General features: G+C 70.1%; 32 protein-coding genes and 1 pseudogene (1 of these 33 only partly in view). 17 read left to right on the forward strand and 16 right to left on the reverse strand.

Annotated features, from left to right (window positions below):
- The 4 genes from AC5P09_RS27960 to AC5P09_RS27975 form a co-directional block, all read left to right on the forward strand.
- Positions 1 to 333 carry the 3' portion of a sterol carrier protein domain-containing protein gene (locus AC5P09_RS27960; RefSeq protein ID WP_493876522.1) on the forward strand. Its footprint begins 54 nt before the window's first position, so the window shows 333 of its 387 coding nt (coding positions 55–387); the start codon falls outside the window, past its left edge; its stop codon occupies positions 331 to 333.
- A 51-nt stretch (positions 334 to 384) separates the two neighbouring features.
- Complete coding sequence (locus AC5P09_RS27965; RefSeq protein WP_493876523.1) at positions 385 to 981, forward strand: TetR/AcrR family transcriptional regulator; 597 nt, start codon at positions 385 to 387, stop codon at positions 979 to 981.
- A 142-nt stretch (positions 982 to 1,123) separates the two neighbouring features.
- On the forward strand, positions 1,124 to 2,341 hold the full coding sequence (locus AC5P09_RS27970; RefSeq protein WP_493876524.1) for an MFS transporter: 1,218 nt from the start codon (positions 1,124 to 1,126) through the stop codon (positions 2,339 to 2,341).
- A gap of 181 nt (positions 2,342 to 2,522) precedes the next feature.
- Positions 2,523 to 3,920 (forward strand): hypothetical protein, encoded by a 1,398-nt coding sequence (locus AC5P09_RS27975; protein ID WP_493876525.1) that lies wholly within the window; start codon positions 2,523 to 2,525, stop codon positions 3,918 to 3,920.
- 25 nt (positions 3,921 to 3,945) lie between these two features.
- Here AC5P09_RS27975 and AC5P09_RS27980 read toward each other — a convergent pair whose 3' ends face one another.
- On the reverse strand, positions 3,946 to 5,649 hold the full coding sequence (locus tag AC5P09_RS27980; protein ID WP_493876526.1) for a DUF2264 domain-containing protein: 1,704 nt from the start codon (positions 5,647 to 5,649) through the stop codon (positions 3,946 to 3,948).
- A gap of 91 nt (positions 5,650 to 5,740) precedes the next feature.
- Positions 5,741 to 6,784, reverse strand: a complete 1,044-nt coding sequence (locus AC5P09_RS27985) for a rhamnogalacturonan acetylesterase (protein WP_493876527.1) — start codon at positions 6,782 to 6,784, stop codon at positions 5,741 to 5,743.
- Positions 6,785 to 6,987: 203 nt separating this feature from the next.
- Here AC5P09_RS27985 and AC5P09_RS27990 point away from each other — a divergent pair, with 203 nt between their 5' ends.
- Positions 6,988 to 8,667, forward strand: coding sequence for a rhamnogalacturonan lyase B N-terminal domain-containing protein (locus AC5P09_RS27990; RefSeq protein WP_493876528.1), 1,680 nt, complete (start codon positions 6,988 to 6,990; stop codon positions 8,665 to 8,667).
- 31 nt (positions 8,668 to 8,698) lie between these two features.
- Here the strand turns inward: AC5P09_RS27990 and AC5P09_RS27995 are convergent, their stop codons facing one another.
- Together AC5P09_RS27995 and AC5P09_RS28000 are read right to left on the reverse strand one after the other, a co-directional pair.
- Complete coding sequence (locus tag AC5P09_RS27995) at positions 8,699 to 8,995, reverse strand: hypothetical protein (RefSeq protein WP_493876529.1); 297 nt, start codon at positions 8,993 to 8,995, stop codon at positions 8,699 to 8,701.
- A gap of 136 nt (positions 8,996 to 9,131) precedes the next feature.
- A complete protein-coding gene (locus tag AC5P09_RS28000; RefSeq protein ID WP_493876530.1) occupies positions 9,132 to 10,544 on the reverse strand; it encodes an RICIN domain-containing protein in 1,413 nt (470 codons plus the stop codon).
- 158 nt (positions 10,545 to 10,702) lie between these two features.
- On the opposite strand from AC5P09_RS28000, the gene AC5P09_RS28005 reads away from it, so the two are divergent.
- Positions 10,703 to 11,896 carry an RNA-guided endonuclease InsQ/TnpB family protein gene (locus tag AC5P09_RS28005; RefSeq protein WP_493876531.1) on the forward strand — a complete coding sequence of 398 codons (1,194 nt, stop codon included), beginning with the start codon at positions 10,703 to 10,705 and terminating at the stop codon, positions 11,894 to 11,896.
- A gap of 34 nt (positions 11,897 to 11,930) precedes the next feature.
- Here the strand turns inward: AC5P09_RS28005 and AC5P09_RS28010 are convergent, their stop codons facing one another.
- The gene (locus AC5P09_RS28010) at positions 11,931 to 13,028 is read right to left on the reverse strand and encodes a glycoside hydrolase family 43 protein (protein WP_493876532.1); all 1,098 of its coding nucleotides are present in this window, start codon (positions 13,026 to 13,028) and stop codon (positions 11,931 to 11,933) included.
- Positions 13,029 to 13,247: 219 nt separating this feature from the next.
- On the opposite strand from AC5P09_RS28010, the gene AC5P09_RS28015 reads away from it, so the two are divergent.
- Positions 13,248 to 15,341: an autotransporter gene (locus tag AC5P09_RS28015; protein ID WP_493876533.1), complete on the forward strand. Its 2,094-nt coding sequence runs from the start codon at positions 13,248 to 13,250 to the stop codon at positions 15,339 to 15,341.
- 56 nt (positions 15,342 to 15,397) lie between these two features.
- Here AC5P09_RS28015 and AC5P09_RS28020 read toward each other — a convergent pair whose 3' ends face one another.
- Together AC5P09_RS28020 and AC5P09_RS28025 are read right to left on the reverse strand one after the other, a co-directional pair.
- Positions 15,398 to 16,552, reverse strand: a complete 1,155-nt coding sequence (locus tag AC5P09_RS28020) for an aminoglycoside phosphotransferase family protein (protein ID WP_493876534.1) — start codon at positions 16,550 to 16,552, stop codon at positions 15,398 to 15,400.
- Positions 16,553 to 16,561: 9 nt separating this feature from the next.
- Positions 16,562 to 17,932, reverse strand: coding sequence for an amino acid permease (locus tag AC5P09_RS28025; protein WP_493876535.1), 1,371 nt, complete (start codon positions 17,930 to 17,932; stop codon positions 16,562 to 16,564).
- Positions 17,933 to 18,054: 122 nt separating this feature from the next.
- On the opposite strand from AC5P09_RS28025, the gene mmuM reads away from it, so the two are divergent.
- Both mmuM and AC5P09_RS28035 read left to right on the forward strand, forming a co-directional pair.
- Positions 18,055 to 18,978, forward strand: coding sequence for a homocysteine S-methyltransferase (mmuM, locus tag AC5P09_RS28030; protein ID WP_493876536.1), 924 nt, complete (start codon positions 18,055 to 18,057; stop codon positions 18,976 to 18,978).
- 139 nt (positions 18,979 to 19,117) lie between these two features.
- Complete coding sequence (locus tag AC5P09_RS28035) at positions 19,118 to 20,173, forward strand: LacI family DNA-binding transcriptional regulator (protein ID WP_493876537.1); 1,056 nt, start codon at positions 19,118 to 19,120, stop codon at positions 20,171 to 20,173.
- A 174-nt stretch (positions 20,174 to 20,347) separates the two neighbouring features.
- Here the strand turns inward: AC5P09_RS28035 and AC5P09_RS28040 are convergent, their stop codons facing one another.
- The 7 genes from AC5P09_RS28040 to AC5P09_RS28070 all read right to left on the reverse strand — a co-directional run bounded on the left by AC5P09_RS28040 (position 20,348) and on the right by AC5P09_RS28070 (position 31,515).
- Positions 20,348 to 22,015 (reverse strand): carboxylesterase/lipase family protein, encoded by a 1,668-nt coding sequence (locus tag AC5P09_RS28040; protein WP_493876538.1) that lies wholly within the window; start codon positions 22,013 to 22,015, stop codon positions 20,348 to 20,350.
- A 108-nt stretch (positions 22,016 to 22,123) separates the two neighbouring features.
- Positions 22,124 to 23,380 (reverse strand): alginate lyase family protein, encoded by a 1,257-nt coding sequence (locus tag AC5P09_RS28045; RefSeq protein WP_493876539.1) that lies wholly within the window; start codon positions 23,378 to 23,380, stop codon positions 22,124 to 22,126.
- Positions 23,381 to 23,409: 29 nt separating this feature from the next.
- Positions 23,410 to 26,745 (reverse strand): alginate lyase family protein, encoded by a 3,336-nt coding sequence (locus tag AC5P09_RS28050; protein ID WP_493876540.1) that lies wholly within the window; start codon positions 26,743 to 26,745, stop codon positions 23,410 to 23,412.
- Entirely contained in the window at positions 26,742 to 28,265 is a 1,524-nt protein-coding gene (locus AC5P09_RS28055) for a glycosyl hydrolase family 28 protein (RefSeq protein WP_493876541.1), read from the reverse strand. The genes AC5P09_RS28050 and AC5P09_RS28055 overlap by 4 nt, the downstream gene beginning before the upstream one ends.
- Before the next feature lie 33 nt (positions 28,266 to 28,298).
- Complete coding sequence (locus tag AC5P09_RS28060; protein WP_493876542.1) at positions 28,299 to 29,171, reverse strand: carbohydrate ABC transporter permease; 873 nt, start codon at positions 29,169 to 29,171, stop codon at positions 28,299 to 28,301.
- Positions 29,168 to 30,169 carry a carbohydrate ABC transporter permease gene (locus AC5P09_RS28065; protein ID WP_493876543.1) on the reverse strand — a complete coding sequence of 334 codons (1,002 nt, stop codon included), beginning with the start codon at positions 30,167 to 30,169 and terminating at the stop codon, positions 29,168 to 29,170. Before AC5P09_RS28065 ends, AC5P09_RS28060 begins: the two co-directional genes overlap by 4 nt.
- Positions 30,166 to 31,515 carry an extracellular solute-binding protein gene (locus AC5P09_RS28070; protein WP_493876544.1) on the reverse strand — a complete coding sequence of 450 codons (1,350 nt, stop codon included), beginning with the start codon at positions 31,513 to 31,515 and terminating at the stop codon, positions 30,166 to 30,168. Before AC5P09_RS28070 ends, AC5P09_RS28065 begins: the two co-directional genes overlap by 4 nt.
- A 639-nt stretch (positions 31,516 to 32,154) precedes the next feature.
- Here AC5P09_RS28070 and AC5P09_RS28075 point away from each other — a divergent pair.
- The 8 genes from AC5P09_RS28075 (at position 32,155) to AC5P09_RS28110 (ending at position 41,841) form a co-directional block, all read left to right on the forward strand.
- The gene (locus AC5P09_RS28075; protein ID WP_493876545.1) at positions 32,155 to 33,168 is read left to right on the forward strand and encodes a hydroxyacid dehydrogenase; all 1,014 of its coding nucleotides are present in this window, start codon (positions 32,155 to 32,157) and stop codon (positions 33,166 to 33,168) included.
- A gap of 454 nt (positions 33,169 to 33,622) precedes the next feature.
- Positions 33,623 to 34,711 (forward strand): LacI family DNA-binding transcriptional regulator, encoded by a 1,089-nt coding sequence (locus AC5P09_RS28080; protein ID WP_493876546.1) that lies wholly within the window; start codon positions 33,623 to 33,625, stop codon positions 34,709 to 34,711.
- A 393-nt stretch (positions 34,712 to 35,104) separates the two neighbouring features.
- A complete protein-coding gene (locus AC5P09_RS28085) occupies positions 35,105 to 36,439 on the forward strand; it encodes an ABC transporter substrate-binding protein (protein ID WP_493876547.1) in 1,335 nt (444 codons plus the stop codon).
- A 10-nt stretch (positions 36,440 to 36,449) separates the two neighbouring features.
- Positions 36,450 to 37,334: a carbohydrate ABC transporter permease gene (locus AC5P09_RS28090; protein ID WP_493876548.1), complete on the forward strand. Its 885-nt coding sequence runs from the start codon at positions 36,450 to 36,452 to the stop codon at positions 37,332 to 37,334.
- Positions 37,334 to 38,260, forward strand: coding sequence for a carbohydrate ABC transporter permease (locus AC5P09_RS28095; RefSeq protein WP_493876549.1), 927 nt, complete (start codon positions 37,334 to 37,336; stop codon positions 38,258 to 38,260). Before AC5P09_RS28090 ends, AC5P09_RS28095 begins: the two co-directional genes overlap by 1 nt.
- Positions 38,261 to 38,333: 73 nt before the next feature.
- Positions 38,334 to 39,920: a glycoside hydrolase family 43 protein gene (locus tag AC5P09_RS28100; protein ID WP_493876550.1), complete on the forward strand. Its 1,587-nt coding sequence runs from the start codon at positions 38,334 to 38,336 to the stop codon at positions 39,918 to 39,920.
- A 180-nt stretch (positions 39,921 to 40,100) separates the two neighbouring features.
- Complete coding sequence (locus AC5P09_RS28105) at positions 40,101 to 41,144, forward strand: LacI family DNA-binding transcriptional regulator (RefSeq protein ID WP_493876551.1); 1,044 nt, start codon at positions 40,101 to 40,103, stop codon at positions 41,142 to 41,144.
- Between the two features lie 217 nt (positions 41,145 to 41,361).
- Positions 41,362 to 41,841, forward strand: a complete 480-nt coding sequence (locus AC5P09_RS28110; RefSeq protein WP_493876552.1) for a helix-turn-helix domain-containing protein — start codon at positions 41,362 to 41,364, stop codon at positions 41,839 to 41,841.
- Positions 41,842 to 41,895: 54 nt separating this feature from the next.
- Here AC5P09_RS28110 and AC5P09_RS28115 read toward each other — a convergent pair whose 3' ends face one another.
- Together AC5P09_RS28115 and AC5P09_RS28120 are read right to left on the reverse strand one after the other, a co-directional pair.
- Positions 41,896 to 42,435, reverse strand: a complete 540-nt coding sequence (locus tag AC5P09_RS28115; protein WP_345567597.1) for a peptidoglycan-binding domain-containing protein — start codon at positions 42,433 to 42,435, stop codon at positions 41,896 to 41,898.
- Positions 42,436 to 42,690: 255 nt separating this feature from the next.
- Positions 42,691 to 43,164, reverse strand: a pseudogene (locus tag AC5P09_RS28120) (ThuA domain-containing protein); the annotation flags it as partial.
- Positions 43,165 to 43,322: the final 158 nt, after the last annotated feature.

Genomic DNA, 43,322 nt, shown 5'->3' on the forward strand with positions numbered 1-43,322 from the left:
CTGTCCGCCCGCACCTACGGCATCGAGGCGACTTTGGTGCTGGAGGTGGCCGACGCGGCCGGGTACGCGGCAGGCACCTGGCTGTTGGAGGGCGCACGGGACGGCGCCTCCTGCACGCGGACCACGCGTACTCCGGATCTCAGAATCGACGTACGGGACCTGAGCGCCCTGTATCTGGGGGACGACTCGGCCACGCGTCTGTCGGTGCTCGGCGGCACCGAGGAGCTGCGGCCCGGTGCGCTCGCGCGGGCGGACGCGATGTTCCGCACCGGACGCCGCCCGTGGTCGCCGCGCGCCGTACTGGGAGCGCGCTACCAGGCGGGAGCTCCGTGACGACACTCAGGCTATTGGACTGGTCGATTCAAAACATGCTACGTTCAACTCATGGCCCGACCGAGGATGTTCAACGAGGAGCAGGCCCTGGACGCGGCGATGCACACGTTCTGGGAGAAAGGCTACGAGGCCACTTCCACCCAGGACCTGTGCGAAGCCACCGGGCTGGGGCGCAGCAGCATCTACAACACGTTCAAGAGCAAGCACGACCTGTTCGAGCGTGCACTGGCCCACTACATCGACACCATGACCACCACCCAGCTGGCCGTCCTGCAGGACACTCGGCACAGTGCCGCCGACCGCATCCGCGCGCTGTTCGCCCTGGTCGTGGACGGCGAGACCGAGCATCGGGCCGGCGGCCGCAGCCTGGGCTGCCTGACCGTGAACACCACGGTCGAACTGGCCGCTCGCGACAGCCGGGCGGCGGAAATGCTGGAGCGCGACACAGCCCGCAGACTCGGGGTGTTGCGCGCGGTGATCGAGGAGGGTCGCCGGGACGGCACCATCACCTCCCGGCGGGACGCCGGAGCGCTGGCCCGCTTCATCAACGCGGCGATCGGCGGCATGCGCATCTCGAGCCAGGGCGGCGCCGACCGGACCGCACTGGAGTCGATCGCCGAAGTCACCCTCGACGCACTGACCCACTGACCCCACCGACCCACTGACCCACGCTCCGGCACCGGGCGAAGCCTGCCCATGTCGTCGTTTTGAACTGACCGATCCATAACTCTCACCGCCGCGTCACCGGCCCCCACGCCGGTCGGCGTCGACCCCCTAAGGAGACTCAACCGTGCCTCGTGCCGTATACGTCCTGGCACTCGGCATCTTTGCCATGGTGACCAGCGAGTTCGTGGTCGCCGGACTGATGCCGCAGATGGCCGACGGCCTGAATGCCACCATCCCGCAGATCGGATACCTCATCACCGCGTTCGCGGTGGCCATGGCGGCGGGTGGGCCGTTCCTCACCGTGGCGCTCATGAAGCTCCCGCCGCGGACGGCACTCATGGTGCTGTTCGTCATCTTCCTGGCGGGCAATGCCCTGGCCGCCACCGCGACCGGCTACTCCACGATGATGGCCGCGCGGATCATCACCGGCATCGCCTCCCAGGCCTTCTTCGGTGTGGGCATCTCGATGTGCGCCCAGATCACCCGCCCCGAGATCCGCGGCCGGGCGATCGCGGTCGCGATGAACGGCCTGATGCTCGGCACCCTGCTCGGACTGCCCATCTCCACCCTGGTCGGCGAGCACTTCGGCTGGCGCGCCGCGTTCTGGGCCATCGCCGTCATCACCGTGATCGCCGCCGTGGCCACCTGGTTCGGCGTGCCCCGCATCGAACGCGCCGAAGGCGGCGGCGGCTTCCGCCAGGAGATCGGCGTCTTCAAGAAGCCCAAGCTGTGGCTCGTGCTGTCCACCAGCACGCTCATCATCGGCGCCACCTTCTCCGCCTTCAGCTACTTCAACCCCATCCTCACCGACCTCGTCGGCTTCTCCACCGGCACCGTCCCCCTCCTGCTGATCGCCTACGGCGCCGCCACCGTCATCGGCAACAACATCGTCGGCCGCTTCGCCGACCGCCACACCGTCCCTGTCCTTGCCATCGGCCTCGTCCTCAACACCGTGTTCCTGACCGGCTTCGCCCTGCTCGCCGACCTGCCCGTACCGGCCGTCATCTGCATGATGGGCATCGGCCTGGTCGGCGTCACCATGAACCCGGCCATGGCAACACGCGTCCAGCGAACCGGGAACGCCGGCCCGCTGGTCAACACCGTCCACTCCTCCTTCATCACCCTCGGCATCATCCTCGGCTCCTCCATCGGCGCCGTCGCGATCGACACCTGGGGTCTGCGCGCCCCGCTGTGGCTGGGCGCGGTCATGGCCCTGGCCGGTCTGGCCACCGTCCTGCCCGACCTCGTCCGCCGCTCCACGCCGGCGGCCGTCCCGGAACCGGCGGAAGCCGCCGCCCTGGCCGGCGACAGCACGCCCGCCAAGCAGACCGAGCAGGTCTGAGCACACACGAAACGGGCGGCCGGGGAGCAGCAACGGCTCCTCGGTGCGGTGGTGGAGCTCGGCGAAGGCGGTCACGTCCGCCACGGTAGGGGCGGTTCGGTTCGGTGCCGGCCGAAGTGTCTCGTCCCTCAGACACGCAGACCCACGGCAACCTTTGATCGCCCGGCGGCAACCCCCGCACATGACATCTGCAAGACGCCCCGTCGGCCACCGCCGAGTCCGCGCCGCCCGCAAGCCCGTCCTCGCCGGACTCGTCGCCGCCGGTGCCTTCGTCGGCGCCTGGTACGCCGTGGCCGGTGCCGCCACGACCGGCACGACCGCCGCGCCGACGCTCGCTGTGACCACCACGAGCGTGAGCCTGTCGGCCAAGTTCCCCTATCTGTCCCCCGGTTACAACAACACCCGCGAGTGGACGCGGACGGCGACCGCGGCCGCTCCGAACGGCACCCTGCGCGTCGCCTGGCCCGCCTCGGACGGCATCCACGTCACCCCGCTGACGGCCGCCGGGAAGCGCTCGGGCGCCGACACCGTGGTGAAGGGGGCCAAGGAGGTCGGCGGCCTGGTCGCGCACAACGACGGCTTCGCGCTTCTCACCAGGGTCGCCGACACCAACAAGTGGAAGGAGACGGCGGCGGCGATCGTCCGCTACACGGGCGCCAAGAAGACCTGGAGCACCAAGCTCACCTCCACCGCCACCCACGACACCGCTCCGCTCCTCGACGGCCAGCTCACCTGGAACGGCGCCAAGTACGGCGCGTACTTCGTCGTGCATGGCGCGGGCGGCTTCGCCGACGGGCACTTCGGCGACAAGCTGTCCTATGTCAGCGCCAAGGGCGCGAAGCTCAGCGGTGGTTGGAGCTGGGGTTGCAGCCACAACGAGGGCATCGCCCTGCACCCGGAGAAGACCGGCGCCTTCACCTCCCTCTGCTTCGACGACTGGCGTTCGGGGCTGTTCGTCTCGACCGGGATCGGCGCCCCGGACAACGCCCCGGTCGTGCAGCGCGAGCAGTGCTGGGCCGGCTACTGCGGCGGCACGTTCGCGGGCCGCACCGGCGACCTCGTGAAATCGTCCACCGGCCGTTACGCCACCGCCTTCGCCTCGCGCGGCGCCGCCTCCGCCGCGAAGAACCCGGACGACGCGAGCGGCCGCGGCTGGACGGTCAAGCCGAAGACCGCCACCCACCAGGTGACCGTCGCCTTCCTGAAGAACCGCACCACCCCGGCAGGCAAGGCGATCCGCCTGACCAACACGCCGGGCACCGAACACGTCAACGTGCGCCTCGCCCCGTACGGCAAGGACCGGCTTCTCCTGTCCTGGGAGTCGCTGAAGAACGCCAAGTGCAAGGACGGCACCTGCACCGGCACCTTCACAGGCACGCACCTTCGGCTCATCGACTGGAACGGGAAGTTCCAGAGTGCGGACAAGGTGGTCGGTGCGCGGTTGACCGGTGACCTGGCGGTGCAGAAGGACGGCACGCTGACCTGGGCGTACGCACCTGTCACGCCGAGCTACGCGAGCGCGCTCACCGGAGCCTCCCCGACCTCGACGACCCTGCGCATCGCGCGTCTCAAGCCGTGAACCGCGGCTGACGCATCCGCTCGGGTCATCCTGCCCGAGGGGGCTCCCCTGCACTCACGTGCACACCCGAGTCCCACCGCAGCCGCACCTCGGGCCCTTCGCTCCAGCGCACCGTCAACTCCCGCCCCCCGTCCGCCCGCACGCTCACCGTCTCCGCCAGGGGCACCGGCTCCGCCTCGGCGGTGAGACGTGCGAGCGCGACAAAGAGCGTGTCGCCGTCACCGGTGACCCCCGCGAGTTCGTCGTCAAGGCCGACCACAGGCGCCAGCTCCGCCCGTACACCGTCCGCCGCCGCCCACCCGGTGACCCGTACCGCCGTACCCGGCTCAGCACCCGCCACCACATGAGCCCGCACTTCAACCGCCCCCCGCGCCAGCACCACGCTCGTCACCCGCGCACCCCCGCCCGCCGTGTGCCGCGACGCCACCCATCCGTCCCCGCCACCCAGCGGCTCGATCCCGGTGCGGCTCGGATCGTCGCCGACGATCACGCTGTTGTCGTACGACGGTGAAGGCGTCGTCGCCGTCGAGTAGGCGAGGCGTGTGTAGTACGGGTCGTAGCGGATGTCCTCGCTGCCGTGGTTGTGGAGGCGGACGAGCCCATCCGAACTGGTCGACTGGAGCAGCCAGTTGGGGGCGGCGATCGGCGTCACCGCGTCCGCCCGCTCGGCCGGGCCCGGTTCCTCCGGGGCCGTCCACACCTCGTGGTCCGGCGGAAGCAGCAGGCCGAGGAAGCCCTTGCTCGCCCAGTACGGGGAGGCCGGGCCCGAATAGCCTTGCAGGACAGCGGAGTCGGGTCCGTGCCAGCCGAGGGTCAGGAGGCCGCGTGAGTCGACCGCGCCCCGGTCCAGGAAGTACTTCAGCGCTCCGGAGGCCAGCCGTCGCGTCTCCCCAGGCGCCAGCGGCGTACGTCCTGTCATCGCGCCCAGCCACAGGGGCGCGGTCGTCGCGAAGCGGTACGTCAGGGAGCGGCCCTGGTGCATCGGGGCGCCGTCGCTGCCGAACAGGCGGGCGTAGTCGGCCAGATGGCGTTCCAGGCGGCCGCCGTAGAGATCCAGGAGCCGCTCGTCGTCCGCGAGCCAGGCGTGCAGCACCGGGTAGAGGTGCATGGCCCAGCCGTTGTAGTAGTCGAACTTGCGGCCGTCGCCGTCGGTGTACCAGCCGTCGCGGACGTACCACTGCTCGATGCGTTCCAGGCCGTTGTCGATCGCCTTGCGGGACGCGTCGGCCTCATAGCCGATCTCCTGGAGGAACCCGCCGACCGTGACCGGGAACAACTCCCAGTTGCAGGGCCAGGCCTCGGCGGTGAGCGCGTCGCCGAGCCAGGCCGCCGCCCGTTGCCGTACGTCCTCGTCCAGCCGGTCCCACAGCAGCGGCCGGGTGAGCCTGAGCGCGAGGGCGATCGAGGCGGCCTCGACGAGTGGCTGGCTGCGGTCCTCGATGCGGGGCCAGACGCCCGCGACGCCGGCGGCGAGTCCGTCCGCGTAGCGTTCGAGGGCGGTCTCGTCGCGGCGGAAGGCCGCCAACAGCAGCGTACGGGCGTAGCCCTCCAGGCCGTCGGAGAGGCGGCCGGACCAGCTCTCGCGGTCCCCGGGGAAGTGGTAGAGGGCGCGGTCCTCGGTGGCGTACGGCTCGACGGCCGCGAGCAGGGCGTCGGCGGCGGCCTCCCAGTGGGCGCGGGTGCAGCCGGTGAGCGGGCTGAGGGTGCGGTCGTCGGGAGGCAGCTGCATGGGTCTCTTTCGGTACGGGGCGTGCTTGCTCGACACTCCGGGTCGGCCGAAGCCTGGGGCGCCCCGGTTCCGGTCGGAGCGCCCCAGACATCTATCCCACCCGCACCAGGCCTTCCGGCACCAGGTGCTGGGCGACGAGTTCGTCGCGAACCAAGCCTGCGTACACGGTCGCGCCGTGTGCGGAGGTGTGGGTGTTGTCCCGTTTCTCGTTGTAGAGATACAGCGCCTTGGAGCCCTCGACTCCCAGCGCCTCCACGACCGCCTTCGTCTTCGCCGTCAGGTCGATCAGCGGCACGTCCTCGGCGGCGGCGACCGAGCGCACGACCTCAGGATGGTTCACGCCGAGGCCGTTGACCAGTAGCGCGGTCCCGTTGTTCAGGGTGCCGTCGGAGTTGAACCAGCGGCGCACGATCGGGGTGACGAGGACGGGGCTGCCGCCCTTCTCCCGCACGCCCGCCACCAGCGCCTCCAGGTTCGCCCGGTAGGTCGCCTCGTCCGTGGTCTTGTCGTTGTGGGCGAGCTGGACGAGGACCAGGTCACCGCGGCGGATCTGCGGTTGCACGGTGGCCCACAACTGGGGGTTCCCCAGATACGTCACCGTACTCTCGCCGGAGTCCGCGTAGTTGGCGACGGAGACGCCCTTGCGGAGGTACTGGGGCAGCTGCTGGCCCCAGCCGGAGTACGGGTCGCCGGGCTGGTCGCAGACCGTGGAGTCGCCGACGAGGAAGATCTGGCGTGAGTGCCGGGCGGGGGTGACCTTGATGTCGGCCAGCGCGGGAGCCGCGCCGCCGAGGACGAGGTCGAGGCCTGGGGTGCCCTCGGGGCCGGTCGGTTCGCCCTCGGGGGTGCGGACGTTCACGGTGAAGCTGCGGGCGACGCGCTCGCCGGCCGCGGCGGCGGTCTCGGGGAGCAGGGAGCGCCGGGTCTCGCCGGCGATGCTCGTGCTCGACCCGGTGTCCGCGCCGAGGAGGACCCGTACGTCGTACGTGCCGGGCGCGAGGTCGAAGTGGCAGGCGGTGGTGGTGCAGTTCTCGAGGCCGAGGGGGCGCTGACCGTCGTACGCCTGGGCGGGTACGGCGGTCAGGCCGGCGCTCACGGTGAGCGCCGCCAGCACGGCGAGGTTGAAACGTCTCATACGGCTCCTCCGGGGGTCCCGCGACAGGGCGACAAGGCCTGGCCGCTGGACCGTACCGCTCCCGGCAAGCGCTTTCTAGTCCTCGGATCGATTTCACACAATCGCCAACTCGGGAGCCGTGAAAGCCCTTTCGCGAAATCGATTCAACTGTCACTCTCCAAAGCACCCGCATCACCCCCACATGTCTCGAAGGAGGCACCCCCATGTCCGAATCCACCGTGAACAGACCGGTCGGACGCCGCACCTTCGTCCTCGGCACCGCTGCTGCCGCAGGCACGGCCGCCCTCGCCGGGCCGCTCGCTCAGTCCGCGTCCGCCGCGACCTTCGGCTACACCGACGACGGCTCGAACTACGTCGTCGACACCGGCGCCAACCTGGTCTTCAAGGTCAGCAAGACCAACGGCGACCTGACCTCGCTGGTCTACCGGGGCACGCAGTACCAGGGCTACGGCGGCAAGAACTCGCACATCGAGTCCGGCCTCGGCACCTCCACCGTGAGCATCAAGCAGTCCGGCACGACGATCCTGATCTCGGTCACGTACGGCACGCTGAAGCACTACTACGCGGCCCGCAGCGGCGAGAACAACGTCTACCTGTGGACCAACAAGGCCGACACCTCGGTCAGCGCGACCCGCTACATCCTGCGCGTCAACGCGGGCAAGTTCCTCAACGACGAGTCCGACTCCTACACCTACGCGCCCACCGTCGTCGAGGCCCAGGACGTCTTCGCGAAGTCCGACGGCCAGACCCGCTCGAAGCACTACACGCAGTCCCGGGTCATCGACTACAACTACGTCGGCTGGACCACCGGCAGCGTCGGCCTGTACATCGTGCGCTCCAACCACGAGAAGGCCTCCGGCGGCCCCTTCTACCGCTCCCTCCTGCGCCACCAGGGCGACGGCGGCGGCCTCTACGAGATCCTGTACTACGGCATGAACCAGACGGAGGCCCAGCGCTTCGGCCTCCAGGGCCCCTACGTCATCGCCTTCACGGACGGCGGCGCCCCCTCCTCCTCTCTGTACCCGGGCACCCTCACCACCTCGTGGGCGGACTCGCTCGGCATCTCCGGGTACGTCGCCTCGGGCGGCCGGGGCAAGGTCACCGGGGTCGGCATCACCGGGCGGAACACGTCGTACGCCTACACCGTCGGGCTCGCCAACTCCGCTGCCCAGTACTGGGGTTCGGCCCGGACGTCGGACGGCTACTTCTCCATCGACGGCGTCCTTCCGGGGACGTACACGCTGACCGTCTTCAAGGGTGAACTCGCCGTCTACACCGGCTCGGTGAGCGTCAGCGCGGGCGGGACGACCACCCTCAACTCCATCGCGATCCCGTCCTCGAACGACCCGAGCAACGCGAGCGCGATCTGGCGCATCAACGACTGGAACGGCACGCCCAGCGGCTTCAAGAACGCCGACCTGATGACGTACGCCCATCCGTCCGACACCCGGGCCGCGTCCTGGACCGGCAACGTGGTCATCGGCAGCGGCACCGAAACCTCGGCCTTCCCCTGCTACCTGTGGAAGGACGTCAACAGCGGCATCATCGTCTACTTCAAGCTGACGGCTGCCCAGGCCGCCGCCGCGCACACCCTGCGCATCGGCGTGACGACGGCCTACGCCAACGGCCGCCCGCAGGTCGTCATCAACGACACCTGGACCTCCGCCGTCCCCTCGCCGCCCACCCAGCCGAGCACCCGGTCACTGACCGTGGGTTCGTACCGAGGCAACAACAACACGTTCACCTACAGCGTGCCGGCGTCCGCCTGGCTGACGGACACCAGCGCCTACAACACGCTGAAGATCCACGTGGCGAGCGGTTCGGGGTCGGCCTCCTACCTCAGCGCGGGCACGGCGATCGACGCGATCGACCTGCTGGCGTGACCGCCGACCGGCACGCCCGCGAGGGCGCGGCTCAGCGCGACATCGGGATGGTCACCGAGGCTCGGCAGCGGTCGCACTTCGGCAGGTAGGGGTTGTCGCTGGCGGCCAGTGCGCAGTCCGCGCAGAGCAAGCGGCCACATCCGGTGCAGATCAGGGCCATGCCGTCCATCGCGCCGTCATGGCTGACCGTCACGGCCGACTGGGACTGGAGTCTGACCTTGAGTCCCCTGGTGCAACCGCCGCATGCGACCTTGGCGCCGTTGGTCAGACCGTGATCCAGCCAGGGCTGGTGACCGCCCCGCCCCGCGGACCCACCGGCCTGACCCACGGATCCACCGGCCTGACCCACAGACGGCGGGGAATGCCTCTTCCTGCGAAACAGAGCCATGCAACCTCCCTTGGTCGAGGCTCCAGTTTCGCCAGAGCCCGACGGGACCGGTCCCGTCGGGCTCCATGGGCGCGGCTCAGGTACCCCGGGTCCACTGCTGGTTGGTGCCGCCGTTGCACGTGTACGTGATGACGGCCGCGCCGTTGGCGGTGGACCCGCCGTTCACGTCCAGGCACTCGCCGGTCGCGCGGGCCTTGACGGTGACGTAGGAGCCGGTGGTGGTGAGCGACCACTGCTGGCTGGTCGCGGAGGAGTTGCAGTTCTCCTGCGTGACCGTGCTCGCGTTCCCCTGAACGCACAGCGAGCTGCTCCTGACCATCAGCTGGTAGTAGCCGCCGGAGAGGGGCTTGAACCAGTACTTCTGGTTGGTGCCGCCATTGCAGTCGTACTGCTTGATCTGGGCGCCCTGCCACAGCGACTGGCTCGTCACATCGGCGCACTTGGACGAGTTCCGGGCGATCAGCGTGTTGTACGTGGCGCTCGTGCCGCTGATCGTGCCGGCGGCCGTGTCGATGGTCACCTCAGGGGACCAGGACATGGACATCGAGGTCGAGCTGGGGAAGCTCAGCGGCAGCCACACGTACCGCGAGTCGTTGACGGTCCCGCCGAAGGAGTTGCCCCAGCGGTCGCCCAGGTAGAGGTACGAGGTGCCCGAACTGCCCTGCACGGGAAGGACGAACGCGGTCTGCGAGCCGTAGGTCGTGGAGTCACCGACGTTCGTCATCGCCGACCAGGGGCCGGACAGCGAGGTCGCCGTCGCGTACTGCTGCTGGTTGGGGCTCCAGCCGGTCGCGCCCGAGGTGAGCATGAAGTAGACGTTGCCCCGCTTGAACAGCGCCGGGGCCTCCCGGTGGCCGCCGTGCCAGGGGTCGGCGACCAGGCTCGCTATGCCGGTGTAGTCGGCGGTGAGCCGGTAGATGTGCAGGTCGTAGTTCTCGCGGGCGGCGGAGATCATGTAGCCGGCGCCGTCGGTGTCCACGAAGACCGTGATGTCACGGGACATGTGCTGGCCGAGCGGGCGGAAGCTGCCCCGCCAGGTGTAGTTGCCGTCGACGGTGTCGGAGACGGCAACGGCGGCGCGCGCCTCGCTGTAGTCGGTGCCGTTCTCCTTGTGCATCCACATCACGAACTTGCCGGTGGACGCGTTGTACATGACCTTCGGACGCTCGATGTTGGCGGTCGCCAGCTCGGGGTCGGTGGCCTCGGTCAGGACGTGGTTGCGGAACTCCCAGTTCTTCAGGTCGGTGGAGCGGTAGGCGTCCACGTACCGGAAGGTGTTGTCGGCGTTGCGGTTCTCGCCGAACCAGTAGTAGTAGGAGCCGACCTTGAGGACCCCGCCGCCGTGGGCGTGCACGGGGCTGCCCGAAGTGTCCGTGAACTGGGTGCCGTTGGCGATCGTCTGGGGTGCGGCCTGGGCCGGTCCGGCGGTGGCCAGGGCGCCGAGCAGCGCCAGACAGAGGGCGAGCAGAGCAACGTAGGCACGTCTCATCGGGTTACCTCCGTGGATACTCCGCCCGTCAGGGCGGAGAGGAAAGGGATTCCTGCGGAGCAGGGCAGGGAGACACGATTCGCCGCACGGGCGGATCGGCGTCTACCGCCAACGGCCAGCAGCAGGAGCTCACTGGTTGGCGCGATAGTTTGTGAGATATGGCCACTCACGTGAAGCGGGCGTTCAAGTACCGCTTCCATCCGACCGATGCGCAGGCGGCGGAGCTGTCGCGCACGTTCGGGTGCGTGCGGAAGGTCTACAACCTGGCGCTCACCGCCCGTACCGAGGCGTGGACGCGTCAGGAGCGGGTGAACTACAACCAGACCTCGGCGATGCTGACGGCGTGGAAGAAGACCGAGGAGCTGGCCTACCTCAACGAGGTCTCCTCCGTTCCCCTGCAACAGGCCCTCCGGCACTTGCAGGTGGCGTTCGCCAACTTCTTCGGCAAGCGGTCCAAATACCCCCGCTTCAAGTCCCGGAAGAAGTCCCGCAAGTGCGCGGAGTACACCACCAGCGCGTTCCGGTACCAGGACGGTGAGCTGCGGCTGGCGAAGATGACTGATTCGCTGGCGATCGTGTGGTCCCGTCCCCTGCCCGAGAGGGCACGTCCTTCGACGGTGACCGTTTCGCAGGACGCGGCGGGACGGTGGTTCGTCTCCCTGCTGTGCGAGGACCCGAGCGTGGGGCCCCTTGCCGCCACCGGCACAGCCATCGGCATCGACGCGGGCCTGAACCACCTCGTGACCCTCTCCACCGGAGAGAAGATCGCCAACCTGCGGCATGAGCGCCGCGACCGGGCCCGGCTGGAGAAGGCCCAGCGGGAGTTGTCCCGCAAGGCCAAGGGCGACGGCGCCAACCGAGCCAAGGCCCGGCATAAGGTCGCCCGCATCAACGCCCGCATCACCGACCGTCGCCGTGACGGTCTGCACAAGCTGACCTCGCGTCTCGTGCGTGAAAACCAAACGCTCGTGATCGAGGACCTGACCGTACGCAACATGGTCAAAAACCGCAGCCTCGCCCGCGCCATCAGCGACGCGGCATGGCGGGAGCTGCGGATGATGCTGGAGTACAAATGCTCCTGGTACGGACGGGAGCTGGTGGTCGTGGACCGCTGGTTCCCGTCCTCCAAGCTGTGTTCCGCCTGCGGCGCCCTTCAGGAGAGGATGCCGCTCAACGTCCGTGAGTGGACGTGCGGCTGCGGAGCGACCCACGACCGGGACGTGAACGCAGCGAAGAACCTTCTGGCCGCCGGGCTGGCGGTGACAGTCTGTGGAGCTGGTGTAAGACCTCAACGGAGAACTCCGGGCGGGCAGTCGGCGACGAAGCAGAAACCCTCACGGCGCGAGCCGTGAGAATCCCCCTCGTTCACGAGGGGGAGAAGTCAAGTCACGCACTCTCCTTGGCGGTCGTGGGGGCCGTGTCGGCCACGGGGATACCGAAGTCGGGGGTGCCGTCCGACCTCCAGCCGAGCTTCTGGACGCGGGTGTGGCGGTTGGGGTCGTTCAGCGGGTCGCCGACGATCTCCTTGTACTGGCGGGCGTGGTAGACGAGGACGTCGGTGCGGCCGTCCTCGGCGACGGTGAACGAGTTGTGGCCCGGCCCGTACTGCTTGGTCGTGTCGTTGCTGGTGAACACCGGCGTCGGCGACTTGGCCCAGCTGGCGGGGTCCATGAGGTCACTGGCCGCGTCGGCGGTCAGCAGGCCCATGCAGTAGTTGAAGTCGGTGGCGCTGGCGGAGTACGTCATGAAGAGGCGGCCGTTGCGGCAGATGACCGACGGACCCTCGTTGACCTTGTAGCCGATGCACTCCCAGTCGTACTCGGGGGTGGACAGGCGCACCTGAGGGCCCGTCAGGGTCCACGGGTTCGCCATCCTCGACAGCCACAGGGCGGTGTTGTTGCCCATTCCGGGCTCGTGCTGCGCCCAGGCGAGGTAGCGGGTGCCCCGGTGGGTGAAGGTGGTGGCGTCCAGGGAGAAGGTCTCCCAGGCGGTCTTGAGCTGACCGCGCTCGGTCCAGGTCCCCTTGAAGGGATCGCGGTGGGCGTTCTCCAGCACCCAGATACGGATGTCCCAGACACTCTCGGCGGGCGCCGCGGCGAAGTAGATGTACCACTTGCCGCCGATGCGGTGGATCTCCGGCGCCCAGATGTGCGCACCCATGGCACCGGTCGCGTGCTTGGTCCAGATCACGGACTCGGCGGCGGTCCCGAGACCGTTCAGGGTGCGGGAGCGGCGCAGGATGATCCGGTCGTACTCGGGGGCGGTCGCCGTGAAGTAGTAGTGGCCGTCGGCGTGCCGGTGGATGTGCGGGTCGGCCCGGTTGCGGACGAGCGGGTTCACGTACGGGGCTGCCTTGGGGGTCGGGGCGGCGTGGGCGACGCCGGCGGTGGTCGCCGCCAGGGCGCCCGCGGCCAGGGCACCCTTCAGCAGCAGTCTGCGGCTGGGGGCTTCGGAGGCTTCGGGCAGGTCGTTGTCGCGGCTCATACGGACTGCCTCTCGGGGGGTGGGGTGTCCTGAGAGCGATGTTCGATATTGAGAACATCTGTTGTTATTCCGAACGCCGAAAAGGTAAGCGTGTGGATCGGGGAGGTCAACGGGTTGGACGAGACTGGAGAAGGCGCTTTCTGTCCCCAGGTTCTTGCTCCCCAGGTTCTTGCTCCCACGTTTTTGTTATCGGCCGCCGCCTCGGCCCGTCTCCCTTGTGTGCGCAGCCATACCCACAAGACAGCAGCGGCCGCCGGTGCCCTCGCGGCCGTGGCCGCCCTCCTCGCCACCGCTCCCCCGGCGGCGGCCGCCGGTGCCCGGGACGTCACCGCCGACGTACTCGCCGACCGGGACGTGACGCTCACCGGCGACACGGTCGTCACCGTGCCGTCGGGGACGACGACGTACGACGGAGTCTTCCGCGGCGAGGGCACGCTCACCGTGCGCGGCGGCGGGACCCTGGTCCTGACCAAGGACAGCGACTTCACGCTGCCGAGGTCCCGGCAGCGGCAGAAGGTGGCGACCCCGGGCGGCAACCACCCGTACGTCACCGTGGCCAACCCCGATCCGCCCGCGATCACGGTCGAGCGGGGCGCGACCCTCCAGTACGGCAACGGCGGCACGACCGGGCTGATCGGCCACTTCCCGTACAACACCCCGGCGTTCCGGCTCAACCAGGACAACATCCGCGTCGACGGCACCCTGCGGCTCTCCCTGAAGAGCGCCTACAACCTGGGCACCATCAGCGGCTCCGGCCTGATCACCCAGCCGCGGTTCCTCTGGGGCACCTGGGACCTGTCGGGCACCCACCCCTTCTCCGGGGTGATCGACAACGGCACGCAGGTCAACGCCGGCCGGCCGGAGTTCGCGACCTCACTGCCGAACATGCGCAAGGTCCTCAACCAGGGCACCTGGACCGTGGACACCCCGCTGGGCCAGACCGTCACCGAGGGCATGGACTTCTACCAGCGCGAGTACGGCAGCGACATCAACGTCCAGTCCCGGCCCGGCAGCAAGGTCATCCTCACCGGCCAGTACAGCTGGTCGAACCAGGGCGGCGACACCGATCCCTCGCTCAGCGACCCCGCCCTGAACTGGACGCCCGCGCGGAAGAACGTCAACAAGCGCGGCACCAACATCAAGGGCGCCAACGTCCAGTGGGGCGACGGCACCACGAGCAAGATCTTCATGCCGGGCACCGCCGAGACGGTCTACATCAACCTCCTTGCGGCACGGTCCCGTTCGCTGCTCACGTTCGACTACAACGGCCCGGTGACGCTGGGAGCGCCGATCGGTGGCGGCGTGTTCCACGACACGCTGTCCGCGCCCGGTGCCGGGGACATCGTCATCGCGGGGACGCGCGGGAACGACGTCACCTTCGCGGCGAAGCAGTACTACGACGGTTCTACGACCGTGGAGAAGGGCGCGGTGCTGCGGCTGGGGTCCGGGCAGGGGGACGGTTCCCTGCTCACGGGCACCGAGCGGCGGCGGGTGGTGAACGACGGGACGCTCGTCGTGAACAACGCGAAGAGGGCGATCTCCTTGGCGTACGTCGGCGGCAGCGGGGCGTTCGTGCAGGCGGGGGCGGCCACGACGACGCTGACGGGCAGCGCGGTGACGTACACCGGGGCCACGACGGTCAAGAAGGGCACCTTGGCTCTGCGGTCGGGGGCGACTCTCGTACGCAGCAAGGTGATCAAGCTGTCCTCGGCGGGGTCTCGGCTGGATGCCGGGACGTCCGGACTGCGGGTGGCGACGACGCTGACCGGCAAGGGCGTGGTGAAGGGGGCGGTGACGAACGAGGGGGTCGTCGCGGGCGGTCTCACCGTCTCCGGTGCCTACACCCAGCGAGCGAAGGGTGAACTGGTGCTGAGGGACCGGCCGTTGAAGGTGACGGGTGCGGTGCGGCTGGCCGGGGACCTCGACCTGTCGGCCGCCGGGACGAAGCCCGCGCGCAAGATCACCGTGCTCTCGAACACGGGCCGTGCGAAGACCGTCGGCGCGTTCAGCGGCATGAAGGAGGGCACGAAGGTGAAGCTCGCCGACACGACGTACCGGATCAGCTACAAGGGCGGGGACGGCAACGACGTGACCCTTGGCGCGGTTACCGCGAGCCCCTCCCCCAGCGCCTCCGGCACCCCGACGACGTCCGGCGCCGTCGTGACACGCAGCGCCACTGCTGCGGACGACGAGGAGTTCGGCTGGTGGCCGTACGCGCTGGGCCTCGGGCTGCTGGGCGGGCTGCTGGTCCCGGCGACGCGGCGCAGGCGCGGGGGCAGGCGACGGGGCGGGCGGCACTCGGCGCGTGGGTAGCGGTGCTCCGCATGAGGGCCGGCGTCGGATGGGTGCGCTCGCCCGCGCAGGCCGGATCAGCGCCCGCTCGGCGCCTCCGGAAACCCCAGCCGCGGGGCCAGCTCGCGTGCCTCCCTCGCCCACTCCCCGAGGTACGCGAGGGTCGACCCCCGTTCCCGGTAACGGCGTTCGGCATCCACGGACTGCCCGCCGCCGTAGTCCAGTTGCTCCTCGCCCGCGTTGGCCAGCATGAGGGCGGTGAGCCAGTCGTACTTCACGGCCGAGGCGCAGACCGCGAGGCGTACGAGGTTCTCGTCGCCCTTCCAGCCGCTCTCGCGCAGGCCGTGCAGGTACGCCTCGTAGGCCCTCGCCGCGTACTCGGGGAGGCGGGCGGCCGGGACGAACAGGTCGAAGACGGAGTCGGGGAGGTAGTTGCCGAGGTCCTCCCCGAGGGCTCCGTCGCCGGCGAAGGCCCAGTCGAACACGGCGCTGTGGGGGCCGTCGGCGCAGGTGTTGGCGGGCCAGTGGTCGAGGTGGCTGAAGGCGCGCGGCAGGGACTCCATGATGTCGAGGAACCAGTCGCGGTCGTGGTGCAGCCGGACCATCTCGCGGCGCAGGCCCTCGGGGAAGTGGTCGCGGACCAGGGGCTGTCGCCAGGCCCCGTCGTCGTCGAGGAGTTCCTGGCCGAGGGTGTTGCTGCCGACGTACTGGCGCAGGAAGCGGTGCGAGAGCCACGGCTCGTCGTCCACCGCGCCGACGGCTCCCTGGGCGGCGCCCAGGCGGCGGGCGTGTTCGATGTGCCGGGCGGGCTTCCAGCGAGTGCCGGGTTCGCCCCGTACCCGCTCCAGCCACAGCGCGATGTCGCCGTCGGGCCGTTCGACGCGGGCCAGCAGCCGGGGTGCGCGGACACCGTACGGCTGCCAGACCTGTGCGAGACCTGACGTGTAGACGTCGGCCTCGCGCCGCCAGTAGTTCCAGTGCCGGGGGTCCTCCGAGGCCGCCCAGCGTCCAGTGGCCTCCTTGGAGCGGGTGAGGACCTTCAGGATCGCGGAGCGGTCACCGGCGTTGACGACCCAGACGCCGCCGGTGACACCGTTCTTGGGGTTGTGGGTGAGGGACGCCAGGAAGACCGGCCCGGTGAAGGGGCCGAGGACCTGCCGAGCCTCCTCGTACACACCCTCGGCGTCGGCGACTTCGGCGCCCTCCGCGTCCACGGCATCGGTGTCGGACATCCCCCAAGGTTAGGCGGACTCCTCCGCCGGCTCCTTGCGTCCACGCAGCCACACGTACACCGGGATGCCCGCGAAGAGGAACAACACGCCCTGGTAGACGGCCGCGTAGCCGGCGCCCGCGATCAGCCAGAAGGAGAAGGCGAAGGAGAGGGCCGCCACGATCAGGTCGCGGGCCAGTCCGGCCGGGCGGATCTGCTCGCGGGTGCCCTTGGCCAGCCAGTACAGCTGGGCGGCGGCGGACAGCAGGTAGGGCACGCAGCCGGTGAACGTGGTGATCAGGACGAGGACGCGGAAGGTCGTGTCCGGGCCCGCCGTGTAGTTGAGGGCGATCAGGAGTGTGCCGAGGACGGCGACGGCCCAGACACCGAAGCCCGGCACCCCGCCCTTGCCCACGCGGGCGAACGGCGCCGGGAAGAGGCCGTCGCGGGCGGCGGCGTACGGCATCTGCGCGGCCATCAGGATCCAGCCGTTGAGGCAGCCGGTGATGGAGGCGACGGCGACCAGGGCGATGGCGGTGCCGCCCCAGGTGCCGCCGGTGATCGAGTTCACCGCGTCGGCGAAGGGGGCGCCGGAGGCGGCCAGCCTGTCGTGCGGGACGAGGCCGAAGACCGCGACGATGCCGAGGAGATAGACGAGGGCGGAACCCAGGGTGCCGAGGACGCTCGCGCGGCCGACGTTGCGCTCGGGGTCGCGGACCTCGCCCGCGCTGACGGCCGCCGACTCGACGCCGAGGAAGCTGTAGAGGAGCAGTGCGGCGGAGGCGGCCAGCGCGCCGGAGACGCTCTGCCCGGACGCGTTGAACGGGCCGTAGTTGTCGGTGTCGATGAAGAACAGGCCGATCGTGGCGACCAGCAGCAGCGGCACGAACTTCAGGATCGTGGAGACGACCTGGACCGCGCCGACCCAGCGGGTGCCGGCGAAGTTCGCGGCGGCCGGCAGCCACAGCGCGGCGAGCGCGACCAGCGCTTCGAGGGTGTGGTTGCCGTGGAGAGGTATCAGGACATCTACATAGCCGACGACCGCGACGGCCAGGGCGGCGATGCTGACCCAGCACATCGTCCAGTACGACCATGCCGACAGGAAGCCCGCGAAGGGGCCGAAGGCGTCGCGCGGGTACACGTACAGGCCGCCGGTGACGGGGCTGCGCCGGGCCAGTTTGCCGAAGAGCAGCGCGAGCAGCACCGCGCCGACCGACAGGATCACGAAGGCGACCAGGCTGACGCCGCCGTACGGGGCGACGGTGGCGGGCAGCACGAAGATGCCGCCGCCGATGATGTTGCCCATCACCAGGGCGGTGGCCGCGGCCGGGCCGAAGGTGCGGCGGCGCGGGGCGGACCGCGCCTCGGGCTCGGCGGACTCGGTGGTACTGGGGGCAGTCATGTCACTTTCCGGGGAGGCGGGGAAGCGTGATCGTATCCGCCGTTCCACATCGTGGGCAATCTGTTCACGTTCTGGACACAATCCGGGGCGGTGTACCGGTGCGACTCGACTACCGTCGTCGTATGACCAGCCACCTCACGCTCGCCGCCGCCCTCACCACCGGGAGGACCGTCGTCCTCGACGGCGGTATGTCCAACCAGCTCGAATCCGCCGGGCACGACCTGAGCGACGAGCTGTGGTCGGCTCGGCTGCTCGCGGAGCAGCCCGAGGCGATCACCGAGGCGCACCTCGCCTACTTCCTGGCGGGCGCGGACGTGGCGATCACCTCCAGCTACCAGGCGACCTTCGAAGGCTTCGCCAAGCGCGGGATCGACCGGGAGCGGGCGGCCGAACTGCTCGGCCTGAGCATCGGGTTGGCCCTCGACGCGGCGACGCAGGCACGCGCGAAGGGCGTCACCCGGCCGCTGTGGGTGGCGGCTTCCGTCGGCCCGTACGGCGCGATGCTCGCCGACGGCTCCGAGTACCGGGGCCGGTACGGCCTGACCGTGGCCGAGCTGGAGGCCTTCCACCGGCCCCGCATCGAGGTGCTGGCCGCCGCCGGTCCGGACGTCCTCGCCCTGGAGACGGTCCCGGACGCCGACGAGGCCGAGGCCCTGCTGCGCGCGGTGCGCGGGCTCGGCGTACCGGCCTGGTTGTCGTACAGCGTCGCCGGCGACCGCACCCGCGCCGGCCAGCCCCTCGAGGAGGCCTTCGCCCTGGCCGCCGACGCGGACGAGGTCGTCGCCGTCGGAGTCAACTGCTGCGCCCCCGAGGACGTCGACGCAGCGGTAGAGACCGCCGCCCGGGTCACGGGCAAGCCGGTCGTCGTCTACCCCAACAGCGGCGAGGCCTGGGACGCCGAGGCCCGCGCCTGGAACGGCCGCTCCTCGTTCGCGCCCGAGGAGGTGCGGGGCTGGCGGGAGTCCGGGGCCCGGCTGATCGGCGGGTGCTGCCGGGTGGGCCCGGAGGCGATCACGTCCCTTGCGGCGACGCTGGCGAAGTCCTGAGCCTCCACAAGGCCCGGCTCCACCTCTCGTCCCTGCCCCCCGCCACTGCTAGCCTCCGTTTCGGGAACCGGTTTCCATCCATGTTGCCGCAGTTCCCGAGGGGTGGGCGGGACAGCCCGGGGAGAGGGACGAGGCAGGTATGACGAGGAAGAGCGAGGACGCGGGGCGGAGCACGATCCGGGACGTGGCCTCCCGGGCGGGGGTGTCCGCGTCGACCGTGTCGCGGGTGCTCGGCGGGGTGTATCCGGTGAGCTCGGCGACGCGGACGCGGGTGATGCGGGCGGTCCGTGACCTGGACTATGTCGCCGACGCGCGCGCCAAGGCGGTGGCGGGTGTCGGCACGCCGACGCTGGCGTTCGTCCTCGACGACATCACCGGACCGTCGTTCGCGCTGATGGCGCACGGCGTGGAGCGCGAGGCGACCCGGCTCGGGCACCTGTGCCTGGTGTGCAGCACGGAGGGCGACGTCCGGCACGAGCTGGAGTTCGTCGAGATGATGCGCGCCCAGCGGGCCGCCGCCGTGATCCTGGTGGGCGGCGCCGCCGACACCGCCGAGTACCGCGAGCGCACCCGCCGGATGGCCGACTCGCTGGCGTCGGCGGGCTCCAGGCTGGTGCTGTGCGGCCGTCCGACGCTCGGTCCCGGGGCGCCGGTGACCGTCATCGAGTACGACAACGAGGGCGGCGCCTACGCCCTGGTCGCCCATGTCCTGGCCCAGGGCCACCGGCGGGTGCTCTTCCTCGGCGGCAAGGCGGACCACACCACCGCGCAGGGCCGTGAGCGCGGCTATCTGGCCGCCCATCGCGCCCGCGGCCTGGAACCGGAGCCGGAGCTGCTGCTGCACGGCGACTTCACCCGCGACTCCGGCCACCGTCTGATGCGCGGGGCGCTGAAGGACGGGCTGGACTTCACGGCCGTGGTCGCCGCCACCGACATGGTCGCCGCCGGCGCGCTGACCGCGCTGCACGAGGCGGGCCTGGAGGTACCGCGCGACGTCTCGCTGGCCGGCTACGACGACATCCCCTTCGCCCGCGACCTGCACCCCGCGCTGACGACGGTGCACGTCCCCTACGAGGAACTGGGCCGTCTCGCCGTGCGCACGGCACTGGGCCGCACCGGCGAAGCCCCGGACGAGCATCTGCTCCTGGGCACGCATGTGGTGGTGCGGGACTCGGTGGCGGCAACCGGTTCCTGAGCCCGATGCCCCAAGCGCGGCGGGCTCTCGTCAGGAGCGGCGCACCGACCCAGGCAGCCACAACCGCCGTACCACCGACGGGCGGGACTGGGTGGCGGCAACCGATTCCTGAGCCGGTTGCCGGGCCCAGCGGCCGCCGGTTCCTGGGCCGGCCGCCCGGGCGGAGCCCGCTCGTCAGGAGCGGCGCACCGACCCCGGCAGCCGCAACCGCCGTACCACCGACCGCAGTTCCGCACTCCGCGCGACCGTGTTGCGCGCCGCCGCCATCCGCACGGGGAAGCCGTCCTCGACCGAGTCGTCGAGTGCCTGCGCGGCCACCCCGGCCCGCTCGCTCGCCCCGGCCCGGGCGGTCGCGTCCGCCGTCCACACGGCGAACTCCCGGTCGCGCGGTCCGTACGCCGTGCGCGGCTCCCCGTCGCCGAAGATCCGCACCGGGTGCGAGGCGTCCCAGCCCTGCCAGCCGGGATCGCCCTCGGTCGCGAACCGCACCCACGCCCCGTGCATCGCGTCGGCCAGTTCTCGAGGGGTGCCCCAGCCGGCGAGCTTGGCGGAGTCGGGGACCTCGCCGGTGTCGAAGACGAAGCCGAGTTCGAGGGCGTGGCAGGCGCCGAGGCCGGGGAGGTTGGACGGCCAGGCGAACTCGTAGACGTACGCCGAGCCGGGGCGGGCCTCGGCGAGGCGGTGCAGGGGGAGGCGGAGCAGGTGGTCGGTGACCATCTGGCCGACGATCTCGGCGGTGCCGGCCTCGGGGTGCAGGGCACGATAGCCGCGGGGCACCTCGTGGCCGCAGTGGCAGCGGGCCATCGCGCCGGCCAGCGCGACCGCGCCGAGCCGGTCGACGCGCTCCAGGAGTCCGCCGGGCACCAGCCACAGCCGGTACTCGTCGCTGGTCCAGCCCATCATCAGGTCGACCCCGGCCGCCACGTCCCCCTCGACGAGCGCCTCCAGCGGGTCCCGGGGCACGAGGTCGCCGTCGACGACGATCCCGAAGGCGGGGCCGCCGAGCACCGGGCTGCTGAGTCTGCCCACCTCGGCCTGGGTGCGCAGCAGCAGCTCCCGGTCGACCTCGGCGAAGGCGGCCGCGGTGGCGGGGATCTTCAGCCGGGTCGCCATCCGGCGCACCATCCGCCGTACCTTGTCGCGGTCGCTCGCCTCGGGCGGCCCGCTCTGCAGGACCGCGCGCCGGAACAGGCCCTGGGCCTGCGGGGCGGCCAGCAGGGCGCCGGTGCTGATCGCCCCGGCGGACTGGCCGGCCAGGGTGACCCGGTCGGGGTCGCCGCCGAAGGCCGCGACCGACTCGCGCACCCATTGCAGTGCGGCGAGCTGGTCGCGCAGGCCGGCGTTGGCGGGGACGTCCGGGAACAGGCCGTACCCCTCGACGCCGAGCCGGTAGTTGACCGAGACGAAGACGACCCCGTCGCGGGCGAAGGTACGCCCGTCGTACACGGGCACGGCCGACGAGCCCCGGGTGAGGGCGCCGCCGTGTAGCCACACGATGACCGGGAGCCGGGCACCAGGGCCCGGCTCCGGCGTCCAGACGTTCAGATTGAGGCAGTCGTCGCCGGGCACGGCCGGGTCGGACAGGTACTGCGCGAAGGCTTCGGAGTACGGCGGCTTCGGCGCCGTCGGCCCGAAGACGCCCGCGTCGCGCACGCCGTCCCAGGGCTCGGGCGGCACGGGCGGCCCGAACCGGCGCGGTCCGAAGGGCGGCGCCGCGTAGGGGATGCCCCGGAACACCGCGACGCCGTGCTCGTACCGGCCCCGTACGGCCCCGTACGGGGTCCTGACCACGGGGTCCCGGCTTGTCCGGCCCGCCTGGTCCGCCTGGTCTGCTGCCGTCATGCGCCCACCAGCCTCCCGCACCGCGTCCGTGCACCGCGCTCGTGCACCATGAACATCAGAGCACCACATGGTGGCCCGGTATTCCGGTGCGCGAGCGCGGTTTTGCGGCTATTTGGCGTACATCAGCGTGCCGAAGCCGAGCTGGTCGTAGCCGCCGCTGGTGGAGCCGTAGTCACCTCCCCCGCCCTCGGGGGCGACCGAGAAGCACATCTGCGAGATGTACTTGTCGTCCAGGTAGACGCGCCGGTTGTAGTGGTAGTGGAGCATGGCCCACACCGGGCGCACCTGGCCGCGGGAGGCCGAGGAGATCACCGTCTGCGACTGCTGGGCGCAGTTCTGCCCGGTGCCCCAGGTGTAGGTGGTGAAGGGCACGTCCATGCCCAGGTTGTACTTGGCGACGTACTGGGCGCCCTTCATGAAGCGGCGGCCGTCGTACGCGTAGAGGTCCTCTCCCTGGTTCCAGGCCATCTCGCAGATCGCGCCCATCTGGCCCATGCCCATGACGGTGTGGCCCTGGTCGCGGCCGGACTCCTGCCACTGGCCCAGCGCGTAGCCGTCCGCGTCGGTGTACAGGTACGGCACGGCGTGCGCGATCGAGCCGTTGCCCGCGCCGGACTTGAAGTACGTGACGGCCTGGTCGTACTTGGCGCCGTCGTCGTTGAGGATCCCGATGGCCAGGACGGAGGCCATGTTGCACAGGTCCCAGTTGGCCCAGTAGTTGGTGATGCAGGCGTCGTTGTGGCCGGTCAGGAACTGGTTGTTGAGCGGGTAGAAGACCTTGACCATCATCTGCTGGAAGCGGGCGAGGTCGAAGGCGGGGTAGTCACGCATGAGTTCCGCCGCGTTGGCGAACTGCCAGCCGTAGAGGCCTGCGGCGAGGAACCGGTCGGCGTTGCCGGTGACCGTCGTGAGCGTCGACGCCCACGCGTTGAGGATCCTGGCGGCGCACTGCGCGTTCGCCTCCGTGCCGCCGACGCGCCAGCGCAGCGCGTTCTGGTAGGCGGCGGCGATGTCGTTGTAGAGGAGGCCGTAGTTCTCGCCGGTGCCTCCGCGGATGATCGTCGCCGTCGCCCTGGGCGTCCAGGTCGACTGCGAGTGGGAGTTGGCGGTCAGCTTGTTCCAGCCGGACAGCCAGGGGTCGTCGCCCGCGGCGACCCTGATCTTGGCCCGGTTGATGTCGCCGGCGTTGTGCAGCATGCCGGGGTGGGTGAACGCGGCGGGCGCCGCGTCCGCCGCGGTGGCGGCGAACGTGGAGCCCAGCGCGAGTGCGGCGGTGAGACCGCCGGCGGTCCGGAACAGACCGCGGCGGCTCAACTCGGTTTCCTGGAGGTGCCCGTGGGGGGATGTGCGGCTCGTGCGGCTCATTGCTGTGCATCTCCGATCTGTGGGGAGATCTAGAGGGGCGTGATGCTCACCCCTTCGAACTGCGCGGTGCCGAGGGCCAGGGGGCTGCGGGAGCAGACCACGAGGCCCACGTAGTAGGGGGCGTCACCGAAGCCGGGGACCTCGCCGGAGGCGAGGGCGGTCCAGGTGGCGCCGTCGTCGGTGGAGACGTAGGCGGTGAAGGCGGTCCCGGTGCGCTTCAGCCGCAGGTGGGAGGGGACGGCGACCGTGCCGTTGCCCGTGAAGGTCGACCGTCCGGCCACGGTCGTGCGCAGCATGAGCTGTGCCGTGGTCCCGCCGGTGACGATCGCCCCGGCCGCCTGGTCGAACGGCGACAGCGACTTGGCCATCAGCAGGCCCACCCGGTCGGCGGTGGCTCCGGTACGGGAGACCAGCCGGGCGGTGACCTCGCAGTCGCCGGTGACGGGCCGCCGTACGAACTGCCCTGTCATTCCCTGGTTGTTGACGGTGAGGTCGGTGCCGGCGCCCCGCACCACGAAGGTCCCGTCCGCGTGCGAGGTGCTGCCGGGCGTACGGATCGCGACCACGCCGAGCGTCCCGAAGGCGCGGTCGTCGAGGACCACGTCACCGAGGTCGCCGTAGGTCCAGGGGGCGGGCGGGGGTGTGCCGACGGTGAGGGCGAGGGTGCCGGTGCCGTCTCCGGCCGCGTTGCCGACGGTGGTCGTGATGGTGAACTCGCCGGTCTCGGTGGGCGTTCCGGAGATGAGGCCGGTGCGCTTGTCGATACGGAGTCCGTCGGGCAGGCCGTCGGCCGTGAAGCGTACGGGCTCGTGCGAGCCACGCAGCAGGTGCCGGAAGGCGACGCCCTTGTTGGCGAACACGGTGGTGGCGGAGGTGGGTTGGGGGACGGCGGGTGTCGGCATCTGCGCGGCGGCGGACTCCGACAGCGGGCCGCGTCCGGCGGTGTTGGTCTTCGCGACGGCGTAGTGGTACGTCGTCCCGGGCGTCCCGGTCGCGTCCGCGTACCGGATGCGAGTGCCGGACCCGACCGGGCCGATGCCGGTCGCGACGGTCACGTACGGGCCGTCGGCGTCGGTGGCGCGCAGCACCTTGTAGCGGGCGGAGAGGTCGGGGTCGGTCCAGGCCAGCCGGACGGCATCGGTGCCCGCGGTGGCCCGCAGGTCGCCGGCCGCGCGGGCCGGTCGGGGCACCGACCACACCTCGCCGGACGCGGAGGTGACGCTCACGTTGTCGAAGGCTCCGGTGCCGGTCTCGGCGTACTCCTCGTCGACGCCGAGGCAGGAGCTGAGGACGAGTCCGGCGTATGCGGTATTCGGCATACCGTCGACCTGGGTGCGACCGACTTCTGTCCACCGTATGCCGTCCGGCGAGATCGCCCCGGTGCACCACCGGCCCTTGCGGGTCACCCGCACCCAGTAGGGCGCGCGCAGCCGGTAGCCGTCGCCCGCGCCTTCCACGTACGGCGCCTCCAGCGGGGTCGCCGACTCGGGCAGGGCGCCCAGGCTGGAGATCGGGAAGGCCGCGGCCGTGGTGATCGCCTGCTGCTGAGAAGGCGGCACGGGCGTACTGCCGGTGCCGGAGACCTCGCCTCCGGTGGACGGCCGCACCGAGAACACCCCGCTCCAGGTGTGCAGCGGCAGCCCCTGGATGAGCATGGCCGCGTGCGCGGCGTCCGCGTCCAGGGAAGCCCGGACGGTGACGCCGATCTTGGAGTACTGCGAGCTGAGCGGCCACACGATCCGCGCGGTCACCGTGCCGTCGCCGCGCAGCGGCAGATGGACGAAGCGGTAGGTGTCGGCGGTGCCGGACGCCTCCAGCACGAACCGCTCGCCGTCGAAGGCGGCCGAGCCGGGGATCTTCACGGCCCCGACGTCGCGGGTCGCCCAGGGTTCGGGGAGACCGGCGGACGCGGAGGCGGGACTCGAATCCCCGCTGCTGCCAAGGGAGTTGGTGGCTGTGACGGTGTAGTGGTACGTCCGTCCCGCGCGCACTGAGCCGTCCGTGTAAGTCGCCTTGTCGACCCCGGTGGCGATCTCCTCGTACGGGCCCTCGGGGCCGGTGGCCCGGCGGACGGTGTACGTGCTCGCCCACGCGGACGGCAGCCAGCTCACGGTGACGGACGTGCCGTCGCCGGTGGCCGTGACGCCCGCCGGTGCCGTGGGCACGGCCGGCGCGGGGGCCTTGGTGCCGGCGTAGGCGAAGGTGCCCCAGCTGGGCAGGTCGTCGTTGCTGCCCTCGACGAAGCGGGCGCCGCCGGTGCCGCGGAAGACGGCCGCCTTGGTGTACGGGGTGTCGAGGCCGCGGACGCCGGCGTAGTGGGCGTAGGCCATCTCGTAGACCGGGGGCAGGTTGCCGCGGCCGACCGCCGATACGGTCTTCTTGACGTACTTGCCGGTGCGGTCGAGGTCCGGGACGAAGGGGACGTCGCCGCCGAGGTTGTAGCGGGCGGCGTACTCGAAGTTGGCGAGGATGCGGTGGTCGTCGTGGCCCCACAGGTCGACGCCCTGGTTCCAGGCGACCTGGGCGAGGTCGCCGGTCAGGCCGACCGCGAGCTGTTCGTGGCCCTGGTCGCGGCCGCTCTCCTGGCCCTGGCCGGCGTCGGTGACGATGCGGTGCGGGATGCTGCCGTTGCCCGCGCCGGCGGCGGCGAAGCGCAGGGCGTCCTCGAAGAGGGTGGGCTCCTCGCAGAACACGCCGATGGCCAGGATGGTCTGAAGGGCCGTCAGGTCCCAGTTGCCGTTGGCGTAGAGCATGTAGCCGGACACGGCCGGATACCAGACGCCGAGGAAGGACTCCTCGCAGCGGGCGATGTCCTCGTCCGCCCATCCGTCGTAGCCGGTGTGGCGGAGGAGTTCGGCGGCGTTGACGAACTTGAACGCCTGGAGTCCGGCGCCGAGCGGCCCGTCGGCGCCGGTGACCATCGCGAGCGAGGCCGACCAGGCGTTGAGGATGTCGCGGGCCTTGTCGGCGTGGGCGCGGTTGCCGGTGGCGCACCACATCAGGGCGTTCTGGTAGGCGGCGGCCGAGTCGGCGACGGCCTGGTTCTGGAAGTTGGTGGGACCGCGGCCCCAGGAGGTGATCTGGCCGGTGTTCTGGATCGGGTACGTCGCCTGCGAGCGGGCGTGGGCGGCGAGGGCGAGGTAGCCGTCGTAGACCGGGGATTCCTTGGCGGCGACGGCGGCCTTCATACGCGATATGTCGTCGACTGTATGCAGTAGGCCGGGGTGTGTGAACTGTATGCGACGGGTCTGGTGGCCGGCCGCCCGGGCGGTGCCGGGCGCGAGCAGTCCGCTCGCGCCCGCCACCAGCAGCAGGGCCGCCGTGCCGCCGAGGAAGTTCCGGCGACTCGGAGCAGATGTGATCATGACGCGGCGGCCGCCTCGGCGGTGGTGAGGAACTTGAGGTTCGTCACGTGCTCGTTGACGAACATGGGCACGCCGTCCGAGGCCAGATACCACCTCGGCTTGCCCGTGCTGTCGGCGATCACCCTTCCGTTGACGCGGAGGTTCTCGAAGGTGACGTCCTTGATCGCGTGCTCCGCGTCGAGGCCGGCGATGATCGAGAGGTCGGCGTTCTTGCCGTTGTAGCTGAGGTCCTTGATGTAGACGGACTCGATGGCGCGGCCTGCCGACGTGTTGTACTTCGGGTTGTACTCGACCCGCATGTGGATGAGCTGGCCCCAGCGGAAGTCCTCCACGCGGATGTTGTCGAACTTGACGTCCCGGACGATGTTGCTGTCGCCGACCATGAAGGCGATGGCGCCCTGGTAGGTCACCTGCGGCTCGCGGTGGTCGAGGATGTCGATGTTCTCGTAGCGCAGGTTCTCCAGCACCTCGGGGGTGTCGGAATTGCCGTGCACGCCGATGTTGATCGGGTGGGCGACGTCGGCCCAGAGGGAGCAGTTCTTGACGGTGATGTTGCGGGTGTCGCCGTAGAAGTCCCAGCGGTGGGTGTAGAGGGCGACGCAGTCGTCGGAGGTGCGCAGGAAGCAGCCGTCGATCGTGACGTTCTCGGAGCAGTAGAGCTGGATGCCGTCACCCCAGCCCTGGTGGCTGAAGGCGCGCAGATTCCTGATGGTGAGGTTTCTGGACTCGGCGACTCTGATGTTCTCGTACCGGGGGTTGAGGATCGTGGCGCCGTCGATCGTGACGTTCTCGCACTTGCGCACGAAGACCGCGCCGCCGGTCGCGTCGTAGATCACGCCGCGGCCGATCAGACGGGAGTTCTCCACGCCCTCGAAGATCACGTTGGAGGTGAGGACTGCGCCCGGGGCCAGGTAGACGGTGGTGCCGCTGGGCACCTTCAGGGTTCGGTCGGGGTGGGTGTGCAGACCGGGCCCGAAGTACATGACCTTCTTGTCGCCCTCGGTGGGCACGTCCTGCTCGATCGGGTTCGCGAACAGGTGCAGGCAGTCGAAGATCTTGTCGTCGATCTGGACGACGAGGTTGCGGGGCCGGTCCAGGGTGAAGCGCGCGGTGCTGCCGAGCACCTCGGGCTTGATGCCGTACGAGTCCGGGCGGATGCGGACCTTCTCGCCGCCGCCCGGGTTGTACGTGACCTCGACCTCGACGGTGCCGGAGAAGTCGAAGGCGGCCCAGGAGGAGCTCTGGGCCTTGTTGCTGCCGGTGTTCGCGTCGATCAGCGCGAGCTTGGCAAGGTAGACGCCGACCTTCTGCCAGGTCCCGCCGAGCGGCCGGACCTTGACGGTGAAGGAGTTGTTGACAGGCACCTGCGGAAGGGTCGGGTGGATGACCACGCTGTCGCCGGTGGTGCCGGTCTCCGCCGCGGCGGCCTGCGTGGTGCCCGCGATGCTGCCGGCCAAGCCGGCGGCAGCGATGACACCGGCGGCCTGGAGGGTGGTCCGGCGTGACAGGGGCGTGTTCATGCGTATCTCCTTGCAAAGGGTTGGTAAGAAGGCCTACTTGAGGCCGGTGGTGGACATCCCTGCGACGAAACCGCGCTGGGCGATCAGGAAGATCAGCAGGATCGGGACGACGTACATCACGGACGCCGCGGCCTGGAGGTTGGCGACCGGGGTGCCGGCCGAGGTGACGTACGTCGACATGACGGCGACGGCGAGCGTCGACTTGTCGGTCGACAGCAGGAGTTGGGGCGCGATGTAGTCGCCCCAGCTCCAGGTGAAGGCGATCACGAAGCTCGCGGACAGCACCGGCCAGGACTGCGGCAGGAAGATCCGCCAGAAGATCGTGGCGTAGCCACAGCCGTCGATGATCGCGGCCTCCTCCAGCTCGCGCGGCAGGCCGGCGAAGAACTGCCGGAAGAGGAAGACGAGATACGGGGCGGCGGCCAGGCCCCACAGCACCCACGGCCAGTAGGTGTCGACCATGCCGAGCTTGGCGAAGATCAGGTAGGTCGGCAGCAGGGTGATGAGCTGGGGCAGCATCATCGAGCCGAGCAGGATGCCGAACAGCGGCTTCTTGCCGGGCGCGTCCAGTCGGGCGAATCCGAAGCCGACCCAGGCCGAGCTGAGGGTGACCAGGGTGGCGTAGATGGTCGCGATGATCAGGGAGTTGCGGGCGTAGCCGAGGAAGTCGATCAGGTTGAAGGCGTCGGCGAAGTTGTGCCACTGGAAGTCGGTGGGCAGCCAGTGCACGGGCGACGCGGCCAGTTCGGCCGGGGTCTTGAGCCCGGTGAGGATCAGCCAGCCGACCGGACCGAGGAACAGGCCGGTGAGGGAGACGAGAACGGTGTAGAGGACAAGGCGGTTCACACGGATCCGCACTCGGGGCGTGGACGCCGGGGGCTGCACGGGCAGGCTGGTGGCTGTCACTTCTTCGCCTCCGGGTCGACGTTGTAGAACACCACGCCGGACGTGAACTTGAAGATGAGTCCGGTCACGATGAGGATCAGCACGAAGAGCACCCACAGCAGTGCGGAGGCGTAGCCGTAGCGGCCGAGCGCGAAGTACTGCCCGAACACGTGCATCATGTAGAGGTAGTTGGACTGCGGCAGTGCGGTGACGCCCGCGGTCGTGCCGTCCGGGGTCAGCAGCAGCGGCATGATGGTCTGCACCGAGGCGATCACGCCGGTCACCGTCTGGAAGAGCAGCACCGGCGAGAGCAGCGGCACGGTGATGCTGCGGAAGGTCCGCCAGGCGCTCGCCCCGTCGATGCGGGCGGCCTCGTGGAGTTCGCGGGGCACGTCCTGGAGCCCGGCCAGCGAGATGATCATGATATTTCCGGCGGCCCACAGCACGCTCATCAGGAGCACGTAGCGGGCGTAGGGGTCGGCGAGCCAGCCGAGGGCGTCGAAGCCGAACAGGGTCAGGGCGCCGTTGGCGGCACCGGAGTTCTGGTCGAAGAGCGCCTTGAAGGCGAGGCCCACACCCACCGGCGGCACCACGGCCGGCAGATAGAGCAGGGTGCGGAACAGACCGCGGGCCGTGATCGGCCGGTTGACCAGGACCGCGAGCCCGAGCCCGGCGATGATCGACAGCGGCACCGAGGTCAGCGCGAACAGGCCGGTGCGGCCGAGGGAGTCCCAGGTCGTGGAGTCGGCGAGCAGCTCGGTGTAGTTGCCGAACCCGACGTAGCGCCAGTTGGGCGAGATGCCGTCGAAGGTGGTGAAGCTCAGCCACAGCGCGTACGCCATCGGCACGATGGTCAGCAGCAGGAACCCGATGATCCAGGGCGAGGTGAACATGTAGAAAGCCCGGTGCCTGCGTGCGGTCATGGAGGTCCGGGGCCGGTCCGAAGCCGGCGCCCGGCCGGCGCCCGTGGCCGGGCCGGGCGGCCGCTCCGCGACGGAGGAGATCTGGTCGACCGTCATCCCACCTGCTCCTTACCGCGCTTGAGCTGCTCGTTCATGACCGAGTTGAGGCGTCCGGCCAGGGTGTCGACCGACATCTGTCCGTTCATCGCGGCGGGGGCGAACTGGTTGAAGAGGGCGTAGAGCGAATCCGCCGTGGCGTACGGCGTGAAGGCGATCACCGAGAAGTGCTTCAGCTCGGCGTTCTGCACCTCCAACTCCCGCTTCTGGTAGTCCTCCTGGGCCGGCATAAGCGGCCGCAGGGACTTCAGCGTGGGGATGCCCCAGCCGCCGGACGCGCGGCCCTTGGCCGGCGCCTCACCGAAGAACCACTCGAAGACCCGCCAGGCGGCGTCCTTGTTCCGCGCCTTGCTCGGCATCCAGAAGCCAGTGCCGGCCTGGCAGGGGCTGACCCGTGCGCCACCCCGGAAGACGGGGGCTGGGGCGAGGCGGGAGACCGGCGCCAGCTTCTTGTCGGCGTTGATCAGACCGCCCAGCCAGTAACCGCTGCCCGACATGGCCATCCGGTTCGCCTGGTAGGTGGGCCCGTCCCAGGCGTTGGGGTCGGGCTGGATGATGCTCGGCCCGACCTTCGTCCGGCCGTAGTCGATGTACCAGCCCAGCGCCTTGCGGGCCTCGGGGGTGGTGAAGTCGATCCGGGAGAAGTCGTCGCTGAAGAGACTTCCGCCGGCGGCCGCCGTCAGGCTCGCCAGGAGGTTGGTGGTGTTCACGCCGTTGTAGCTGCCGCCGAAGACGGTGGTCTGGCCGTTCTTGCGCTGCGTGAGCCGCTTGGCGGTGTCCAGCCACTCCTCGAACGTGACCGGCTCCAGCTCCGGCGGGTAGTCGACGCCCGCCTTGTCGAAGAGCGAGGTGTTGTACCAGAACATGGAGTCCTGGGAGAAGTCCTTCGCCATGCCGTAGCGCGGGCCCTTGCCCTGGGTGCGGCCGTCGAAGCGCCACAGGTCGTTGACCGGGTCCAGGTCGTCGAGCCTGAGCACCGTGCTCCTGGCGAAGTACGGGTCCAGGTCCTCCATCACCTCCCGGGCCGCGAAGTACGGCGCGTCCGTGGCACCGACACCGCGCACCAGGTCGGGTGGGTTGCCGTTGGTCATCATCCCGATCAGCTTGGTGAGGTCGTACCGCACCGTGACGATCTTGACGCCGAGGTCCTTCTGGGCCTGTTGGACCAGTTCCGGGGAGATGTCGTCGGGCTTGGCCATCAGCGTGACGGTCTCGCCCGGGCCGCTCACCCCGGTGGACACCTGGAGGGCGCAGCCGCTGAGCGCCGCCGCGCCGGCCGTCGCGCCACCTGCGGAAAGGGAGAGAAAACGGCGGCGGCTCAGGGGGGCACCGGCATGTGGGCGCATGAACGCACCACCTCCTGCTCTGTTCCGTTCGGGATATCGACCAAAGATCGGCTCGCCGATCGCGGCGGCCGGTCCGCCGACTGGTTCGTCGCCGGTTCATCGACCGGTTCGGGCAACCGATTCAGCAGCTGGATCGGCGACTGTTTCGGCAACCGGTTGTCGTGCGTTGGGGCAGAGCTTCTTCCTGTCCGGAAACGGCGTCAAGAGTCTTGACGAATTTTCGAAAAGACTGTGTAACCTCGGCGTCATGGGCCGACCGGCCGAGCCAGGCCGGTGGAACGCGGCCTGATCTGCGGCGGAAACGGGAGCGGGGCGGTGTTTCCGGTGCTGCGATCTCGGGAACCGGTTGCCCAGCCTTGGACCCCAGCACCTTGGACCCCCAGCCCGACCGCCCGATCTCCGCCCGGAGCCCCGCACACGCTCCCGGGGGCCGCGGCGATGGCCACCCGCGGCACCCGATGGCGAGCCGCGGTAAGCGATTTCAAGACATCCGGCACTCCGGACCATCGGCCAACCCGACCGACGCCCGACCAACGTCGTCTTCACCACTCCCTCCTGCCGATTGACCGCCCGTCATCGCCAGATCTACGGTAGAAGACGCTTTCTGAAAATGTTTCCATCCAGTGTGTCAGGAGAGACATGCCCAGCCCGCAGCCACCCAGGGCCGTGTTCGCCATGGATCCGGTACACCTCCCCCTGCTCTTCCCCCCGCCGCTCATGGCCCGGCTGACGCAGGCGGCCGACCTCGACCCCGCACTCGTCGTACGGGACTTCTCCGATCCGACCGCGGCGGACGCCCTGGCCCGGGCCGAGTTCCTGATCACCGGCTGGGGCTGCCCCGCCCTCGACGCCGACGTCCTCGCCGCGGCACCTCGGCTGCGCGCGGTCCTGCACGCCGCGGGCTCGGTCCGTTCGCTGGTCGGCGAGGAACTGTGGAAGCGCGGGATCGCCGTCTCCAGCGCGGTGACCGCCAACGCCCTGCCGGTCGCGGAGTACACCCTCGCGATGATCCTGCTCGCCGGGAAGGACACCTTCACCCACCGCGAACGCTTCCGCGCCACCCACACCTACCCGACCCCCACCGACACCGCGCACACCGGCAACGTCGGCCGCCGCATCGGCGTCATCGGCGCGTCCCGGGTGGGCCGCCGACTCCTCGAACTGCTCCGGCCGTTCGACTTCTCGGTGCTGCTGCACGACCCGTACGTCAGCGCCGCCGAGGCCGCCGCCCTGGGTGCCGAGCTGCTGCCGCTGGACGACCTGCTCAGACACAGCGACATCGTGTCCCTGCACGCCCCCGACATCCCCGAGACCTACCGCATGCTCGACGCCGGCAGACTCGCCCTGATCAAGGACGGCGGCGTCCTCATCAACACCTCCCGCGGCGCCCTGATCGACCACGACGCGCTCACCGACGAGCTGGTCTCCGGCCGACTGCACGCGATCCTCGACGTCACCGAGCCCGAGCCGCTGCCCGCGGGCTCCCCGCTCTACCGGCTGCCCAACGTCTTCCTCACCCCGCACATCGCGGGGTCGCTCGGCAACGAACTGGAACGGCTCGGGCAGATCGTCGTGGAGGAGCTGGAACGGCTGGTGGCGGGGGTTCCGCTGACTCATGAGGTACGGCACTCGGACTTGGCGCGAGTTGCGTAGTCATGGGTGACGGTCGGTCCGCCCATCCGGCACCCGGGCCGCTGCGTTCGATGGCTCGGTCGCCTACGGGGCGCCCAAGCCGGTGCCGGGAGCCCGACCGTGCTCAGCCCTTCGGGCCTCCGCGCTCCCCCACTCCCGGCTTCGCTCGAGCGGGGGGACCCCCATGGTCTCTCGACGCCGGCGCGCCCCTTCGGCTCCCTCGCGGCCGACGCGTGGGGACAGCGGGACCTGGTGGGCCCTTGCCTTGTGCGGCCTCATCGGCTCAGCGCATCCGGCGAGGACCGGTTCCCCTTGTCCGGCGAGGATCGGTTCCCCTCCCCCGGCGGAAACCGTCGGCGGAAACCATGGGATACGGTTTCCGCACCGGCGCTGAGCCGGGCCCCCGACCCTCCGCTGGAATGCCCGGGCCACGGTCGTCCGGCGCAGCAGTCGCAACGATGAAGGAGCCGCAACGGTGAGTCAGCGCAAGGCGGCCGGTGACGCCGGACGGGCCACCATCCGCGACGTGGCGGAGCGTGCAGGGGTCTCCGTGGCGAGCGTGTCGCGGGTCCTGTCGGGCAACTACCCGGTCTCGGAGGAACTGCGCCGCCGGGTGATGAAGGTGGTCGGCGACCTGGACTACGTCACCAACGCCCACGCCCGCTCCCTCGCCGGCGGCGGTACGCCGACGGTCGCGATCCTCATCAACAACATCACCGGCGCCGCGTTCGCCCACGTGGCGAAGGGCGTCGAGGGCGCGGCCACCCTACGCGGCTGGCTGTCCCTGGTGGGGACCACCGGCGACGATCCCGAGCGGGAGCTCGCGCTGGTGAATCTCATGCGCCAGCAGGGCGTCGCCGCGGTGGTGTTGCTCGGCGGCGCCTACGACTACGACGAGTACCAGCTGCGTATGGCCCGCTTCGCTCGCTCCCTGGACGCGGCCGGCTCTCACCTGGTTCTGGTGGGCAGGCCGCCCCTGGAGGGCGACGTACCGGCCACGACGGTCGACTACGACAACGAGGGCGGCGCCTACGCCATGGCCAGCCATCTGCTCTCGGCCGGCCACCGCAAGGTCCTGGTACTGCCGGGCCACGCCGAACTCACCACCGCACAGGGCCGGCTGAAGGGCGCACGGCGGGCCTTCGAGGCGTACGGCGTGCCCTTCGACCCGGACACGGTGCGGCACGGGCCGTACGACTACGAGCACGGGTACGAGGCCGTCGAGGACAGTCTGCGCGACGGGCTCGACTTCACCGCGGTGCTGGCCGGGACCGACGTGGTCGCCGCGGGCGCGATGCAGGCGCTGCGCGCGGCCGGGCTCAGGGTGCCCGAGGACGTCTCGATCGTCGGCTACGACGACATCCCGCTGGCGTCCCAGCTCACCCCCCAGCTCACCACCGTGCACGTGCCGTACGAGGAGATGGGCCGGGTCGCGCTGCGCGCGGTCGCCGACCGGCGGGAGGGCGGCGGGGGCCGCCGCAAGGGCAGCGACGGCGACCATCTCGTGCTGGGCACCCATGTCGTCGTACGGAACTCGGTGCAGCCGCCTGCCCGGCGGAGCTGAGGCAGGCAGCGAGCACCGCAAGCAGATCGTTTCGTAAACGTTTTCTAGAAGTTTTTGACGGAGTCCCCGGTCCGCCGGGGACACCTGTCGAGGTCCGCCCAAGTTCCCTCGCCAAGCTGCTGACCTGCGTAGATCTTGCTCGGTCCGGCCCCGTCGGGTGTGCACCCGCACATAACCCTACGGACAAACCGGCGTAACAAATTGGCGCGCACCTCTTGCTATGAGCAGGATCGCCGTCCTACCGTCCCAGCAACCGCTTACTACATCTTCTGCTTGGCCGACCCCCCGCAACCGCGAGCCGATGGTTTCCGGCCGCCGTTCCCGGCCGGCGCCGAGACGCCGTCTCTCTTCCTCTCCTCCCTGAGTCGCCCTACTTTTCGAAGGAACACGGTCATGAACTTCACCAGCCCCCGGAGAAGGTTCGCCCGCGCAGCCGTGGCGGGACTCGCGTTGTCAGGTCTGCTCTCCGCCTGCGGCGGATCGGACTCCGGCGACGACGCCAAGTCGTCCGGCCCGGTCACCCTGCCCTTCTGGGGCTGGGCGAACGGCCAGGAGGCCGTCGTGAAGGCGTTCAACGCCTCGCACAAGGACGTCCAGCTCAAGTACACCAAGGTCACCGACCAGCTGACCATGCAGAAGCAGCTGACCAACGCGGTCAAGGCCGGCAACGCGCCCTGCCTGCTGCAGAACACCGGCGAGTACGTCACGAGCTGGGTGTCGCAGGGCGCCCTTGCCGACATCACCAAGTACGTCGAGTCCAGCAAGGACAAGTTCAACCCCGGCTCGTGGGCCGTCGGCCAGGTCCAGGGCAAGGTCTACGGCATCCCCACCAGCTCGGCGCCGGCCTTCACGATCTACCGCACCGACGTCTTCGAGAAGTACGGTCTGAAGGCGCCCGCGACCTGGGACGACTTCATCGCCGCCGGCAAGGAACTGAAGAAGCACGACATCAAGATCACCAACTACGCCGGTGAGGACCCGAGCACCCTGGAGGTGCTCGCCATGCAGGCCGGGGCGCACTGGTACGCGATCGACGGCGGCTCCTGGAAGGTGGACTTCCAGGACGCGGGCACCCTGAAGGCCGCCAAGGTGATCCAGGAGATCATCGACAACGACCTCAACTCCAAGCTCTCCTTCGCCGACTACGCGGCCGTCCAGCGCAACTACGACGACGCCGGCACCGTGACGCGGCAGATCTCCACCTGGCAGATGTCCGGCATGGTGCAGAACTTCACCAAGTCCTTCGGCAAGTGGGCGCTGGCCCCCTGGCCGGCGTTCACCGGTGAGGCGCCCAAGACTCCTGCCGGGACCAACCAGAGTGGCGGGCTGACGCTGGTGACCGAGCAGTGCAAGAACAAGGAACAGGCCGCTCAGGCGGCTCTGTGGATGTCCACCGACGCCGGTGCGGTCAAGACCATGGCGAGCCCGGAGACCGGCAGCGGCGTGATGCCCGCGGTGGCCGACAGCAGCTCGTACGTCCCGGAGGCGATCCCCGAGAAGCTGCTGGGCAAGAACTACGGGCCGGCCGAGAAGGTCGTGACGGACAGCATGAGCACCATCACCGACGACTGGACGTTCGGCCCGAACTGGACCGCGATGTTCACGGAGATGCAGGACGAGTGGGCCGCGGTCGTCGGCAAGAAGCAGAAGGTCACCGACCTGCTCGCGCACATGCAGGAGTGGACGGTCAACGACCTGAAGCAGCGCGGCATCAGCGTCAAGGGCTGAGGCACACTTCATGATTCGCTCGCAGCGCTGGAAGGGTGCCGCCTTCACGGTGCCCTTCCAGCTCGGCTTCGTCTTCCTCTACCTGCTTCCGATCGGCTACGCGATCCACCAGTCGCTGTACCTGGAGAAGCAGTCCGGACTCGGTCTCGGCGGCTCGACCACGGAGTTCGTCGGGCTGGAGAACTACCAGCAGGGCCTGACCGACTCGGCGTTCATGACCTCCATCCTGAGGGTGGTGCTGTTCGCCTGTGTCCAGATCCCGTTCATGCTGCTCGTGAGCCTGATGCTGGCGCTCTGCCTGGACGCGGTCACCTCGCGGGTGGCCGGCCGGTTCCGGATCCTGCTGCTGGTTCCCTACATGATCCCCGGCGTGGTCGCGGCCATCGTGTGGATCAACCTGTACAGCCCGGCGGTGGGTCCCCTGACACCGCTCGGCGAGTTGTTCGGGTTCGACTGGAACTTCTTCGCCCCCTCGATGGTGTGGCCGGCCATCGGCAACCTGCTGACCTGGCACGGCATCGGCTACAACATGGTGATCATCTACTCGGCGCTCCAGGGCGTGCCCCGCGAACTGTTCGAAGCCGCGCGGCTGGACGGCGCCTCTGAGCTGCGGATCGCGCGGAGCATCAAGATCCCGTTCGTGCGCGGCGCGCTCGTCCTGACCGCGCTGCTGTCGATCATCCAGATGCTGCAGATCTTCAATGAGCCCGCGCTGTTCCGGAACGTGACTCCGCAGACGATCAGCGACAGCTTCGCCCCGATCATGATCATCTACAACCAGGCGTTCAACGCCGGCAACTACAACTACGCCGCGGCCCTGTCCGTGCTGCTCGCCCTGTTCCTCGGCGTCGCGTCCTTCCTCTTCTACCGGCTGACCTCGAGGGAGGCGGACTGATGGCACTGACGGAAAACCGTACGGAGAACAGCACCGAGCGGCCGCGCGGGCGCACCGTGCGGCGGCTCACCCGCCCGGATCCGGCGGCGCGCTCCCGGGGCGGCCAGCGCTTCCTCCTCGTCGGTCTGGCCCTGGCCAGCGCCTACAGCCTGTTCCCGGTGTACTGGCTGATCATCGCCGCGACCAAGGACCGGGTGGGGCTGTACCAGAGCAACGGGCTGTGGTTCTCCGACATGCACCTGTGGGAGAACCTGCGCCAGGTGTTCACCTACGACGACGGCATCTTCCTGCGCTGGACCGCCAACTCGTTCCTGTACGCGGGTGTCGGCTCCCTGGGCGGCACCCTCATCGCCCTCGCCACCGGCTACGGCCTGGCCCGCTTCGACTTTCCGGGCCGCGGTGCCGTGTTCGCGTGCGTCGTGGGTTCGTTCCTGATCCCGATCGCCCTGCTCACCCTGCCGCTGTACCTGCTGTTCTCGGAGATCGGCATGGTCGACACGCCCTGGGCGATGCTGATCCCCTGCCTGATCAACCCGTTCAGCGTGTACCTCGCCAAGGTGTACACCGAGGCCACGATTCCCTTCGAGCTCCTCGAGGCGGCCCGCATCGACGGCGCCGGTGAGCTGCGGATCTTCTTCAGCATCGTGCTGCGGATGATGACGACCGGCGGCGCGACGGTGTTCCTGCTGGCCTTCGTCAACACCTGGAACGCCTTCTTCCTGCCGCTCACCGTCCTGCGCGGCGAGGAGAACTGGACCCTCAACCTGGGCCTGTACAACTGGTCCGGCAAGCGTCAGGAGTCCGGCGTCGACCTGACGAGTCTCGTCCTGACGGGTGCACTGCTCTCCATCGTGCCGATGGCGATCATGATGGTCGCGATGCGGCGGTACTGGCGAAGCGGCGTGACGATGGGAGCCCTCAAGTGACCGTGCCGCTGGGCGCCTCAAGTGCCCGTGCCGCGGGGACCCCAGAAGCGACCACGACGACGGGAGCCCAGAAGTGACCCGGCTGCACAATCCCGTCATCCGTGGCTTCGCCCCGGACCCCTCCCTGGTCCGCGTGGACGACTGGTACTACGTGGCGACGAGTTCCTTCGAATGGTTCCCGACGATCCCGATCCACCGCTCGCGGGACCTGGCGGACTGGGAGTACGCGGGCCATGTCCGGGGCGCGGCTCCCGGCGACTCGCTGGCCGGGGTACCCGACTCGGGCGGCATCTGGGCGCCCTCGCTGAGCTGGGACGGGGACCGCTTCTGGATGGTCTACTCGATCGTCCGCTCGGTCGGCACGCCGTACTTCGACACGGACACCTACGTCACGACGGCCACGGACGTGGACGGCACGTGGTCCTCACCGCGTCGCATCGCGAGCCACGGCTTCGACCCCGCGCTCTTCCACGAGGGCGGCCGGGTGTGGCTGCTGAACCTGCAGAACGACCACCGGCCCGGCGGCAGGCGCTTCGCCGGGATCGTGCTGACCGAGCTGGACCGGGAGACGCTGAGCCCAATCGGCGACACCCACCTGCTGCTCCAGCACGAACGGCTGGTGGAGGGGCCGAAGGTGGTGCGGCGCGACGGCTGGTACTACCTGCTCCTGGCGGAGGGCGGCACGGGCTTCGAGCACGGGGTCCTGGTGGCGCGCAGTCGCGAGCTGACCGGGCCGTACGTACTCGACGACCGCCCGCTGCTGACCTCCCGGGACGATCCGTCGCTGCCGCTGCAGAAGGCCGGTCATGGTGAGCTGGTCCGGACTCCGGGCGGCGACTGGGTGCTGAGTCACCTGGCGGCCCGTCCGCTGCGGACATCCGACGGACTCCGCTGCACGCTGGGCCGCGAGACGGCGATCCAGGCGGTGACGTGGGACACGGAGGGCTGGCCCAGGATGCGACACGGGGGTGCGCATCCTGCGGTCGAGGTCGACATACCGACAGAGCCACGACCACTGGGCCGACGCGCGGACTCCGCCGACCCGTTGGGCTGGCCCTGGGGCACCCTGCGCGCCGCCCCCGACCCCTCCTGGGCGGACGCCACCGGCCACCCCGGCCGGATCCGGCTGCGCGGCCGGCACGGGCCCGAGTCGTGGTGGGCCCACAGTCTGCTGGCCCAGCGGATCACCGAACACCGCGCCGAGGCCGAGGTCACCGTCGAGGCCCGGCCCCGGACGTTCACGCAGGCCGCCGGGCTGGTGCTCTGGTACAACACCGAGGCGTATCTCGCCCTCGACCTGACCTGGGCGGAGCCCGAGGGCGAGGGGCAGTGCGGCCAGCAGTGGCGGGGCGGCGGGCGTACGGTGCTCAGCCTGGTGGAGCGGGACGAGGCGGGCACGCGTCAGGTGGCGGTCGTGGACGTCGACGCGGACCGGGCGCTCACGCTCGGTGTGACGACCGATGGCGCCGAGGCGCGGTTCTGGTACGTCCGGGACGGTGTGCGTACGCCGGTCGGGTCGCCGCTCGACTTCGGCAGGCTCTCCGACGACCACGGATCGAAGCTGCGCTTCACCGGGGCGATGGCCGGAATCCATGCCGTGGATCTCGTCGACGCGGGGTTCACGGCCGACTTCTCGGGATTCCGTCTGGACTGCCGATAACCGTGTTCGAAGTTTCGAAACCCCGACCCGACGCAGACCTGCGAACCCCCGGCCTCTTCCCGAGGTCCTGCGGCGAACCTAGGGTAGAGAGCGCTTACTATCCGGGGGGCCTCCCGACCCTCGGAAGGAGCGCTGTCGAAACTTTCATGGCCCTCGGGCGGGCCGGAGAGGTGGTTCCCGATGGTCCGTACGGAGAGCGCGAGCGTGACGGCCGGGCCGACCCTGGCGGTCGTGGCCCGCGAGGCGGGGGTGTCCGTACCCACCGCCTCCAAGGTCGTCAACGGCAGGGAGGACGTCGCCCCCGAGACCCGCCGCCGGGTCACGGAGGCGCTGGACCGGCTCGGTTACGTCCGCAGACCCCGCTTCGACGTGGGGAAGGCGTCGGGGCTGGTCGACCTGGTCGTGCACTCGCTGGAGAGCTCCTGGTCGGGTGCGGTGCTGCACGGCGTGGAGGCGGCGGCGCACGACGCGGGTCTCGAGGTGGTGGTGTCGGCCGGCCTGACCAGGACCCGCGCCGGCCGCCCGGAACGCGGCTGGCTCGACAAGCTCATCGCCCGCGGCTCCTCGGGCGTGCTGTTCAACCTGGCCGAGCTGACCGACTCCCAGTACGCCTGGCTGGACCAGCACCGCATTCCGTACGTGATGATCGACCCGGTCCTCGACCCGCCGCCCGGCGTGGTGTCGGTGGGCGCGGCGAACTGGCACGGCGGGGTGACGGCGACCGAGCACCTGCTCGCCCTGGGCCACGAGCGCATCGCCGTCATCGCCGGTCACCAGCGCAAGATGTGCAGCAGCGCACGCGTCGCCGGCTACCGCTCGGCGCTCGCCTCGGCGGGCGTACGCCAGCGTCCCGAGTACGTCCGGCACGCCGGCTTCGACGAGAGCGTCGCCCGCAGCCGCATGCGCGAACTCCTCGACCTGCCCGAGCCGCCCACGGCCGTCTTCGTCTGCTCGGACCGGATGGCCCTCGGCGTCTACGAGGCGCTGGGCGAGCGGGGGTTGACCGTGCCGGACGACATGAGCGTCGTCGGCTTCGACGACCTCCCCGAAGCCCGCTGGCTCACCCCGGCCCTCACCACGGTCCGCCAGCCGCTGTCGGAGATGGCGGCGACGGCGCTGCGGCTGCTGGTGCGGATGATGGACGGGGACCGGCCGGAGAGTACGCGGACGGAACTGTCCACGCGGCTGGTGGAGCGGGCGAGTACGGCGGGGCCGCGGGTCTAGGCGCTTCGGCAGAGTCCGCTCCGGCCGCACCCGGCGGCACACTCACGTACCTACGCCCTTTCGGACGCCTGCATGGGCCACCGACCGCCGGATTCGCTCACTTTTACTCATATACGGAGGGAGGGAACTGGCCGGGTCGGCCGGGCGTCGAAGGATGCGGCGGGGTGGGGGGCCGTTGCTCGGGGGCGGAGCGGCGGCGAGTGCTGGGGGGACGACCATGACACGCTGGCGGCCGCTGCCGGATGCGCTGCCGAGGGAGGCACGGCACCTGGTCGAGCAACTGCGTGATCTGAAGGACCGTACGGGTCTGAGCCTCGCGGAACTGGCGCGGCTGACCGCGTACAGCAAATCGTCCTGGCAGCGGTATCTCAGCGGGACCAAGCAGCCGCCGAGGGGCGCGGTCCAGGCGCTGTGCCGGGTCGCGGGCGGGGACCAGGCGCGGCTGCTGGCGCTGTGGGAGCTGGCCCACACGACCTGGCCGCGGGGAACGGTGGTGTCCGGGGCGGTGGTGCCCGGTGTGGGGATGCCTGGTGCCGGGATGCCTGGTACGGCGCTGCCGACCGGGTCGCCGGAGGCGGCGCCACTGCCGCCCGGCGCCGAGTACCGGCGCTGGCGGACGGCGGCGCTGGTCGCCTTCGCCGTCATCGTGCTGCTGGCGGCGGGGCTGCTGTGGGCACTGCCGGAGGGGGCCGGATGACCCTACGGCCACCCGCCCCCCTCCGGATCAGTACTGTGACTGTGCCCGGTGCTGTCAGCCGACCTTGTCGTAGTACGCGATCTTCCAGGAGCCCGTGCCCCTGAGCTTCACCCGGTACTTGCCGCTGACCCGCTTGAAGGTGACGGTCCGAGCACTGCCCGAGTACTGGACGTTACTGCTCGTGTACGGGCCGTGGAGCCGGCTCTGGGCGGACAGCCAGCAGTCGTCGGTGACGACGCCGTCGTTCTCCGGGATGCCGTAGTGGTTCTGCCACCACTGGGTGGCCGACTCGGTCTCCGGGCCGAACGAGCCGTCGATCTTGTTCTTCTTGAAGGGGTGCCAGTCACCGTCCTCGTCCTCGTACATGGCACCGTCCGCCCACAGGACGGTCTCCCACAGGGCCGTGGCGTTGCTCTGTGCGTAGTCGTCGACGCCGAGGTTCTCCTCGTCCTGCCAGTCGTCGTAGACGTAGCTGTTGCCGTCGATGCCGTGGTAGTCCGCGGCGTTCGCCGCCGGCGCCATGGCCGTTACGGCACCCCCGGCGACCAGCAACACGGCCGACGCCATGGCGACAGCCCGATTGCGCTTGCTCATGCGGTCTTCCTTTCCGAACCGCCGACCCCCGTGGTTCCCCCCTGGGGCGGCTCGCCTCACTTGGCACGACACAGCGTCACGGTCGGACGGCCGCACGGCGAGGCCTGACGGCAAACGTGGACCGGCACGGGACGATCCACGCTCCGTACGGCGACGTCCCCGCGGAGGACGGGCCGTAGGGGGACCAGGTGGGACGGGGTGGGCCGGGCTGGGACGGGGTGGGCCGGGAGGAGCAGGGCCTGAGCCCTTCGTCGCTCAGTCCGCGTCCTTCTCCAGCCGTGCCGCCCACCTGATGCCGCCCAGCAGATGGGCACGGAAGTCCGGATTCTCGTAGGCCTCGGAGGCGTGCCCGAGGGCCGTGTAGAAGACTCGCCCCTCCCCCTGCTCCCGGCACCACACCAGCGGATGGTCGGCCCCCATGCCGCCTCCCTCGTACGACGACTCGTCGACCCGGGCCAACACCCGTACCGCGTCACGAGGATTGGTCCGGAAGTCGTACCACTCGTCGGTGAACTCCCAGACGGCAGGCATGTGTCGGGCCGCCGGATGGGCACGGTCCTCCACGACGACCCGACCCGGCTGGAACTCCGGATGCCGGTCGAAGCGGGCACCGAGGAGTTCGCCGTAGTACGGCCACTCGTACTCCGTACAGGCCGCCGCATGCACCCCGACGAACCCGCCGCCCGCCTCGACATACCCGGCCAGCCGCTCGCGTCCGGCGGGGCTGACAGCTGCCGAGCAGTCGTGAGGCTCTCCGGCTGGGACCGGTGGGTCATGGCGTGCCCTGCCTGGCGTGCGCCCGGGTCTTTGCCTCCGGAACGGGAACGGGAGTTCTCCCATCGAATGCGTGACCTCTGCGTGCGGTGCTCGTTGGGTGCGGTGAAGGA

The sequence above is a fragment of the Streptomyces sp. a15 genome (assembly GCF_059026085.1).

What these genes read in the sequence shown, in the direction of transcription:
- AC5P09_RS27965 (WP_493876523.1), top strand. Translation starts at nt 385, where the DNA reads ATGGCCCGACCGAGGATGTTCAACGAGGAGCAGGCCCTGGACGCGGCG.
- AC5P09_RS27975 (WP_493876525.1), top strand. Translation starts at nt 2,523, where the DNA reads ATGACATCTGCAAGACGCCCCGTCGGCCACCGCCGAGTCCGCGCCGCC.
- AC5P09_RS27980 (WP_493876526.1), bottom strand. Translation starts at nt 5,649, where the DNA reads ATGCAGCTGCCTCCCGACGACCGCACCCTCAGCCCGCTCACCGGCTGC.
- AC5P09_RS27985 (WP_493876527.1), bottom strand. Translation starts at nt 6,784, where the DNA reads ATGAGACGTTTCAACCTCGCCGTGCTGGCGGCGCTCACCGTGAGCGCC.
- AC5P09_RS27990 (WP_493876528.1), top strand. Translation starts at nt 6,988, where the DNA reads ATGTCCGAATCCACCGTGAACAGACCGGTCGGACGCCGCACCTTCGTC.
- AC5P09_RS28000 (WP_493876530.1), bottom strand. Translation starts at nt 10,544, where the DNA reads ATGAGACGTGCCTACGTTGCTCTGCTCGCCCTCTGTCTGGCGCTGCTC.
- AC5P09_RS28005 (WP_493876531.1), top strand. Translation starts at nt 10,703, where the DNA reads ATGGCCACTCACGTGAAGCGGGCGTTCAAGTACCGCTTCCATCCGACC.
- AC5P09_RS28010 (WP_493876532.1), bottom strand. Translation starts at nt 13,028, where the DNA reads ATGAGCCGCGACAACGACCTGCCCGAAGCCTCCGAAGCCCCCAGCCGC.
- AC5P09_RS28020 (WP_493876534.1), bottom strand. Translation starts at nt 16,552, where the DNA reads ATGTCCGACACCGATGCCGTGGACGCGGAGGGCGCCGAAGTCGCCGAC.
- AC5P09_RS28025 (WP_493876535.1), bottom strand. Translation starts at nt 17,932, where the DNA reads ATGACTGCCCCCAGTACCACCGAGTCCGCCGAGCCCGAGGCGCGGTCC.
- mmuM (WP_493876536.1), top strand. Translation starts at nt 18,055, where the DNA reads ATGACCAGCCACCTCACGCTCGCCGCCGCCCTCACCACCGGGAGGACC.
- AC5P09_RS28035 (WP_493876537.1), top strand. Translation starts at nt 19,118, where the DNA reads ATGACGAGGAAGAGCGAGGACGCGGGGCGGAGCACGATCCGGGACGTG.
- AC5P09_RS28040 (WP_493876538.1), bottom strand. Translation starts at nt 22,015, where the DNA reads ATGACGGCAGCAGACCAGGCGGACCAGGCGGGCCGGACAAGCCGGGAC.
- AC5P09_RS28045 (WP_493876539.1), bottom strand. Translation starts at nt 23,380, where the DNA reads ATGAGCCGCACGAGCCGCACATCCCCCCACGGGCACCTCCAGGAAACC.
- AC5P09_RS28050 (WP_493876540.1), bottom strand. Translation starts at nt 26,745, where the DNA reads ATGATCACATCTGCTCCGAGTCGCCGGAACTTCCTCGGCGGCACGGCG.
- AC5P09_RS28055 (WP_493876541.1), bottom strand. Translation starts at nt 28,265, where the DNA reads ATGAACACGCCCCTGTCACGCCGGACCACCCTCCAGGCCGCCGGTGTC.
- AC5P09_RS28065 (WP_493876543.1), bottom strand. Translation starts at nt 30,169, where the DNA reads ATGACGGTCGACCAGATCTCCTCCGTCGCGGAGCGGCCGCCCGGCCCG.
- AC5P09_RS28070 (WP_493876544.1), bottom strand. Translation starts at nt 31,515, where the DNA reads ATGCGCCCACATGCCGGTGCCCCCCTGAGCCGCCGCCGTTTTCTCTCC.
- AC5P09_RS28075 (WP_493876545.1), top strand. Translation starts at nt 32,155, where the DNA reads ATGCCCAGCCCGCAGCCACCCAGGGCCGTGTTCGCCATGGATCCGGTA.
- AC5P09_RS28085 (WP_493876547.1), top strand. Translation starts at nt 35,105, where the DNA reads ATGAACTTCACCAGCCCCCGGAGAAGGTTCGCCCGCGCAGCCGTGGCG.
- AC5P09_RS28090 (WP_493876548.1), top strand. Translation starts at nt 36,450, where the DNA reads ATGATTCGCTCGCAGCGCTGGAAGGGTGCCGCCTTCACGGTGCCCTTC.
- AC5P09_RS28095 (WP_493876549.1), top strand. Translation starts at nt 37,334, where the DNA reads ATGGCACTGACGGAAAACCGTACGGAGAACAGCACCGAGCGGCCGCGC.
- AC5P09_RS28105 (WP_493876551.1), top strand. Translation starts at nt 40,101, where the DNA reads ATGGTCCGTACGGAGAGCGCGAGCGTGACGGCCGGGCCGACCCTGGCG.
- AC5P09_RS28110 (WP_493876552.1), top strand. Translation starts at nt 41,362, where the DNA reads ATGACACGCTGGCGGCCGCTGCCGGATGCGCTGCCGAGGGAGGCACGG.
- AC5P09_RS28115 (WP_345567597.1), bottom strand. Translation starts at nt 42,435, where the DNA reads ATGAGCAAGCGCAATCGGGCTGTCGCCATGGCGTCGGCCGTGTTGCTG.